The sequence below is a fragment of the Christiangramia crocea genome, assembly GCF_022410465.1.
Taxonomy (GTDB): Bacteria; Bacteroidota; Bacteroidia; order Flavobacteriales; family Flavobacteriaceae; genus Christiangramia; species Christiangramia crocea.
Genome location: NZ_JAJSON010000025.1, coordinates 346,030 through 403,700 on the forward strand (window position 1 = coordinate 346,030; position 57,671 = coordinate 403,700).

Here is a 57,671-nt window from a genome sequence, read left to right on the forward strand (position 1 = left end):
AGTTCTTCAATTTCATTTTTGATCTCATTTCCTATTGAAGAGAATTTAGAATTATCATTTTCAAAAATTTGATTATCCAGATATTTTGAAATAGGTGAATCCTTATTTTCTTCTATAGGCTTATCAGGCTCTTCTACAATTTTGCCCTCATCCACCTGCTCCTTTTTATCGGGATTAACTTTTCCCTCAAGATACCACACACCACTTTCATTCACCGTTCTTAAATATTGAAATCCATAGCGTAATTTTATTCCTTTAAGAATAGGTTTTATCATTTTAATGGTCACTTTTCCTGATAATTTATTCACTGCCTTTACCGCTTTTTTCATTCCCATATCCAGTCTTGCCTTTGGATCCTCCGGAACACCCGTGCTAACCACTTTTTTCAAAAAGGCTTTTCCCTTTTTCACAATCCAGCCAATAACATGGTCAATAGCCTTATCTACTTTATCCTGCACTTTTTTAACAATACTGAGGATCTTTTCTGATATCTTACCTAATCCCAAAAATTTGGCAAAAAATGAAATCGCCAGGGATAGCATTCCTGCAAGAGTATCTTCCACTTTTTTTATTGCTGTATTGATGACTCCATTGGCTATGGAGGACATAGAGTTTAAAACTGCCATTCCAACCCTGGCAATCTGGGAAATCTTATCAATTAAGAAAGTGATAGTGTCGTATATGAAAATTATTGCCTGAATTACGGCCCCTGCCGGATTTAAACTGGAAACAAGTTTTGTAACCGCTTTGGTTACAACTTTGGTTACCACCCATGAAGATATCTCTTCTATGACCATAGATTTCAGGTCGCTTAATTTTTCCTGAATTCTTTCCCACATTGCCATGGGGCCCCTGGTAACCAAAATTGTGACCAACTCAAATCCTGTTTCTAAAGCTTTTACTGCCGGTTCCCCTAAATGTTTTACAAGTTTTTCCCGTACCCGTTCCCAGGTTACTCCTAAAACCGATAACACAAATTTGATGATCTCCTGAAAGCTAAGGCTCTCCGGAATATGTATTCCAGTACCTGCGAGTGAGCCCATGAGCCAGTTGAGAAGGGCTTTTTTAAGATGTTTACCAATATTGCTGGCAAATTTCTGAAAGCCATTCTTAGCCGCTTTTACAAGATTCCCTATAAAACCAACCGGGTTTTTCAGAATATTGCTGAAAGCTGCTCCTGCCTTTTTAATCCAAGGAACAGCTGCCGGAGCAACAACCGAAAAAAGTATTTCTAAAAGATTCAGTACTGTACCGCCTGCCCAATCCAAAAATTTGCCAGCAACATTTAGAAATGCATTTCCAACCTTCCTGAAGGCATTAGAAATAAGTACAAGATCTCTCCAACTCAACGATCTGATGGTTTCTAAAATGGTAGTAGGTATAGCCCTCACAAACCCCATAAGACCTTGTAATGCTCCCTGAAACCAGTTATAAGCCTTTTCAATAGCATTCCCCTGCTTAATATTTTCCCAGACTTCCTCCTGCCCTATCAGTTTCATGAAGCCACCAATAAGATTTTCTGCCGTCGGAGGATACGGATCTCCGGTTATAGGATCTTCTCCTAAAACAACACGTAAAAGGTCATAGGCAGGTGTCCCTTCCGCCAATAACGCCAGAGGACGAAGAATTGCTGACTTTACCATTTTCATAATCTCACTTACCAATCCTTTACCGAATTCAATAAGTCGGTTTATAGGACTTGTAAATATTCTCTTTGCCCTACGCCATACATCACCCAGATCAAAAATATCGCTCCAGCCAAGGGAATCTAGAAATTTGTGGATGGCTGATTTAATACTTGAGCCTGTGATACTAAGACTATCCATTTTATTTTTGAACCAGGAACTGGCATCATCAAAAATTCCGGCGCTATCCAGTGCGTCTGTAATTAACTTTCCACCCGGAAGGAATTCTACCATCGCCTTTATTATATTAGCAGGACTTCTGTCTACCCTTTCCATATTGATAGGGTTCACTCCCAGAATGATCGTGAACATTCTAAAACCTGGGATATAATGTGCTTTATCAGCAAAATAATCCAGTGCATCTCCTATTCCCAGTCGCTGAATTGTGCCTGGATGAGAACTGCTTATTTGCGGTTTCCGTCTTATAGAAGCCCCCTGCTGTACTACATGAGTCAGTTCATGCGCCAATAGGTGTTGTCCTTCTTTTTTGGAAGGATTGTACTGCCCCCGATTAAAATAAATATGATTTTTATGAGTAAAGGCCCTGGCATGCAATTGGTTATTAAGCTTTACCGACTGATCATCATAATGCACTCGCACATTTGAAAAATCACTGGTGAATTGTTTTTCCATAAAAGATCTGATACCCCCGGGAAGTTTATCACCTGCATTTTTTGAACTTGAGATTTCACTCTCAACAGTACCATCTACCTCAATATTCCCCTTTCCTTTCCTCGAGATCAGGTCATTTTTATTTTCATCATCGGTTGAAATTGTCTTCTTATCAAACCCAGTATTTAAAGTCTCCTCGCCATCAGGATCCTTCTGTTGCTCTGTTTCAGGATCTGATAAGGACTTTGTTTGAAGAAATTGGTTTGAGATATCTTTTGTTATAGGGATGTTCACCAAAGGTTCCATACTAGGTTCTCCCTGGAAGGATTTGGAATCTTCAGAATCCTTATCCCTGGTTTTCTCTGTTTCTTTCTCTATCTGGTCTTCTCTTACTTCTTTTTTTTCTTTATCGGCCTTGCCTGATTCCGGTTTTGGAGGAATTTTAATGGCTGTGTTTGGTGGTTCCGGACTTGGTGATTCCAGGTTTTCTTCTGGTGGATTCTTTTCTGGTACTTTTTCTTCGTTCGAAGTTGGCTGTGAGGCGAGCTCCGGTGGAAGAATATCATCTAAAACTCTTTCTGCATCTGGCCCGGTACTATTGTTCCCTACAGTCTGGGTCATTCTTTGAACCGGTGTTGGAGAAATAAAGGAAAGAGAAGAGTACGTATCTGTGGCCTGCATTACATAATCGGCCATATTATCGGCTTCAGCTTCATATTTACTCGTAGAGGAATCTACCTGCATTTTAGGCTGAATGAAAACATCTGAGCGTGTAAGATTATCTCCCTTTTTTTTAAAAGCAGGGTGATAGTCTGAACTGGATGATATGTTTGCTACTGCCGATTTTGAAAACATTCTCGTTCAACAAAATTCTTTATTCAGTTGTTTTGCTGTTTTTTAGCACGGGCTACAGCCTCTTTAAAAGTTTTATCAAATTGCTTTTCCCAATCTCCCTGCTTCGCTTTTATCCCACTATGATCGGTATCGGTGTCATAAATCTCCTGGATTAATCCTTTCTCATTATTTGCTTTTTCTACTATAGGTTTTAAGATAGCTTCCAGCTCAGAGTTTTTCTTTTTTAGGATTTCATCGAAAAAAGCTGATGCGGAGGCCTCTGTATCAGCCTCTGCAGTGACTTTATAGGTCTTTGAAGGTATTGCCTTCCTTAACTCAGTCCTGTATTTTTCTGCTATAGATTTGGTTATTTTGAAATGAATCTGTTCATGGCCAAGCAGGCTTTTTCTTTCTTTCTTGATATTTGCGTCCGGACCGAATTTTTTTTCTGCTGCAGCATCATCTGTAAGCCAGTCTTTCTTCCAGGAGAGATCGGTTTCCATAAAAGGTTTGAGATCTGCGTTGGAAGGCTTATAAGTAATAGCCACAGTAACTACTTCTCCATTCCAATTCCAGTTTGGATTAATTACTTTATTGTTTATATAATTTATTCCCGAATAGGTATAAGCATCATAATCTGTGTTTTCTGGTGCCGAAGCTTTAAAATCGGTCCACTTCAAATTTCTGTAGGATATCTCTTTTCGCTGAATGGATTTATTTCCTACTCTATTTTGTTTACTTCTTGTGGCATTTACAGCTCCCTGCTGAACCGTATGAGTAAGCTCATGAGCCAGCAGATGTTTTCCTTCTTTAGAATCAGGCTGATAATTTCCCTGCCGGAAATAAATATCCTTTCCATGAGTAAATGCTTTTGCATTAAGATCTTTGTTGAGTTGATGGGCTGAAGAATCTGTATGAATATTTACTTCTGAAAAATCCACTCCAAACGCATTCTCGAATTCTGCCTGAACCTCCGGAGCCATTTTGCCTCCTGAACCTTTTTTATCCTTTAGCTTTTGAGTTAAATCGTGGTGCATTTCAGGCCTGCCATTAGCTTTCATTTGTACTTCCTCTTCCTTTTCTTCCTTTGCCTGAACAGGCTCTTCTTCCTCCTCAGGCATACTTTGTTTTTGAATTAACGGGGTGATTTCCCCAGCCAGGGGTTTTGCCTGAACCTCTTCTTCCTCAGCCTCCATTTTCTGAATATTAGCATGGTTATTTTCCGGTCCTATGACTTTATCGGCCATATTATCAGCCTCTTTTTCAAAACTATCCCCAGGAGAATTTACATTCAGTTTGGTCTGTATCGGGGCGATGAAACTTTGCTGATGCTTTTCGCTATTTTCCAGAAATTGAGAATTTCCTGGTTTATTTCGCCACCTAAATATTCTTTTCTTAAACATTTTAATTCCATTTTACGGTTAATATTGATGCTTTCCATGGAATTTTAACCGGAGTAATCGGCCATGGTAAACGATTTAGCAAAATGTCCTCGGTTTGATTTTCTATGTGCAATAAGAAACCAGTAGTATCTTTTATCAATACACCTTTTCTTTTTAAAAATGTGGACCGGAAAGCCTCAGCTCCGGTATTTTTGAGAGCCTCCCAGTGATCTATCACATTTTTGATCAAATTATCGCATTCACTGATCTCATAATCGCTTATCGGCAATTCCAGAGGAACTGGCTGTTGTATAGGATAATCACAAATAAATTTAGCCATGACTAGCTTATCATCAGGGAAAATCAGTTCTCCAGAAGCCACATAATGTAGCAGGCATACTGCACGTTGCCTGCAGAAATCATTTTGAAATCTGTCATCCTCAAGTAGCCCGGTTCTTTCAAAAAAACGTTTTAAAAAAGGGTGTAATAAGATAATCCCGGCATTCTCTACCGGTAAAGTTTCACCATCCCCGTTGTATATCTCCTCAAGAGGTAAAGAGTTTGACACATTCTGAACCGGGATCTCCGCCTCAAGTTTTAAACCTGTTACTTTAGTGATATTAACAGTCAGCTCCTTTAAATTATCTGGAAAGAATGATTCAATATCAAGTAGGAAACCCGGCCAAAGCTTTTTGATGATTTTTTCAAGATCAGGTTGGTTAGTTTCTAATGTCAGATGTTGGAGTACCCCGGTAATAAATAGCACTTCGCTTCTAAACGAGGCATCATAGACCTTACTGGAAACAGCGCAGAACTCCTTAATTTTTTCGGTAATAGCTCTTAACTTTTTTGAAAAATCCGGATTTGTTAATTTGGAGACTAATTTCCATCTACATTTTTGATCAGTTTGAAACATTAAACGCCGCACTAAATCAGGTCTCTCTTTTAATTTTTTTATCAATTCAGATAAAAACTCCGGTGCATCCAGTAATTTATCACTAAAATTCAATTCTTCTGCATACCATGGTAAACTGCCGGTTCGCAAAAAATGAAAAAAATTGTTTTTAACTTCAGCCTCTTTTTTCACTACCGTTCCTTTCTCAGTATCATTAAACAGTAGCTTCAGCTCCTTAATCAAATTATCCCGTACCATGCTTTCAAAACCTGCCAGCTCCCCGGAATTTACTGATATATTAATAGTAGCCTTTTCTATACGAATTATCTCTTCACTGGAAGCAGGCAATAGCTCATCATAAACTTTTTGTATAATTTCTGCGAATTCCACATCGGGAATGGAATCTCTATGTCCAGAATTACAAAAGAGACTGATCATTACTTTATTGATCTTATGTTTTTTATTTTTAATCAAAATCTGAATTTAGCATTTCGGAAATTTGACTCAAGGTCTTCAGAAGTGGATTACTGATTTGTTCCTTGAGTTGGTTTCTGATTATTTTTATTTTTTCAGAAACCGGATCAACACCTAACATAACACGGGTACCTTTTTTCCATCTTGCAATGCTATGCTTTGTAAATGAAGGCCAATTTCTTGTGATATCGGTCCTGGCTACAATTGCAGCATCTCTACAACTCTGTATATAGAAATAGACGAACATAGTTTCATAATAAATAATCTGTAGAAATGCCTGTTGTGTTGTATTAAGCCTGTCCCTGGTCATTTTAAAAATGGTATGTTGAATCTCCTGGATCAGTTTAAATATTTCGGCATCGTGTTTACCGTCCAAAGTTTCTTCAGGTTCACTCAGGATGAGTTTATACATTGCAAAAACCTTATCCTGATAAAACTGCTGGAATTGTACTATTTGTCTGGAATTTTTCTTTAAGAAAGTACGGAGTATCTGCAAACTATTAGTGATATCGGTTTTCGCCATATCCAAACAAGCATTAGCTTCTTCCTGAGGTACATTTATAGTAAGTTCCTGATCCAGAGTTTTAGAACATGGTCCATTAGTAGCGGTAAGACTTATCTTTAAATTCAGCTGCTGCCCCGGCCTTACTTTTATAGGGAATTCAAATGAAATTGCATTGTTGGTAGTTTCTCCAAAAGGCGAGAAGTTCCAGTGAAAATTTTGGTTCTCAATAGCCTTACTGGTATTTTCTACTTGTATGTTTGCAACTGTATGCTGATTGTTAAATTTAATGTCAGGGCTTATAGTGAATGCAGGTTCAGGTTGCTCTAACACTTTAATGGTTTCAGGAACTTTTTGATCATTTACGGTAAAGGAAATATTCTTTCCATATTGGATATTTTCCACTTTATTAGGATCAAAGAACCAGTTATCTCCATTATTTGAAACCAAATTGGCAACCGGTTTATTTTCGATGAATGCTTTTAAAACAGCATCGGCTGGGGAAACTTCCAGCAATAATTCATCAGCCTCCTCAGTTTCGCTAACGCATACATGATCCCTTCCGATAAAGAGTGAAACCACGGGGTCTGGAAACACAAAGGATAAAGCAGGAGTTTCACTACAACACACATAAGGCAGACATAAGTCACCTATAACTGTTCCATGAGCGAGAGTATTAGGCCTTGATAAATTGATTAAATCAGAAAAGCCAAATTCAGGGATCCTCTCTCTTATATCTTCATCGAAAGCTGCTATATCCCTTGTACGTATCCCAGTGGAGAATGGTTGGGATGGGCTCATCCCTAATCCTTCGGTAGTTATTCTCTCCGCAGACCTTTCAGGAAGATGTTCCGCAGTCATCATATTCAATTTTATAAATCTTTCGGGATCAAATTTTTTTCTCTGGGCCTGGGAATAATACAGTAAAATGAAAGTACCTCCTTTGGGCACTCCGGCCTTATGCTGAGCACCAGGATGAGCGTCTATATAATTCCTAAGTATAAACTGATTAAGCAGCTCATTTTTACGTTCAAGAATTTCTTTATAGAGAATGGTAACTTTTTCTCCCAGACAACAATTTGAAAGTATGCGGTTTAATACGCTAAAATAGTTTTCTATATAGGCGCTGTTCTTTAATCTGCTACCATCCTTCAGTAGTTGCTTTTGAAGCTTTTTCTTTGCAGCCCGGGCTGTTTTACATTGTTCATTTAATGCCTGGAGATATTTTTTCAGATTCTCTTCAGTAAAATCACTGATATTGGATAATTCATTGTCTTCAGTAGCTTTTAATTTTCCAAGAACAGAAGCGGGTATATCCATAACAGCGATTTGTAATTCTTCTTCCCAATCCCTCACCTTATCCTTTAAGGCGTTACCAATCTTAACATTGATAGCACTACCACTATCCCCTGTTTTTATCGCATCACTTCCCTTGCTCCACAAGATTCCAGTAGAGTCAGTACTCTTGTCCATAAAACTTAAAATCGTATTCTTCTGTTTTTTCGATTTAGGTTGATTAAAAAGCAAGCTTCGCGTGCCAGCCTCTTTCATAAAAAAATTCCTCGCTATAAAACCTCCGGTATCTCTTCCCGGAATATTTATATTTTCCACCTCTTCATTAGGTTGATCAAGGCTTGGCATTACTTCCATATAATCCAGATGAAGGCCTTTTTGAGTAGTACTGAAACGGGAGAGGAATCCCGACGCACTCTTCATCATACATTTCTGTTCCTCATTCCAGGCCTGTAAGATAATCTGGAGGTCTTCAAACTGAGCTTTAAAATCTTCATAGTCTATAGTCAGTTCATCAGCCATATTTCCAATAGCCACGGGAACAATTTTAAAATCCAGGCCCTTCTCTTTTCGAAGGTTTTCCAAATTCTTCAAGGTATTTTTCACTTCATGCCCTACATGCCCTTCAATCCTGTAAAAATCATGATCTTCAAGACAATAATCCAGTGGGTCAAATATGGGAGGATAATTATGTTTGTAATAATTCCAGGTTTTACCCTTATTATTAATTCTCCATAAGTTTAGCATCTCGGCGGGATCAGCCGATTTTTTCAAATTGTAATAAAACGGAAGTGCCCGTTCTCCGAGACTATGGTAGCCATTTCGGGAAGGTGTAATACGGATTTCATCATGTCTCTCAAGAGCAAAATTTTGAAGCATTTTTAGAATACGCTTGTACCGGTCTTTCAGGTTCTTGATAGTGCTGGAGTAATCGTGAATTGGTGAAGCATAGAAAGAATGCCTTAAAGAAACAGGCATGTGATGAATTTCTCCCAATAAAACATGCTTAGGAAAGGCGGCAAAGTCTGCACAGCAAATAGTATAATTTCTTCTTAATTGCTCTAATAGTTCATTATAGGCATTTACCAGATCTTTATATAAATCGTAGGTATACTGGAAAGTAAGATTCCCTGTCTTAAGATTTTGTAATAACTGACTGCTATTGAAGGAATTCCCTTCGGCAATATCTTTAAAGATCTGAAGCTCACCAATCCTTTCAATATGTACAGAAAGGTCTAAAAAGTTGATCTCGTAAGCTGCTTTAAGGCTGGATAAAGAGGATGTATTGCCAGAGTTTAAAATCACCTTTTTAGCTAAAAACTGATCAAGATTAGAAACTATATTTTCGCCTGAATCATTTAAAAAAGCATTTAGAATTGAATCTTCACTGGCAATCTTCCTGGCATTTTCCTGAGAGGTGACCAGTACCCTTAAATTATTTACGACTTCCAGTCCCTGTGCATTACAATCTATACCCGAACAATCATCTTCATCCTTATGAAAATTTTCAAGGTATAGGAGGGCTACCATATTTTCCTCGTCAATATCTGTTTTCGAATGGAATTTATCTAAGGAGAATACATTCGAAGATGTGGTATCTTCCTCCAGTTCATACAAGTCCATCACCTTATCATCAACCAGAAAAGTTTCATAAAGAACATTCTCATCTGCGAACTTTTTAAAACCCTTATATTCAGTTTTTGGTTTATATAAGATATCACCGTCTGTCGTAACGGCGATACCCTTCTCCAGTATGATTGAATCCCCACTGGTTCTTACCTTTAATCCACAAAGAATTCCGACACCAATTAGTCCGGTTCTTGTTAGTTTATCCTGGTAGTTAATGTGGTCTAATACACGGTTTAATGCCTCGTCTGTTAGCACCTGGTTATCTTCAAATCGATGATAATGAGGTGCGGTCTCTTTTAAAATCTTATTCGCTGCCATTGTCGTTATTTTTTAATTCACCAAGTGATGATTTATTAAGGATGATAGAGTGACTGGAGTCTCCATCTTTATTACAGTCGTGCAAATTACCTTGTGGATAAATGGTTTCCAGAGAATGAAGCATATCTACAAGTGGCTTGAGAAATTCATTGTCTTTTTGATCTTTCGGCGAACTCATTTTTTTCTGAAGCCATTTTTTATATAGAGTCTGTAAATCTTCCATAGGATTTTTTTCCTCTGGTTCAATGTTTTCATCTTTCGGATCTGAACCTATCCAGCAAATCCTTGTAAGGATATGCGCGGGAACTTCAGCTCGAATGGTTCTCTCTGCAAATTCTCTGAAAAACATATTTGAAAATCTCCGGGTCCAGCCTGGTAAAACAAAAGTGAGTCTGAAAGAATAAGGATCTTCTGGTTTACATTGCATACAGTCTTCATCTACACATATTTCCATGAATTTCTTCTCTGCTTCCGGATCTTTCTTATCGGGATGAAAAAGAATATTCTCAAAAACATAGGCACCTTCATCAGTTACCTTATCAAATATGAACCCTGCATATTCCTCGATTGCTTCACTAGCTAAAGTCTTATCATCATAGGTTTCTGGATGTATAGCAATTATCTCAAAAGAATGATCGATTAAATTGAATCCCCAATTATCACCTGCCGCAGGAAATAACTGAAAATTTTCTTTATTCCAGGAAAGACTTACAGCTTTCCATAGAGCCGTTTCGGCCTCCCATTCCGATTCAAATTCGCCAGTTCCCGTAAAAAGCGCCTCCCCATTCTTAGAGAAAATTCGCCATTTCCATTTGCCTGAATCAGAAAAGATTTCATGATAATATTTGGTCAAATCCCTTCTTGAAGAATCTCTGATTCCTAAAAGCCTGTTTATACGGTTTTCTAGCCCTGATACGTTTAAGGTATCCCAAACCCCATGTTCTTCTCCAAAATGGTTGAAGGCCGTTCCCCTGTTATATCCCAGGGATGGATATTCTTTTATCAACCTGGATTTTTGCCATAAGGCAGTTTCCTTATTCTCAAGACCAAAAAGATCGGTCATTAGAAAAACATAATCGTTCATGTTTTCTGCAAAACGAGCGAGTAAGTGATCCAGGATCTCATTTTTCCTTCCTACGAAATCGTCTATTTCTGATAGAAAAAGACCGGTGTTCTGGTTGAAATTTTCAGAATCAGGAATAATTTTTTCCAGGTCTTTAATATCATTCAGCACTTCAGAAAAATAAGTGCGGTTTCCATCCAGATCTGCAGACAGAAGTTGGCCAACATTTTTAAGGTGTGCAAAATATGTGGCGAGTACCTGATCAAAGATTGTCAGGTATGATTTTAATTGTAGTTTCTTTGCATGTCTTTCTTCAGGAAAAGAAGGAGATAAGCCTTTGTTTCCTACCCCGTATAGAGCCGGCAGATCATTTTGAATACTGAAATAATCAGCTTCATTTCTAAAATTTCCTTGTGGATAGGCTAAATCTTCATAAGCAACCCGCAGGGAGCGATTATACTCTCTGAATTTTTGCCTGAATCTATTTTTAACCTCTGCCTTATCAATATTGATAGGGATAACATCCTTGAAAATGTTTAAGGTGCTGTTCTCCAGGCAAATATCGATCACCTTATCGAAATCCTTTGGAAAACAGATTTTCCATTCATTTTCCAGTGGCGCACAGTCATCAGAACTTTCCTCCTGATCATTACAGGGGCAGGAATTCATTGATAATTTCCTAATTCTGGATATTCCGGGAGTTTCTGAAATAATTTTTATAAGATCGCTTAACCTTACCTCATTCCGGAAATTTGCTTTTTTTAATTCAGCATCGGTAATAAATCCATTTTTTAATACAGGTCCATTAAAAATTTCGTCCGATGATAAACCTTCTTCTATTAAATCTAAAAGAGTGTATCTTTTGACCGATGGAGAAACATATTCCTGAATTCTGAAAAGTACCTCCACAACGATATTAAGGGCATTAGCCGTTTTATCAATTTCTATGTCTCCGCAAACCTGAAATTCAAATGATTTTACTTCAGTTACTTCGATAAGATCTTCACATAAGTTACGATTTGAATGATAAGTCCTGTAAATTTCATTCTCAATCTCATTGACTTTTTCTATTCTGTTGGGATCTTCTTCATCCAGCTCCCTGATATCGGTATCGAGTTCATAATAAATTTGATTTAATCCCTTCAAAGTAAACTCCTTTCTGTTCTCATAATCTGGCAGAAGGTCTTCTTCATAACTTAATTTTCCCCTTGGGTTACTTTCAGTTGCCTCATCCATTAAGGAACAATGCATATAGATCTTTCGATCTTTATATGGCCTGATAAAAGCATTCTTCACCCCTTCTATATCTATAAACAACTTTCTGTAATCATTCTCGGTAATGGATTTTGTGGTCAACACTTCTTTTGCCGAAGGAAACTTATCCAATACTTCCCTGGATTGTAGATCTACAAGGTCAGACACTGGCATATTGATTCTATAACCCAGATCTGTAATGGCATAACAAAGAACCTCTAAAATGGTTATTCCAGGGTCATGCAGATTATAATCTGTCCATAATTTCCGCGACATAGCAGTGATGTGATCAAGACCAACCTTTCTTAGATAATTGAAGTCCTGTTCATCTTTGGTAGTCGTTCTTTTAGGAATATTTAAAGTCTCCATAATTTAACAGATTGTTGCTTCATTTATAATATGCTGCACAGCGGGAACCAGAATAGATAGTGAGGTAAGAGGTTTTATTTCTTTTTGTACTACCCAGGAGTCATCATCTTTCTTTTGTGCCATTTTGAAATCCTCCACATAATCTACATACTCCAGATTTTCAATAAAATGAACGACTTCATAAGCGTACAGGGAATTTGAAAAAATAATTTCTGCATTTTCTACATATATCCAGGGGGCCAGATATTTTTTAAGTTCTTCCTGCAATTGTGTTTCGTAAAAATCGAATTCATATTCTGCATAGAACCTTACTTGAAATTGAAACCTTACCTCCTCATAAATAGGGTTGCATACCTCTAATTGTGCATGTAAAGGCATTTTAGCCTTTAAAAAATAGAATATACTGTTCTTAACATCCTGACTCACCATTGGCTTTAACCGGTAGGCTTTATTATTATCATTCAGGCGGGGAATTACCAAAAGAATAATACTTCCGGGACAAAGTTCATCTACCTTATTTTCCAGGTGTTTAGTATGATTAAGGCATTTAACTTTATATAGAGAGGGAAATTCCTGTAACACCAGGTGTTCATAATCCCAAATGGCAAGTGCCCTGTTTTTATGTCTTAATCTCTCACTTATTCTGCGGTAATATTCTTCCTTATTTTCAGCAGGTTTGCCACCAAATGACGGATAGGGCTGAGTTAGCGACTTGATACTGGATTTTCGTTGAGCTAATTGGTCAATAGTATTCGTCGGCAAGCCGGCGTACAGGTGTTCTAATGAGTTTCCTCTCCAGACAAATGACGCAAGTGCAGCCTGCGCATGAACACCTTTGAACCGGGATACACTATCTGGTTCCTTTTGTAATTCGATTTTTAACCATACCAGGTCTGATCTAAAAAGTGTATGCTCATGACCGGTATTTTCCGGAAACCTGATTTCTACTATTCCTGAACGCAAAAAATTGTTTGTCCCGTTTTGAATAATATTTTCAGACTTTAAAGGGATCCATTCTTCATTCTGCCCAAGCACAGACCACCTGATACCTTCAGAATCTTCAAAGGAACTATGTAATGGATTTTCACTGCCTTCTTCTACTTCAAAAAGCAGACTGATATGATCTTTAGCCTGTATCGATTCAATTCCTACAAAAAGCTGATGGCTGTTGAAACCAGGCAATATAGATCCTCTTTTTTTCATTAGTTTATGGCCAAACGGAAATTTTCTAAGAACTTTTATTTCCTGGTTAGAAACAGAATTATCAGAAAGAGTAATTTCGGCACTGGCCTTATAATCCAAACTTAAATAATCCAGCAAGGGCGTATATGGCTCATTTGGAAGTTCTTCAGGATTCACACCCCGAAAGGGAGTATCAGTAATAACCGAAACATAAAGATCGTTATAGAGGTCATGATAGAAGGGCTCCATGAGTTTCAGCTCGATCTCTCCGCCTTTCAGGTAAGTGGTTGAAGATGTGTCTATCTCAATTGCTGCTTTATCAACCGGAAACATTTCATGGGACTTATCGGACGGGTTATAAGGAGAACTTACTAAGACCCTAAAATTAGTACGCATAGTATCAGCCTGGAAGGAAGGTTTTCTTTTTTTCAACCTTTTAATAATCTCATGTTCGTTACTTTCTATCTTCCTATAACCTTCTCCTGAATTAAATTCTAACATAATATCTCCCAGATAAGGCATTAGATAGACCTCATATTCTGCTTCTTCATCTCTCTGTGCCTGGATAGCCTGTTTGTAGTGACTATAGTGATTATCGAAATTTGCCGGCATATTAAGCCATGGTAAATTGATGGAATAGGAATCAATATTTTTACCTTCAAACTCAGGAGCCTTAATCTTAAGTTTGGAATTTTTTTTAGGCCGTGGTCCAAATGGCATAAAAGGTTTATCAGGGGCCAGGTTGCCCAGTTCATTTCTTATGCTGAGCTCTTTAAGATTATTCACTTCAACCTCTATCTTCACGCCCTTTAAACTTATTTCAGATAAATTCCTGTACATAACAGGATCTTTAAAATGAAATTTTATTACCGGTTCCGATGTCCTGAGGTTATTCTCATGAGACTTCTCGTTATAAGGAGTCACAGCTTTTTCATCCTGCTCTAACTCGATAGTCCAGGTGTTGGTTTCAGATTCAGGAATGGTTACTTTTATATTTTCCAACCAGCCTTTTTCCTGAGTAACCGAAGCAAAAACTTCGCCTTTCACCTCGAGTTCTTTATTGAATTCCCAATGAACTTTTATGATCCTTTTACCGCTCTTTAATCTTAATAGAGGAGATGACAGATAAACTTCACGTGGAGCTAGCGGCCATACATCATTCCCAAAAGCCGAAAAGCTCTGTCCATCCTCCAGTTCCTCTTTTATACCATCAATCGAATTTGTTTTAATAGCATAATGAAGCCTTTTGTCTTTATCGGTATAAACAGATTTAATTTCACTTACCCTGGCCTGGTTGACCACCAGATCCTTTTCCAGCCGGTAAAAGCGGGATATTCCTGCTTCGTCTTTACCGGCTTCCAGTAAGCTACCCTTTTCTACAAGCTCTTTTTCAGCATTCTTTGCTAACTCAAAAATTACGTGCACAAAGTCCTTTTGAAAGGTTTTCGGTTCTATATTTAAGACCTGTTTATAGTAGAATTCTAGGTGGCGTTGCGGAATATTATTAATACCCTGCTGTGGAAATTTCAGTAATTTGAGAAAACTGATAAAAAGCGATAAATGCGGTTGTATTTCTCCGCTGGAATAAGCATTTTGTATCTTTTCTATTTCCTCTTCCGAAGGAAAAAAACCATTCCAATCCCCCGCTATATCGTTTGGGTTCTTATCGTAATAGGCTATAATCCCCGCATATTTTTTTACAAATTTGAGCCAGTCTTTTTCATCCAGATCGTGCAACTTCAAATTTTGAGGCACCAGAGCCTTAAGCAATCTTTGCTGCTGAACACTTCCTTCACGAACTAAAGGGTTTTTATTTTCACAGGTTTTACTCATCCTTGAGAAGGGATTTCGATTATCTCGGTAGCCTCTTCTAAGAAATATGGATAAACCATATTATACCTTGAATTGGTTGATCTAATCAGGTAATCTATTTCTATTAACAGCCTGCCTTCATTTATAAATTCGTCATTTATATTTATCTGAAGGGGCTCTATTCTCGCTTCATGGTAGAGAATGGCGGTTTTAACCATTTCTATCAGAAAATTTTTAAGAGTCAAATTGAAGGACTCAAAGACCATTTCATCCAGATTACATCCATAGTTCGGTTGAAGAACTCTCTCCCCCTTAATGGTTCCAAGCAGAATATGCAGACTCTCCTCAATATCCTTTCTATCAGAAACCATTTCTACAGACTTTCCGGTTTTGCTGAATGATGGAGGAAAGCTCCAACCCGTACCTGTAAATGACTTTTTTTCTTCCATAGTTATCCTATTAAAACAGTAGGTTCTCCAATTACAATTGTTCCGCCATGAGCTGTGGTATCTCCCATTCTGGCTGCCGGCATTCCTCCTATAAATACTGTGCTGGAACCGGTTATAATGCTGTCTGGAGGTCCAGTGCAAACAGCCATATCCCCAACTCGAGCGGCAGGCACTCCTCCTATAAGGACGGTTGGAGATCCGGGGGGTAAAATTGGTCCTCCAACATGAGGCACAGGGCCATTGAATAATGGACAGGTATGCATATCGCTGATCCTTGCAGCTGGTTTACCCATGATTAATTAATTTGAATGATTGATCCTTTTATTACCGTAGACCCCGATGATGAAAACTCTGCGGCACCGCTGGCGTTAAGTTTTGTAGAAGCCTGAATATCTGAATTCCAGTTAACCGCTTCCATATTGATATCTCCCGAATTCGCTTTTAAATTAATGGTTCCACCACTCTCAATGCTAATTCCATTTTGATCCATCGTGATCTTATTACCGTGTTCATCTCCAAATTCGATAAGGTCACTATCCTCATCTATAAGCAGTTTTTTACCCGAAGGCAATTCCACATTCAGAGAAACTTTGTCATCGTTAATAATCGCTTTGATTCCGCTTTTAGTAACCCAGCCCTTTTCGTAATTATCATCGCTTGGTTCTATTGGCGCGGGCAGATTATTACTGTTTAGAGCCCCAAGAAGAACAGGTTGATTAGGGTCATCGTTCGTAAAGCCAACCACAACCTCATCACCAATTTCCGGTCTAATAATTATTCCCCTGGAATCTCCGGCTCCGTATGTTGCCATGCGGGTCCATACTCCATCTCCCCCGGCATCTACCATAGGCAGATTGATTAAAATCCTGTCATCCCCTTCTGGATCACCTTCCAGCTGGGTAACAGTTCCTAACTGAAGACCATTAACAGCCGGGATCATTTGAGCAGCCGGCTTTTCAGAAATTTCAAATCTTTTGGCAAAGGAATCTGGATCAATCCCAAATTGAACATTCGCATACCAGTTTCCTCTTCTTATATCGTGCTGAACTCCACTTACAAAAGCTTTACCATTAAAACGATCACCTAAACCCTGCAATTGAATAATCTTGCCTGGTTCTACTCCTGCAATACCCTGAAATTTTGCTCTCCCTCTAACCTTTGCTAACTGATGTCTCATTAAGGTGGCATCAGCCCATTTTTGAAGAATTTCATCCGGTTGTTTTGCTGAATTCTTAAAAATTACCGGCTCATCGCCCAACACCTTAGCTAATTCTTCATATTCGATATTTCCTGGAGTCTTTGGATTACTTGTGGAGGCATTTACCTCTGTCATTTCAGTTTTAGAATAATCCCATGTCCTGCCAGTAACTTCAGTAAACTGTGAAGAAGCATCTATTTCAGCATCAAAGGCTAATATCGTAGATCCAAAATTTACCGTTTCAGTTGGCTCCTGATCAAAATTGGGAGGGGCAATTAATACCTTATTATTATTTGTCGTGATAAACATTCCGTTCAGTTCAGCACGGGTTGCTATAAAATCCCAGTCACTACTTTGATATTGAAGCAACTGCTGAATAACATTTCCGGTTGAGCTTACTTCATTTGTAATATTATGCTGGTCCATCAATTCCTTCCACACATCGCTTTCAGCCTTGTTATAGAAATATTTGCTTTTAACCTTATGAGTTAATTTTACGGCAGTGTGTCTACAATCTATAATGAGCTGAGAACTTCCATTTTCTCTGATTTTTATAGAATGCTTTAGCACCATTCCACTAAAAATCTTTTCCTCGTCAGAATGATAACCGGCAAGAATCTCTATTTTTTTCCCCGGAATAAATAAATCCATTTCACTTATTTCAAAGTTCTGGTTTGCCGGGGATCCATCCAGGATAACCAGTCTCGCTGAAGATATCCGGTTAAGCTCATGCCACACACTAATGCTTTGAACATCAATTGTGCTGGGTATGGCCTCTCCTTCACTAAGAATAGTGAAAGTAACCGCATCAGCCGGTTGTGGAGTGGATATTGTTTGTTGTTCAGCCATTTGATTTTTTTTCTATTGGTGGAAATGTTAGGCGCTGCCCTTCTCTTAGCTCCCGGAATTGCTTTAGTTGATTTACTTCAGCGATGTATTTATAATAGGCGGCATCACCATATATTTGATAACATAATAATTGCAAGCTGTCACCGGCTTTCACAGTTCGAATATGGCTGAGATCTGGTGAGCTTTTATTCTCTTCTGCAACCCTGAGATTATCTTCTTTAAACTCTCTAAAAACACATTTAAGGTTAGCTCTTAATGGTTTTCCTTCTTTATTGAAAAGCTTATATTCAATATCCAGTTTTTCCAACTGACATTTAAAAATCAGTGAACCCCAACATAACATTAGATATCTGGGCTTATGGATTTCACCTTCAAAATGAATGGCGATTCGCTTAAATTTCACAATATCTTCTTCAACGCCATTCAGAGCGTTTGGAAGGTTCCCAAGAGCACCGGTTCTATCAAGTAAAAAATCAAAATTGAGTTTAACGGGCTCGGTGTTGTTATGGTTATTTTGATTGGCGCTCGTTCCTGGAGCCTGTTCTTCAGAGAAATTTATCTGAGTAGAATGTGTATAGGTTGAAGGATTTACATGAACAACAAAAGGACCTATATCTCTTAATTCATCCTCAAACCTGGGATTTTTAAAAGATTTAATCGTTAGCTTATCATTCATGGAAAAACTATACATCAGCGCTGTTTTTTAAGTTCAATGATCTCCATAACCGCTTCTACACAAGCCTGGACAAGTTCTTCTTTATCCCGGGCTATTTGAGATTTGCTCTTTCTTTCCCCGGGAGCCGTATCTTCGGCAACCTGGATCTTAATATGCAATTCATTAATTTCTACAGGCATTTTTTATGTTTTTAATGTTCTGAAATACCGGTAATTAAGTTCAAAGGTTTCAATGGCTAAAGCATTCTGTTCAGCGTTTAGATCACTTACGCTCCATTTCTTGGGCCATGCATGAACCACATGCCAGCTAAAAAGGGGAGTTCCTTCTTCATTTAACATGGAAATATTCAGACTCACCGGTTTAATAATCGTAGACTCAAAAGCATCAAAACACCAGTGTATCAGTTCAGAATCTGTGAACAATCCTCGTTTTAAGACCAGATCGCTATATTTTGATCGTACGGGTAAAATGTGTTCAAAACGGTTCTCTCCTCCTTCCGCCACATTTTCAGTCTGCATCTCAACAGAAAGTCCTCCGACCGACTGAAACTGAGTATCAATACTGGATTTTCCTATTCCGTTGAAAGAAACTGAAAAATAAAAACTAACATGAGGATAGCTGCTCATCAGGCATATTCTATGGTTAGACCTTCATGCACCAGTTCCATACTTTCTATAGCAACTTCATTCCCATCACTTTTAAGATCGGTACTTTGTATTTTAATCGGCCAGGCTTTTTTTACCTTCCATACGACAGTTGGTTCATGCTCTTCGTTAAGCAGACTAATAATAATGTCCCGTCTCTCAATATTATTGAGCTTTACGGTATTGAACCATTCAAAATATTCATTATCACTGGAGAATGATCCTCTTTTTAAAGTGATATTACTGAACTTCTGAAGTCCCGGCATTTTGGTTTTATTATATTCCTTACTTGCTCCATGCCGGTATTCAATTGGTTCAATTTCCATATCAAGGCCGGAGACCTCTGTAAATCCTATTTTTGTTCCTCCCCATTCTACCTGAAAATGGAACTTTACTAGTGGATACTCATTCATCTTTTTAGGTTTTTAAAGGTTTATATGATTTATGCTTCTAACATTTTATGGGAAAAACGTAGAATTATGAATTCTGCAGGTCTGGTTACAGCAAGTCCGATTTCTACGATCATTTTTCCGTTTAATACGTCATCCTGGGTCATGGTTTCTCCCAGGCCGATTTTTACAAAAAAAGCATGCTCTGGTTTGGAACCCATCAAAGCACCCGCACGCCATTGCAGTATCAAGAAGTTCTCTATCATGGCTTTCACTTTTACCCAGGTGTTTGCGTCATTCGGTTCAAAGACAAACTGTTCAGATGCCTCTTTAACCGATTCCTCTACCATATTATAAAAGCGTCTTACCGAGATATATCTCCACTCGTTGCTATTTCCATCAAGAGTTCTTGCTCCCCACACAAGAGTTCCTTTTCCAGTAAAAGAGCGGATTACATTTATGGATTTCCCTGATGAATGGACATTGAAATTGTCATTGACTAATGAATCGATCTTGACTGAAGGGCCCGCGACCAGATTTAAACTTACATTTGCTGGTGATTTCCATACTCCCCTGGTTTCGTCCACCATTGCATAGATACCAGCAATAGCTCCTGAGGGAGGCATTTTCAATTTAAAATCCTTGAGAAGATTTTCTATAGAAGCGAGAAAAGAACCTGTATAAAACTCCCTAATATTCTCGTTATGGGCAGCTACAACGCCAGTTTCAGTATTGATTTGAGCCAGAATTGATGCTATCGCATTCCGGACATCCTCACAAGCCGCTACCAATTTCGTGATTGCACCATCAATATCATCCACGACACTGGTGGTGGAGATATTTTCACTTCTTACTTCTTCAAGTTTTGTTTCAGCATCATCGAAATCACTTGAAGTAAAACCACCATCTTCAACCAAATCCTTTGCTTCTGAAGCACTTTGAACAGCTTTCTCAGTGGCAGAAAAGGCCACTCTAAATTCACGAAGTTTCCCCGGTTTTGTTAAAGACCCTGCATTACTTTGGGCATTTTCAGCCTGGGTTTTAGCCGTTTCAATGTGGGATTCCATCTCAAGTACCTCTGCTAATTTTTGCAGTTTATCCATGCTAATCCCGTTAAAAGCATTAGTGGCTGTATGTTGGAAATATATATTACTGGGCCTATACGAATAATTGAGCGAGGTATTTAGATAAGGATAATAGGCAGCTCCATAACTCAGGTTACTAATCCCAATGTTATTCCTAAAAGTAATTCCGGAGACATCATCATCCTCAACATCAAAGATGCAGAACCTGTCCTGCAGGCTGGCGCACTGAGCCAATGCATCCTTATAAAGATCAAATTTGGCTGTATCTGTAAGTTTATCAGCTTCAGGGAAAAGGATTAGAGTAATCTCATCTATTTTTCGAATCTCGTCCAGGCCCTTCTTCAATTCTGAATAATCATCAATGGCATCCAGTACAGGGCCCGCTCCTCCTTCTTCAAAAGTTCCTACTGAAACTATATAACAGGGTCCGCCACCATTGGCAAAAAACAGCTTCAAAGAATTATACATCCGATAAGGATTTTCCTCTGAAGTAAAAGAAACCTGCCGGGGACGGTATGGTTCATCATTACTGAGGATAACCGTTAGTTCCTGAAGAAAATCCTTTCCAAACAACTGTTCATATTCCAGTAAGGATTTTATCCTAACAGGTTTATTAGTCAGGTCTTCATCGTCTATACCTTTTGCCATTTCTGTATACCCGATAAATGCCGGGATAGCGGTTTCTACCTGTGCAACCGATGGTGGCAACAATGATAGTTCTTCTACGTAAACTCCTGGTGTCTTATAGTTTCTCATGATTCAAGCATTTTATGTGAGAAGCGAAGTATTATGAATTCAGCTGGCCTAACAACGGCCATTCCTATCTCAACTATCATTCTTCCGTTAAAGACATCATCGGGAGTCATAGTTTGTCCAAGCCCCACTTTTACAAAAAAGGCCTGTTCAGGTTTCGAACCCATCAGGGCTCCTGCACGCCATTGCAGAGTTAAAAAATTCTCGATCATGGCCTTTACCTTTACCCATGTGTTGGCATCATTTGGTTCAAATACAAAGCGTTCTGTAGATTTTTTAACCGACTCCTCTACCATGTTAAAGAAACGTCTTACTGAAATATACTTCCACTCATTGCTATTGCCATCCAGGGTTCTCGCCCCCCATACCAGAGTTCCTTTCCCGGTAAAGAATCTTATCGCATTTATAGACTTACCTGTATCACTTATATTAAGTCCATCCTGATCAGAATCCTCTAAAAAGACCGTTGGTTCTTTTACTCTGTTAAGGCTAACATTTGCAGGTGCCTTCCACACTCCTCGTGTCCCATCGGTATTTGCATATACTCCTGCTATTGCTGCAGAAGGAGGCATTTCCAGGGTGGCATAGGCTATTCTTTTTTTGATATCGTAATACTTGCTTCGACTATCTCCATTATTCACATGAAACAGTGATTGATTTTCAAGTGCCGGATTATCGATAATTTCAGCTTCGGTATGTCGTAAGATCATATCGGTACCATTATTATCTACTTCAATCGTATTTTCGGGAGTAGTATGGATCAGAGAAGTTTTCAGATTAGGATAATAAGCAGCTCCATACATCAGATTACTGGTGCCAATATTATTTCTAAAAGGTACCGCCGACTGCCCCGCAGGATCGGTAGGATCATTAATCGGCTCAAGATCACAAATCACGAATCTGTCTCCCAAATTTGCACACTGCTTAAGTGCAGTCTTATAGAGATCGGTTTTTCCAGGTGCATCGGGAAAAAGGATAATCGTAGGTTCATCTTCCTTCTTTACTTCTCCAAGAGCCTTAGAAAGTAAAGTCTCATCAATATTAACCGGATCCTGGTAATTAGCCGCTGATGCTATATAACAGGGTCCTCCACCATTAGCGAAGTATAACTGTAAAGCATAATAGAGTTTATATTGTGGTTGGCTAGGTATATTTCCTGAGACGTTACCCGAACCATCGATGACAAATTTTGGTAATTCTTTTGAAGGGCCTCCATAGAGAACTTCATAGTCAACCAAAGATTTAATTTTTTTCGGTTTTTGGGGTCCTTTTTCAGTATAACCTATAAAAACCGGTACAGCTGTTTCTACCTGAGCTACCGAAGGCGGGAAAACATTTATTTCCTCTACGTAAACTCCCGGGGTTTTGTAATTACTCATAAGCTCTTATTTTCGTTTAAAATTGATTTGAAATTCTTTTCCGGAATTAGCCGGAACTGAATCCTGGGAAGTATCCCAGTACAGGTCTAATATTCCATGAACACTTTTTCCTGATAACTGATCGTCCAGATAGACGGTCTCAGGCTTAGGAGTAGCACTATCGGCTTCGAGAGTATACACCCCATTTTGATCTATATATTCTGATGGATTTTTTAAAGGATCATTAATCCTGACCGAAATTGCCGGTAAGGAGTCAGGATTATCGATATTTACAGTTTGCAAAAGGTCTTTAGGAGTAAAATATTTTTTTAACCGCCATTCTGTAGGAGCATTGGGAATATTCTGGGGGGTGCTTACCGAAAAGGTCAAAGGATACAATCTTACTATGTCATCTTTTTGGAAATGACTGCTTGAAGTAAGGTTTCCAGCTGATGCATTACTAATCGCACCAGAAGAAGTAAGATTATCAAAATAGAAATTTGGAGCTACCGGGTTTTCAGGTTCATATTCAGAGAATAAAGAAAACGAGGTAATCCTGATTACGAATGAGAATTTCAGCCGCCCAGAAATAGGGTTCTCTAAAGCGGGATTCGCATATTCATTGGTTTTATAATAAATTTCAAACCCATCATCCCTCTTTCTAAATATAAGCTGATACTTCTTGAGTAATTCCCGTGTAGTCTCGGTCGGTTGGAATTTAAGAAACCGAATAGGCTTATTTGAAGTATGCTCTTTTATGTGTACTACAAAGAAGCGATGATATGTTATTGAAAAACTCATATTAACTTATTAAGCGGTTGTCTACCTTAATATTGGTTATTTCCGGAGCATCCTCATGTTCATTTCTCTGAACCTTAACAATCCTTATTTTGTATAGAACCGATGGATAATGATTGCCACCCAAAACGCTCCAAATGTGATTGAGCTGTTCAAAGTTTACATTGTATAATTCAAATATTAACCGATCTATGGGAGGGTCGAATAATTGAGTTTCTGACATATCATTAAAGGAGAACCATTTATTGGTTTGAAAAAATCCGATTACCTGGGAAAGTTTGGTAATACTAGCATCGTACTGACCCATCTTAAACGCAAGAAGTACATATAAATTTAGGACGACTGCTGGTTCTATTCTTTTTAATTGACTATTCAACCTTATGTAAGCCGGCTTATTCTTAAGTGTTTTTTCCTCTTCAATATTCACAAGTGATAAAAAGAGTCCCTCTCTATTAGGATTACTTTGCAGCGTATGAAGATTATCTAATATAATTTCATCGGCATCCAGATTAATTTTGGAATCATTGCTTAACCGGGTCCTTATGAATTGAAGAGTTTGTTCAATCATTATAAGAAGTTTTAAATGTTTAATGCAGAGAGACAGGTCTCTACTTCGCGAACTAATTCTAAAAATGTTAAAAAGATGTAGGGATCTCTAAAAAAGTAACAAAGGAGTGAGGGTCCTTTTATTAAAGCGCACAATTGCGTTGTCGCAATCTTTTATTACTTCTAAGATATTTTTGAAGCCCCATTCAAAAAATACACAGTATTGTAATTCAGTTAATTACAACATAAATATCAATTATATTCTTACAAGAACCAATAGGAATGCTACCAGTGGTTAATTTTATCCGATTAATGGTATATTAAAACCGATAAAAGGTCACAAACAGGACCAGAGACCTAAAAATTCGGTCTTTTTTCTTCTTGCCAAAGGCACCCTGGAATTGTCTGTTAAATAAATAAAGCCTTCCCGGCTATAACGAATCACCTTTGCAAGATTAATTAAGTGAGAACGATGAACTAATTCAAAGCCGTAAGGTTTCAGAAGTTCTGAAAAGTTCCCGATGGAATAGGAACTTATAATATTCTTGCGGTCTACAGTTATAACTCTACTGCATTTCTGCAGGCCTTCACACCGAATAATATTCCTGGTATTGATATATTCAATCCCCGATAATGTAGGGATACCCACAATATTCTCAGTGGCTGAAGCTTTTTCTATTTCTTTTACGAAAAGCTTGCTATTTAAAAGATTGATCTTTTGCAGAATGGTTCTTATTGTTACTACAATATTGGCTGTATTAATTGGTAAGTAAATAAGGCCAGAAACCCCAAAATGTGTGCAGTATTTATTATCACTATTATTGGCCTTTGTTATCAAAATGACCTCACACTTTTCTTTAAATAGGTCAGATAGAAGGATATTGTAATTAAGGTCGGGGATAGATGCATCAATGAATAATAATTGAAGCTTTTGAAATTTGATAATATTATGAATTTCTTCCCGTGAAAACTCAAAATCTGAAATGGTGATTTGCGGAAAAAACATTTGAATACGGGAAGCTAATTCTTCCTTTCTTTCCATACTGGAATGAATGATCGTTGAAGTAACCATTTACGATATGTTAGATTGAGTCTTATGATATTGAGGCATATAAATTTAACTAAATATTTAGACTTTCATAATGTTTTATATGATTTTAATATTGTCTGGTTCTATTTTTTAATAAAAATATTGATGTATTATCTACTATTTAACATTACCTGATTCAGGATCCCCAGTTAGATCAATTTTGTCATAGAAACCTCCCTTCAAAAAAAGGATTTTTAAAGCTACTTTATTAAAAAAAAAGCAAAAACATCCATTATTAACGTCAAACTATATTAAATAGTTGATTATCTGAATCTTAATTCCCTAATTTTAAGTACATCACGAAAATTAAATTCTAATCAAGCAATACTGGAAAATGAATAAGAATAAAGTAGTAGTAATTACAGGAGCATCAGCAGGTGTTGGACGTGCGATCGCCAAGGAATTTGCTAAAGAGAAATCAAAAATACTTCTAATCGCCCGGGGCAGAGACGGACTGGAAGGTGCAAAACATGAAGTAGAAGAATTAGGTGGCATGGCATGTATCTACGAGGCTGATGTTGCAAATGCACACCAACTAAATGAAGCTGCAGATTTTGCTGAAGAAAATCTGGGACCAATAGACATCTGGATTAACAATGCAATGGTTAGCGTCTTCAGCAAGGCGGCAGATATGACTCCTGATGAATATAAGAGGGTCACCGAAGTCACTTATCTGGGACAGGTTTACGGAACTCTGGCCGCCTTGCATAAAATGAAGGAACGTAATTGCGGAAAAATAATCCTGATTGGTTCCGCACTTTCTTACAGGGGAATCCCGTTACAATCAGCTTATTGCGCTTCAAAACATGCCATACAGGGCTTCTTTGAATCAATTAGAGCAGAGCTGCTGCATGATGGAATCAATATAGATCTCTCCATAGTCCATCTACCGGCAATGAATACTACACAGTTTGGCTGGGTTAAAACAAGATTCGATAAAAAACCAAAACCTATGGGCAAGATATTTCAACCGGAGGTTGCCGCACGCGCCGTATTGAATGTTGTAAAAACAGGTGAAAGGGTTCGTATGGTTGGTTTCTCGACAGTCCAAACTGTTTGGGGTAACAAACTTGTACCCGAGTACCTGGATCACTTTATGGCAAAAAATGGTATAAGCGGTCAGCTTACCGACGAAAATGAGGAACCAGGCAGGAAAGACAATCTTTATGAGCCGGTGCCGGGAGACCAGGGAAGCCATGGTGAGTTTGATGAACAGGCTCAGAATTACAGTATATATGATAAGATCTATGAGCATAAAAAAACCATTGCCCTGGTAGGTGGAACCTTGTTGGGTACGGCTTTTATGAAGATGTTCTTCTCTAAATAATATTTTTCAACTCCAATCTCACATAAATGTCTGAGAAAGATTTAAAAGAGAAGGTTGAAAACTTATTAATGGAAAACCTGGTGACAGGCTACAGTAAAAGTCAGGAAGTTGAATATACTTTTATCAAACCCTCTTCCAACCGTTACAGTTACCAGTATTTCTGGGATACCTGTTTCCATGTTTATATACTCTGTGCAATAGATAAAAGTGATCTTGCAAAAAAATGCTTTAAAACACTCTTTGCCATGCAGGAAGAGAGTGGATTTGTAGGTCACATCCATTACTGGAATAATGTGTATCCTGCCAGAATTACCGATATTTTTCAAAATAAGGTCAGTTTGGGCCGTGATCTCCTGCGTACCCATATGAGCTCTCTTATTCAACCTCCCCTTGTGGCCCAAACCCTTCAAAAGATATGGGAAACCACTAAGGACAGAGACTATCTGGAAGAAATGCTTCCCAAAATTAAAAAGTATTTTGAATGGTTATCCCGAAACCGGGATTTTGATGATGATGGATTATTATCCATAATATCCCCTTTTGAATCAGGAATGGACTGGAAAGCTTCCTATGATCCGGTTCTGGGTTTTTCCCATGGTAAAGCAAACAAACTGCTTTTCTGGAAGGTAGTTGGTATAGATTTCAGGAATTTCTGGCGGAATTACGATCAGCAAAAGATAAGACGAAGGGATAAATTCAGAATTGAGGATGCCGGTTTTAATACCATTTATGCCCAAAACTTAAAGGCTTTAGGTGATCTCTGTAACATCATGGAAGACAGGGACGCCGCAAAATATAAAGACAGGTATAAAAAGGTTAAAGACTCGATATTAAAATTAATGTACGATGAACCAGATGCGGCTTTTTATGACCTTTACAGTGAGAAAAATAAAAAATTACGTATCCTTACTCCCACAATATTCTTTCCGGTTATTATAGATGGCATGCCAGATGATGTTCACAAAAAAGTAATGGAACGACATTTTTTTAATGAAAATGAATTTCATACCAAATACCCCATCCCATCCCTGGCTATAAATGATCCAGCCTTTAATCCTCATGAATCTATGTATATATGGCGCGGACCAACCTGGATTTTCAACAACTGGTTTATGCATCAATTCATGTTAGAAAAAGGCTATAATGAAGAAGCCAGACATCTTATCGACGCTATTGTAAACCTGGTTGATAAAAGTGGTTTCCGTGAGTATTATAATCCATTTAATGGTGAAGGTTACGGAGCCAGGAATTTTACCTGGGCAGGATTAGTACTAGATATGATCCAGATGCATGAAAGCCATACAAATGAAAAATTCGATAAAGGGACTTAAATATTAAACCCTTTAGCTTTACCCACCCGGTTTCGATGTAATTTAGGATACTTTTTAAAGCTGAGATATTTCTTTTAGAAATTTTCAATATACCTTGTTTCCTTCTTTTTTAAATCAGAATTATTATAACCGAAAAACTCTATATTATTAGCCATTGCTGCATCATAATCATTAATTGAGTCTCCAATAAGACAAACTTTTTCATTTACATAGGAATAATTTGATAACAATAAACTTACTAATTCAATTTTAGGAGTGGGAGAACCATTGATAGAAAGGAAATAATCGCTAATTTCCAGGTTACTGCACAAATAACGTAACTCATCACCATCAGAACCTGAAACGATATGCATGTCAAACTTTTTATGATTTTTGCTGATGAATTCCAGGACTTCATCAATTAGCAGATCTTTAGATTTAAGTTTTTTTCGCATGATGGAGGAATATGCCTCAGACATTTGCTGCACCTCTTCTTTTGCATTTTCTTCTCCTCTTATTTCTTCCAGAAAATAGCGAAATTTCACATATCTCGATAACCCCCCATTTTGTTTATGAAAAGTCAATAATTCCTCTACTTGCTCAGCTGGGTATTGAGATAGAACTTTTCTAAAACCTAAACTTCTTATTTCCATTGAATCCAGGATAACTCCGTCAAAATCCCATAGAATAATCTCCTTTTCTTTAAAATATTCCATCTCCTGTAATTTTTAGTAAAACTTAAAATAAACAACTTGATTAAACATCTTATAATTTTTAAAGGAAGTTTGCCCGCCATGTTAATCCAAATAACTCCCGTGATAACATGGACAATTCTTTTCCAGACTTAAATATTTCATCTTAGAGGATAAATAGGAACGACGGGGTAAAAAACCAGTTTCATTACCTAAAAAAACCCTTCAAAAACTGAAGGGCTTTTAAATAATACTATTTACCATCTTAATTTCCCTTATCTGAAATTTCAGCATCCCGGTTCACGTAAGAAGAAACGCCACGTATAAAATCATTGACTATATCTTCCAATGTTTTTTTAGCATTCTGGGTCAAAGGATAAGGTTCACCGTTCACAGAAGAATAAAAAGCCCAATCCTTTAATCCTCCTACAATCTGAAAAGCAGGAGCATCGGGACTTGTTATTTCCACAATTTCAACATCATACCTGATCTTCTGGTTTTCAAACCTGAAGGCCACATCAAACATGGCATCCCAGGTATATTCATTAGCATTATCCTCTATACTAAAGGCCTGCGGTACAAATACACGGTATTCAAGGTACTGATCCTTTATTTCCCGCGTTCTTGCCTCCTGTGGATTGTCTACGGTGAACTCAGCCCACATTTTTGCAGCAAGAAAAAGTTCGGAATCCGTTTTACCGGGATATTCCTTTATCACTGAATCCTCAAAGCCAGCCGAAGACAAGGTAAACTTGTCTGCCGTCTTTTGGGCAAACATATTCACAGAAAATAAAATTAAAAGTATATTCAATGTCAAGATTCTCATCACTTAGGATTTATGTTTACATTCAAAGTACCCAAATTTTGTCCTATCCTCTGTTAAGGGGCTTGTAAAATTGTTTAAAGTAAACCTAAATCAATTCTGATCTGATTTCTGAATATGCTCGGGATTCTTCTGCCATAGAGATGCCCAGCCCCCTCCATAATTCTTTTCAATTTTACCTTTTACCGATGCGAAAATAAGGACTAAGACTCCCACACCCATATCGCTCACTATTGCGATGGTGTTGTCATAACCAAGTATCCAGGGAGCCGCCAGAAGCCAGATAGCTACCGGATAATTCCATTTTCGAACCACCCTGGTTGCCTCCCAGATAGCTACGACAGAAAATGTTACGATTACAGGCCCTGCGATATGGCCATTATCGGCCGCTGCTGATGAATACTGAAATATTCCAGGCGCTATCATCAACCATAATCCTAAAGCGGTATTAATTAATCTCGCCCACATATCAGTTTACTTTTTCAATTTCAGATTGTAGCCCCCAGAATGCTTTCCAGGTGGAAGCATCAGACCTTCTTACACGCTTCATGTACTGTAAACTCGCCAGCATTTCATCCATAGCAGGACCTATCATTGCAATTGATATTACCGCCGAACAAAGACAAAGAGTACACCATGCCGAAAATAAAACCGGCTGAAAAACTACCAGCATTACACTTACAAACCCAAGAGGACCTACCGCCAGGCCAAATACAATAACGATCCAGGGCATTTTTTTCCATCTGCCGGTACCGCCTATTACTCCGGTAACTGCATCAAGTAGATATCCAAAAGCTCCAAGGGCCGCATCTGGAATAGGAAGTACATGTGAAACCCTGGAATTAAGTATGGTTACGCTGCCGTCTCCAAAAAATGGCTCCCAAACATTGGTAATTATATCCAACTGATAAAGCGCAAGATAACTCGCGATGAAAAATCCAACCATCGCCAGGATTACTATAGGGATTCTTTGAGACCATGTAGCGGGGTTATAATCCCAACCCGGAGGGATGTGGTTTGAATCTTCTTTCATCTTTCCAGATTATTTTCCTTATACCATGCATCGGGATCTTCCTTAAGGTTTTTGATAATCTCAGGAAGTGTATCCATTAAGCGGTGTTTAGGCTCCCAACCTAAATATTCCTTCGCCCTGCTGATATCAAGTTCATAATGATCGTCTGCCCGGTCTATCATCCAGGGTTTAATAAACGGATCGCCTACCAGGTCTCTGGTCCATGCCCCAATTTTTGCAATGGATTTTGGAACTTCATGGGTTTCCCAATTATCCTCTCCATGAATTAATCTTCCTATTCTGTCCTGCAGTTCCTTATAGGTAGGGGTCTCAGGCTCACCAATATTAAAGGCAATTTCATGTGGCAGTTCATTTCTTTTCGCAACAGTCCTTTCAATAGCGTCCAGAACATCTTCTAAATGAACAAAGACATCTCCATGATCCATATCTCCGGAGTAGAAATGGCTTACAAGTTCTTTTTCGTAAATCCTTTTGATTTGCTGACCAATGGGTATGGAATGCCCCATTTCATCATATATACCGGCTATTCTAAGAAAAACCGTATCAATATCCTTATTATTCTCCTTGATAAGGTCTTCGGTGATGATCTTGGACTCAGGATACCCCCAGTTGGCTTCCACCGGGCAGTCCTCGTGGATCTTTATCCCGGGTTCCACAGGTTTGTAAATAAGATCTGAACTTGAATAAATGAACTGATCTACTTCAAAATCCTGCAACTGATTAAGGAATTTTCTTGTTCCTTTTACGTTGATCTCATCATAACCCGGACTGTCCTTGGTATTAAAGCTATAATAAGCTGCAAGGTGAATGACCGAGGCTATCTTACTGCCATAGCCGTACCGAATCCTTTCCATAGCCGCATCGATCGCCTTTTCATCTGTAATGTCAAAATTCACACATTCGGCCTCCAGAGGAGGATATGGTGGTCCTAACCGATCCAGACCAACGACCCTATAATTTTTAGCCAGCCTTTCGATTAATGGAAAACCTATCAGGCCACTGCTTCCACTTATAATTACAACTTCTTTATCTTCCGTTCTTGCTCCCCTTTCTGGGTGTTCAATGATCTCATCCATAAATCTGGTAGTTAGTTTTCAGTTAGATTATTGATTCATTTAAATTTAGAAATTACCTGTCTCAAGAACAAAATTTAACCCCTTACAGCCTAATGAATTAACCAAACTTTATTATAATCCAACTTATCTTTAACCTTCAGATAGTAAAATTTATAGTTAAGAGTTAAAAAGTTCTAAATCGGATGCTTCTCTCAGGCTATTTATTATTTTAAGTTTCAAAAGTTAAAGCAATGAAATATAAAAGACTCGGAGAAACAGAACTCAGTGCCCCACCCATTATTTTTGGAGGGAATGTTTTTGGATGGACTGTAAATGAAAAAGACTCCTTTAAACTTCTTGATCAGCTCTTTGATATGGGGATCAATATGATAGATACGGCCGACTCCTATTCCCACTGGGCTCCCAGAAATAAAGGAGGTGAATCTGAAACTATTATAGGGAAATGGATGAAAGAGCGTGGCAATCGTGATAAAATGGTAATCGCAACCAAGGTTGGTTCCAATCCTGGAAAAGATGGAAGGGATATTTCAAAAGATTATATTTTAAAGGCTGCAGAAGATTCATTGAGACGTCTTCAAACAGATCATATCGACCTTTATTTTACTCACTGGGATGATGATAAAACACCGGTGGAAGAAACTCTCGACGCATATAAGGTGCTCATGGATCAGTCTAAGGTAAGGTATATTGGCTCTTCCAATATATCCAACGAAAGACTGGAAGCTTCTCTCGAAGCTTCAAAAAATAAAAATCTGCCAAAATATGAGGTTTCCCAACCCGAATACAGTCTTATGGAAAGAGATAAATTTGAAGGAAAACTTCAGGAAATCTGTCATAAGAACAATCTGGGAGTGACCAGTTATTTCTCATTAGCAAGTGGCTTCCTTACCGGAAAATACAGTACGGAAGAAGATATTGAAGGCAGGGACCGCGAAAAATTCCTGCAGGAGTATTTTAATGAAAAAGGCAAAGAGGTATTGCAGGCACTAAAAGATGTTTCAGATCGTCATAATATCTCTCAGGCAGCAGTGGCTCTTAGGTGGATAATGCAGCGACCCGGCATCACGGCACCTATTGCCAGTGCAACCAAGCCCGAGCATCTTAAATCTTTTGAAGAAGCTATAAATACTGAACTTAGTCAGAAAGAAATGGAACATCTAAATGAAGTGAGTTCGTAAAGGAACCTATAATGAATCCTTCTGGGCTTTTCTCATCTCCCTTCTTTCCTGCCGCTCCAGTTTTCTGAAGTATCCACGGAAAAGGAAATTATGTCTTAAAGCTTCCATGTTTTCATTCAGTTTGATGGATGACTGTTTGATATTGAATAAAGTGGTATCAATATTCCTTACCAGTTCGGGATCCTGGGTAAGGTGATTTAAAGCTCCTTCCCCTTTATCAATACGGTTTATTATTGTTTCGATATTTCTGGTTATTCCGGCAATGTTGTTACTGGAGGAATCAAGTTTGGTAATAATATTCTCTATTCGGTTCCGGGAGACAGTGTCTTTAAATAGAGTTCCCGCAAGGCTTTCATCAATATTTATATTATTCAACTCTTTATTGATCTTGTTCATGGCTATGGTTGTCTGCCTGCTGGTTTCTTCAAGATTTATAAGGGTTGTCTTAATGTTTTTGGCCAGTGTTGAATCACTCACAAGAACACCAAGTGTTCCTTTTCCTTCAAGTATTTTGTTTGTGATCTTCAGAAGATCGGAAGTAAGCAAAGCTGCATTTTCATTGGTTACGTTAAGGGTAGAAAGCATATCATCGGCACCAATCCGGCTGTAAGACGCTATGGTATCGCCAGGTTTGATTGAGACTAAACCCTCCTTTCCAGGCAAAATATTTACAACCATACTGCCAACCAGACCGTCGGTTCCAACTGTGGCAATAGCATCTTTTTTAATGAATTTTCCGGTAGACTCTTCTACCATCATCTGCACCAGGATACGGGATTCTTCCAGCATTTCTATTTTACTAACATTTCCCACGTTAATGCCGGAATAACGCACATTATTCCCTAATTGCAGCCCGTTCACATTTTCAAATTCAGCATAAACTGGAATATTATTTGTAAAAAGGTGTTGACGGTTGCCTATGTAGTACAGGGCAACTATCAGCACCAGTGTGCCCATAACCACAAAAACTCCTAATCTTATCTTTTGTGAAGTTGATTTTTCCATGACTCTTAAGTTTTAAAAAAGGCCTGAACCTTTGGATCTTTTGAATTTGATAGTTCTGCAAAGGTTCCTTCCACATAATTAATTCCATCAACCAGCAATATCATCCTGTTAGAGATCACGCGGGCACAATCCACATCGTGCGTAATGATTAATGACGAGGTATCATAGGTTTTCTGGATATGCCTCATTAACTGAATGATTTCTTTGGAAGTAATGGGATCCAGTCCCGTTGTAGGTTCATCATATAAAATAATTTTGGGCTTTAAGATCAATGCTCTTGCCAGGGCGACGCGGCGTTGCATTCCTCCCGACAGTTCCGATGGCATCAAATCCATAGTGTGCTCGAGACCTACATTTCTTAAAGCTTCACGAACAAGAGCCTCTGAACTTTCATTTAAATGAAGTTTTTTCTTGTGCCTTCTTAAAGGAAATTCCAGGTTCTCACGCACCGTCATGGAATCATAAAGAGCACTCCCCTGAAATAAAAAGCCAATATGAGTCCTTAGCAAATCCAGATCGGTCTTCCTCAGAAGTGTGATATCCTGATTCATTATTTTAATATTTCCACTATCAGCCCTCATAAGTCCCACAAGACATTTTATCATAACCGATTTTCCCGATCCTGATTTTCCCATTACCACCAGATTCTCACCTTTAAACAACTTCATATTGAAACCATTCAGCACAGCATTGTCCCCAAAAGTCTTTTTCAGGTTCTTTATCTCCAGAATGGGTAATATGTCTTCCTGTTGTTTCATCAGATCCCAAAGAATATATCTGTTACAAAAACGGCAATAAAATCGATCACAAACAACAACATGGAAGTATAGACCACGGCAGCATTGGAAGCCTCACCAACGCCCACTGTTCCTTTGGAACAGTAATATCCCTTATAACAGCCTACCAGCCCAATCGCAAAACCAAAGAAAAAGGATTTAATCGTAGCCGGGATAATATCGGAGAATTTAAGGGAATCGAAAACTTGGTTAAAATACAGCAAAAAGGATACTTCCCCTTTAATGTTCTCCACAAGCGCAGAACCCAAAAGTGCTATGGCATCACCAAGAAGGATCAGCAACGGCAACATTAATGTTGTCGCTACAATACGGGTTACTACAAGAAATTTAAACGGATTTGTCCCGGAAACCTCCATGGCATCGATCTGTTCCGTAACCCGCATTGAACCGAGTTCAGCACCTATACCCGACCCAATTCTACCCGCACAGATAAGAGCGATTATTACCGGTCCTATTTCCCGAACAATGGAAATACTCACCATAGATGGCATCCAGGATTCTGCTCCAAACTGCATTAATGTAGGCCTGGACTGGAGGGTGAAAACCAAACCAAGAATGAATCCGGTAACGCCTACCAAAAGCATGGAGCGATTGCCCATATTATAACACTGGCGCAATAATTCCCTGAATTCAAACGGAGGTTTAAATACTTCCCGGAAAAAGCGGCCGGTGAAATGGGCCATATCGCCTACTTCTTCAAAAAAGTCCTTTACGTTATCCCATATGGAATTAGAAGCCACCATATTCCAGATTTTTAATCTAAGTTAGACTTAAAAAAGATCGGGGAAAATGACAATAATCAGCATTAATCTGCTATGAATAGTAAATATATGAATGAAAATCAGAAGTTTGGCTATCCAAAATGAAAATAGGTAAAGCTTTCAGCTCTGTTTCGGAGTAGAAATTGTTCCTTTTTTACCTTAATGAAGTACCAGGAGTATTAACTTTTCAGTTTTTCCTTAAGTGTATCTATGTCAAGGCTTGACTGTTCTCCGGACTTCATATGCTTTAAAGTGAATTTTTCCTGACTCATTTCCTCTTCGCCAGCAAGTACCACATAAGGAATGTCTCTCTTATCAGCATATTTCATCTGTTTGCCCATTTTAGCCGAATCCGGGTAAAGCTCTGCCACAATATTTTCATTACGCAGTTTTTCTACTGCTTTCATAGCATACATGGCTTCCTTTTCTCCAAAATTGATAAAAAGAACTTTTGTATTCTGCGTAACGGTCTCGGGGAAAAGACCAAGTTCTTCAAGTACCAGGTAGATACGGTCAAGACCAAAGGAAATTCCAATTCCGCTCATGTCCTTCAGTCCAAATATTCCTGTGAGATCGTCATAGCGACCACCACCACCTATGGAACCCATTTTCACGGTTTCAGGAGCAGAAACTTCATAAATAGCACCGGTATAATAATTCAGGCCTCGTGCCAGGGTAACGTCCAGATCGAGTTTGGCTATCTTTAAAGGCATTTCTTCAATGGCATTCTGAATGAACTGAAGTTCTTCAATTCCTTTTCTACCATTTTCTGAAGTTTCTAAAATAGTTTTCAGAACGTCAATCTTTTCAGAGAAAGACCCATGAAGACTGAAGATGGGTTGGATTTTATTGATGGCTTCTTCTGAAATCCCTTTCTCGCGCATTTCCTTTTTAACTCCCTCCTCGCCTATTTTGTCAAGCTTATCAAGGGCTACAGTAAAATCGATGAGTTTATCCTTTTCTCCAATGACCTCGGCAAAACCGGAAAGCACCTTACGGTTATTGATCTTTATAGTCACTCCTTCCAGACCAAGGCTCTCAAAAACCGAATCGTATAACTGAACGAATTCTACTTCCTGCCAGAGGCTATTACTGCCCACCACATCGGCATCGCACTGAAAGAATTCCCTGAACCTTCCCTTTTGTGGACGATCTGCCCTCCATACAGGCTGGATCTGGTAACGCTTAAATGGGAATTCGATCTCATTTTGATGCTGTACCACGTATCGTGCAAATGGGACCGTTAGATCGTAACGCAGCGCCTTTTCACTTATGGATGGAGTTAGCTTAAGACTGTCATTCTGAGTTAATGCATCTTTATCGGCTTTTCTTAAAAAATCACCTGAATTAAGGATCTTAAAGATCAGGCGGTCACCTTCATCCCCATATTTTCCCATAAGGGTAGAAGAATTCTCAAAACTTGGTGTTTCGATCGGCTGAAAACCGAATCTTTTAAATTCCTTTTTGATGGTTTCAAAAATATAGTTTCGCTTCGCGACTTCTTCCGGTGAAAAATCCCTTGTACCTTTTGGTATGGATGGTTTTTGTGCCATGATCTGTATTAAGCTGAATTTGCTATTTAGGACTGCAAATATCTTAATTTTTAAGCGAACCCAAACAATTTTGAAATTTTAAGTAACAAAGTCCTAATTTTATAGTCTAACCGGTAAGACCGAAAATCAGTTACATGTTTTCACTCCTTCGGGAAAATATCAGGATCGCACTTAACTCTATAAGGAGCCAGTCATTAAGAACCATTCTTACTGTACTTATCATTGCGATTGGAATAACTGCCCTCGTGGGGATTCTAAGTGCCGTAGCGGCGCTTGAAAACACGATCAGCAAGGACTTTGCTTCTATGGGAGCCAACACATTTAATCTTCAGCGATATGAGTTCCGCACCCAGAGTTTTGGAAATGAGGAAAGAAAAGTAAATCCCATTATAAGCTACCGGGAAGTAAAGGAATTCGAAGAAAAATTTGAATATCCCTATACCGAGACGGCCATTTCATTTACCGGTACGGGTTCTGCCGAAATAAAATATGAGAATGAGAAGACCGATCCGGAGATTTCGGTTAAGGGAGTTAATGAATATTTTCTTGAAAATTCGGGGCTCAAAGTTGAAAGTGGTAGAGAATTTAATGTTTTTGATATCAAAAACAATAATAATGTTGCGGTGATAGGCTCTGATTATAAGGATGGGATATTCAAAGGATTTGACCCTGTGAACAAGACCATCAGCATTCGGGGAGCAAAATTTAAGGTGATTGGAGTCCTGGAATCTAAAGGAAGTACTTTTGGGAACAATCAGGATCTTCAGGTCTTTATTCCCATTCAGCACGCGCGTTCCCTTTTTTCCCAGCCTAATATAAATTACAGTTTGAGCGTAAAGGTTGAAAACAAAGAATTACTTGATGCGGCAATGGATGAAGCCATCATCACCTTCAGGAATATTCGCGGATTAAGTCCAAAGGAGGAAAATAATTTCGGGCTGGAACGAAGCGACGACCTGATCAACCGGATATTAAGAATCACCGGCGCCCTTAATATCGCGGCCTGGATCATCTCAATAATTACGATTTTCGGTTCCTCCATTGCGCTTATGAACATCATGCTGGTTACAGTAACCGAAAGGACAAGGGAAATTGGAGTAAGAAAAGCACTGGGAGCAAAGAAAAACACTATTGCCACTCAATTCTTTTTGGAAACCCTGGTGATCGGGCAAATTGGGGGAATACTGGGAATAATACTAGGTATCCTGATTGGTTATATAGTTGCCAATTCCCTGGATTTCAATTTCACAACTCCATGGAAAGCCATGTTATGGGCTACAGGAATTACCATACTGGTCGCAATACTCGCAGGTAGTTATCCGGCTGCAAAAGCTGCCAAACAGGATCCTATCGAATCGCTCCGTTACGAGTAAAATTAATGTGAAAATGTACTAATTAACCCTGAACAACATTTTCAAAATATTGGTATAATTCTCCTTTTGTAATATTAGCACCCTGCTTTATAAGTGCAAAAATGTCTTTATTCCGGTCATCGCTCATGGCTTTTGTAGAGGTATAGATATTTACCGAATCATCCAGTAGGTTATTCTGCAACCAGGTATAGCCTTCTCTTGTGGTAATATCTATTGCTTCATTCCCAACTTTTATAGCAATCAGATTGATCGTTACCCCGGTTATTTGGAACAGAAATATCTGGTTTGGAGAGAAATGTTCCAGATATTCAACCTTATTAAGCACCCCTTCCCAGATTATGTCGCTAAAAACATCCATTTCCTCTTCTGCGACCTGTGGCTTCTCCTTCTTAATCTTTTCCCACTCATCTGCGGTAATGGATTGTGTAGCCAGAAAATTAATGAATTCCTGGTGCATTTCTTCAAATTGCTCTTTGGTTAACCTTGCGTATTTCATTTAATGCCATTTTTAGAACACTTCTTCATTTTCAGAAAGAAAAGTTCAGCTGTATTTCTGAAATGTAAAAATTCAGTTTTCTTAAATAGAAAAGCCCACTCATAAAATGAGCAGGCTTTTTACTTTGAGTAAAATAAATTAAGCTTCCGCTACAACGTCAAAGGTGTAGTTGGCAACCACTTCACGATGAAAACGCAAAGTTGCTTCATACTGTCCTAATCGTTTGATGTTACCACCAGCGATGCTAATATATTTCTTATCGATCTCCACATCCTCTTTTGCAAGAGCATCAGCTAAATCTCCATTAGTGATGGAACCGAATAACTTATCACCTGCTCCTGCTTTTGCAGTAAGTTTTATTTCCAGGCTGTTAAGTTTTTCAGCTTGTTTCTTAGCTTCGTCGATATGCTTTTGTTCCTTATAGGCACGCTGCTTTAAAGTTTCCTGAAGAACCTTTTTTGCAGAAGGAGTTGCAAGTTCAGCAAAACCATGTGGAATAAGATAATTTCTGCCATATCCGTTCTTTACAGATACCACATCATCTTTAAAACCTAAATTATCTACGTCTTTTTTAAGTATCACTTCCATAACTGCCTCTTTTTATTTTAATAAATCACCTACGTAAGGCATTAATGCTAAGTGACGCGCACGCTTAACCGCTGTGGCCACTTTTCTCTGGAACTTCAAAGAAGTACCTGTTAAACGACGTGGTAACAATTTACCCTGCTCGTTCACAAAGCCCATTAAGAAATCAGGATCTTTGTAATCTACATACTTGATTCCTGATCTTTTAAACCTACAATACTTCTTCTTTGTGGTAGTTTCTATATTAAGAGGAGTAAGATACCTGATCTCTCCGTCTTTTTTACCTTTTGCCTGTTGTTCAATAGATGTTGCCATGGTTACGCTTTTTCCTTGTTACGTTTTCTTCTTTTTTCAGCCCAGGCGATCGCGTGCTTATCTAACTTCACAGTAAGATAACGCATCATACGCTCGTCTCTTCTAAACTCAAGTTCCAAAGGCTCGATCGCTTCACCGGGAGCCTTAAATTCGAATAAGTGATAAAAACCACTCTTTTTGTGCTGGATTGGGTAAGCAAGCTTTCTAAGCCCCCAATCTTCTTTAGCTACCATCTCGGCCCCTTTCGAAACAAGAAAATCTTCGTATTTCTTAACTGTTTCCTTTATCTGCTCATCAGATAAAACGGGATTCAAGATGAAAACAGTTTCATAATTGTTCATAAAAAATTACTTTAAATTAAATCGGGTGCAAAAATAGAATTATTAATTGATATTTCAAAGCCTATTAAGAAGGATAAAACACTATTTTTGTCGATGAAAAAATATTTTACCTTGTATTTCTTATTTTTAATGAGTAATATTGTTAATGCCTAACTTATAAACCGTGGAAGAAGTTTTACTCAAATGTGCTGTCGTAGATGATTCAAGCCTTCAACGGCTCTCCATCGTTAAATTGATTAAGGATCATCCCAATCTAAAGCTGGTAGCGGAATACAACAATGCCATAGAGACCAAAAACGGACTACTGGATACAGAAACCGACCTGATATTTCTTGATATTGAAATGCCTATTCTCTCTGGTTTTGAACTTCTTGATAATCTTCCCAACAAACCACAAATTATATTCGTAACCGGTAAAACCAAATATGCTTTTAAAGCATTTGATTATGATGCGGTGGATTACATTCACAAACCGGTTACTAAGGAAAGATTCAATAATGCAGTAAATAAGGCTGTGAATCTTTATAAACTGAAGCATCAAACTGCAGCTCCGGAAGATGAAGACTTCATATTCGTAAAGAGCAATCTTAAGAACAGAAAGGTTTTTCTTAGTAAACTAAAGTATATACAGGCGCTTGGGGATTACGTTAAATTCGTTACCGAAAAGGATAATTTCGTGGTACTGGCTACTATGAAGTCATTTGAGAAACAGCTCCCCAGCGATCGTTTCTTAAGAACCCATAAATCTTATATTGTAAACCTTGATAAGATAGAACGTTACAATAGTAAGAATATAGAAATAGATAAGGAAAAATTGCCGCTAAGCCGTCATAAGAAGAATGACCTGGTAGAAGCCCTGAGTGCAATTCAGCAATAGAACTAACACTCTTTATATAAACTCTAAGCCATTCTAAAGAATGGCTTTTTTTATTGAGGATCAACATTAACCACAACCCTAACCGACCTGTAGGCCCCAATAGCCCGGAAGCTGGTCAAAATACGATGCACCACTTTCTTGGTTTTTCCCAGAGACTGTTTCTGAGGAATTTTGATAAGAATATTCTTATAATATTCATTTCTTATCCTTGCCACCGGCGGAAATTCTGGACCCAGAATATAGCGATCAAAAACATTTTCCAGAGCTCTTGCCAGCCAGTCGGCAGCTTCATTGGTCATGGAATAATCCCGGCATTTTAGAGTTAACCGTATTAACCTGAAATAAGGCGGATATTGATATTGATACCGGTCTTCCAGTTGCTCCTTATACATTTCTATATAAGAACCGGTTGAAACCTGCTGAATTATCTGGTGATACGGATTATAGGTCTGGATAAGCACCTTACCCCTTTTCTTTGTTCTTCCAGACCGCCCGGCCACCTGAAGCATCAACTGAAAACTTCTTTCATGCGCCCGGAAATCGGGAAAATTTAAAAGATTATCGGCATTCATAATTCCTACAAGACTTACTTTCCGGAAGTCAAGACCTTTAGTGAGCATTTGAGTACCTATGAGTATATCAGTTTCCTGAGCTTCAAAAGCCTCTATGATCTTCTCATAGGCATACTTTCCCCTGGTGGTATCCTGATCCATCCGTCCGATATTATGCTTTGGGAATAGTGCTTTCAACTCAGTCTCAACCTGCTCGGTTCCAAATCCCTTTGTAGTGATCTCACTGCTGCCACATGCCATACACTGTTGCTGCATGGCGATATGATAACCGCAATAATGACAACGTAACTGGTTATTATGGCTGTGAAAAGTAAGACTTACATCACAGTTTGGACACTGAGGTGAATGCCCACAGGTATTACATTCCATAATTGGCGAAAAACCCCTTCTGTTCTGAAAAAGAATTACCTGCTCCTCTTCCTTAAGGCTCTCCTTGATCTCCTCTAACAGTCTTTCGGAGAAATGGCCGGTCATTTTTTTCTTACGGTGAGCAGTTTTGATATCAACCACCTCTACCTCAGGCATCATTACATTCCCGTAGCGCCTGCTGAGTTCAACCAAAGCATATTTATTATGTTCGGCATTGAAATAGGATTCGATGGAGGGAGTCGCCGAGCCCAGAATAATATTTGCTTTGAAAAGATTTGCCAGTACAACGGCAGAATCCCTGGCATGATAACGAGGTGCAGGATCAAATTGTTTAAAAGTAGACTCATGTTCCTCGTCAACCACTACCAGTCCGAGATCCTGAAATGGCAAAAATATACAGGATCTTGCCCCTATTACTATTTTCCCTTTTTCAGAATTCTCAAGAACATGCCTGTAGATCTCCACTCTTTCATTCAGGGAGTATTTACTATGATAGACCAGGACCTTCTCTCCGAAATAATTCTGAAGCCTTTTAATTAGCTGGGTGGTTAGTGCAATTTCGGGCAGCAGATATAAGGCCTGTTTCCCCTTATTTAATGCTTCCTCTATCAATTTAATATAGATCTCGGTCTTTCCAGAAGAGGTCACTCCATGCAGAAGGCAAACCTTATCTTCCTGAAAATTCTGTTGTATTTCTTCAAAAGCCTGTTGCTGAATCTTATTAAGATTGATCTCATGGTTGGAGATTTCACCTTTAAAATTAATACGGTCTGTCACTTCATAGAACTCTTCGAAAATCCCTTTATCAATCAGACTTTTAAGAACTCCGGCACTCGCCCCGGATTCCTGAAGCAGCTTTTTTGTCTTTAACGCTTTCTTTGATTTCGCAGTGATAGAAAAATAACTTAGTAAGACCTCCCTCTGTTTGGGGGCTCGCGAAAGATCATCTAAAAGTTGATGCATTTCCGTTTCAGCCTCATAAGCGGGGTTCAACTTCACATATCTTACTTCTTTCGGTTTGAATTGCTCATAAATCTCCTGGTTAAGATCCACCAGGTCTTTCATAACCAGTTTATTGATAACAGGAAGAACCTTCTTTTTATCAAGAAGCTGTTCAACTTCCTGAATCTTCATGGAAGATTGTCGCTGCAAAGCTTCGATCACCAGGTATTCGTCATCATTAAGCTCAGAGGCATCAGGCCGGGCATCCTTACTTAGCTTTACGATACTTTCGCTTTCCAGTAAAAAAGCCCCAGGTAAAGCTGCTCTCATAACATCCCCTTCAGAGCATAAATAATAGGAAGCTATCCATTTCCAGAAACTGAGCTGTTCCGGAGTAAGTAAGGCTTTTTCATCAAGGATCTGATGGATTGGTTTCGCTTCATAGACCTCCGGAGGATTCTGATGAATATCAGCGACTATGCCGGTATAGATCCTGTTCTTACCAAACGGAACTGCAAGTCGCATTCCCGGTTGTATGAAGTTAGCTTCTTCTGCTGTCAGGCTATAGGTAAAACGCTTTTCAAGTGGTAATGGTAGAATGAGGTCTGCGAAATATGACATTATAGCTGGTTAGTTTATACAATGGAAAAAGCTGCTTTTAAAGTAACTTACTTTCTAAACTGAGAATTCAAAAATATTAAGAATCTTTAGTTATTTGAAAGTAATGCTAAAACTTTAAAAGCAGCTTTTTTGAATATTTATTTTATTCAGCTCTTTGCCAGGTCTTGGTTTTATAGAAAAATGCCAGGTAACCCCTAACTTTTAGAACATCAGGGTTTTCTTCATCCAGCCATATCTTGCAGCGGTATTCCTTTCCCGTTTTAGGATCTATAATGGTCCCGTCAACATATTTATCACCTTCCTTTTTAAGACCCTTCATTAGCTCCATACCTTCAATGGGTTGGTTTTTCATTTCCCCATCACATTCGGTACAGAGGCGATCGCGATCTTCTTTTTTGATGATGCGGTCAACTTTACCATAGAGCTCATCTCCTTTTTTATAGATCTTGATAATAGAATTCACATCTCCTTCAGAATTCCTGTTCTCCCATTTTCCAATCACTTCCTGTGACTGTAAAGGAAACGTCATTGTTAAAAAGAATACCGTATAAAAGAAAAATCCTCGCATATTATTTACCAAGCATGGCTTCTTTAAGGTCATCATCGGCCGGCCTGTTGGAAAGCCAAATTCCAAATAGGGCTTTTTTGAAGTCCATACCTTCAATAGTCCCCAGTTCTTTATTGTTCTTATAGGCTACAACTCCTTTAGACGGAAGATAAACGATATCAAACACGTCGTTTTTTTTGATCTCCTCCATAAAAAAGCTTCTGAATTTTTCAATCTCGGAAGCTAAAGGCTTTGTATTTCCTGAAGTTGAATTTTCAAAACCTTCATTTACAGCATCAATCATTTTATCGCTGGAGATAAGCTTGGAAACAATATGAAGTTTTATGCTCATAGGTTCATTAGCAGAAACTATAGCTGAGGCATCTGAAGATTTCCCATTAAGATAAAGGCCTCCTGCATAAAGGTCTATCCAAAGTTTTTCTCTCACACCGGCACCATTCAGTTGAAGATCCTGCCCTTGAAAATTAACTTTATTGGGTAAGTCTACTCCACCAACTTCGGTTTGAGCGGTGGCAAAATTAAGGCCCATTAAGGCGATCATTATGAAAATTATTTTCTTCATTTTTTAAGATTTAAATTCGTTTAAAGTTATTTAAATTTCCTTTTAAGTTTTATCAAAGAAGCATTAAGTTCAAAACCTAAAAGCAACATATTGGAGTTGAGCCATATATAGAACATAAGTATTAAAAGAGCACCAATTGAACCATATAGTTCATTATAACTCGAAAAATTAGTAATATATAAACTGAATAAGAATGTAGTTATCAATATAAGTATTGTTGTTAACAATGCTCCTACCGAAAAAAACCTTGCCTGCCTTGCCTCCCTGGTTCCGAAATAGTACAGAATAGCAACAGCAGTATAGATCAGTATTATAAATCCAATATATTTAATCAGGTTCGCTCCAAAACCTTCGGCATTTACGATTCCCAGACTACTCAGGTCATCTATGGCATAGGTAATGTAAACCGCTCCTATAACAGATATGAGCAACAACAGTGCCAGTATGAGGGATACACCAACAGCCACTGCATACTGCCTTGGGATAGACCTGTTGGTTCGGGTATGATAACTGAATTCAAACCCCGTAAAGATGGCATTCACACCGTTGGTCATCAAGAAAATAGAAAGTATAAATGCTATGGATAATAATCCACCCCTGGGAGTATTGGCTATATCGTAGAATATATCCCCAAAAAATTCGGAGGTATTAGGAGGTAACAGTGTCTCCATAAAAAGCAGGAACTCTATCTGAAAATCATCGATAAAGGTGATATAGGGAATAAGGTTAAGAACAAAAAGCAAAAAAGGAAAGATCGCCATAAAAAAACTGAACGCGATGGAACTCGCTCTTGTTGAGAAAGTTCCTTTAATGATACCTCCCCAATAGATAATCCATAAATTATAAAGCGACAAGCCTTCTAAACCAGGCAGGATTATCTTCTTGGTCTTGGTCTTCCACCAATCAGATAATCTGTCAAGTTTGGATTGAATCGCTTTTTTTGGGGCCATATTAAACGGCTTTTAAGCTAAGATCCAGATTGTGTACAGAATGCGTTAGAGCTCCGCTGGAAATAAAATCAACTCCACACTCGGCAAAATTCCTTGCGGTTTCAAGGGTGATCCCTCCACTGGATTCTGTAAGACACTTTCCGTTTATCAGGTCCACGGCCTTCCGGGTATCCTCATAACTAAAATTATCTATCAGTATCCTGTAAATACCGTCAGATTTGAGGATTTCCCTGATCTCTTCCATATCCCTGGCTTCTACAATGATCTTGAGATTCAGACCCTTTTCCTTTAGATAGTCTTTAGTTTTGTCTATTGCTTTCGTAATCCCACCAGCAAAATCAATATGATTGTCCTTAAGCATGATCATATCATAAAGTGCGAAACGATGGTTTTCTCCCCCTCCTATTTTCACGGCCCATTTCTCAAGCGCCCTTATGCCAGGAGTCGTTTTACGGGTGTCGAGTATTTTTGTTTTTGTACCCTCAAGCTGCTGAACAAATTCAAAAGTCTTAGTCGCTATGGCGCTCATTCGCTGCATGGCATTCAGCACCAGTCTTTCAGCTTTGAGGATACTTTGAGAAGAGCCTTCCACATAAAAGGCAATATCGCCCCGTTTAACCGGCTCCCCATCTTTTATATGAACCTCAACCTTCATATCTGGATCTACATATTCAAAAACTTTCCTGGCGAAATCAACCCCTGCAAGAATTCCCTGATCTTTAACAAGCAGTTTTGCTTTTCCGGTAGCATTTTCAGGAATACACGCGAGGGAGCTGTGATCTCCATCACCAACATCTTCCCTGATTGCATTTTTTATAATAATTTCAATTTCTTTTTCGAATTGTTCCGGTGAGATCATTTTCTCTGCTTATTTTTGTAAATGTAGTAAAGTCTGTACTAAAATCACGGGATGACCATAAAATTAGTCTGTATAGGAAAAACAGATAAAAAGGAACTTGAAGACTTAATAGACATCTATTCTAAGAGGCTTAAGCACTATATTAAATTTGAGATGGAGATAATCCCAGACCTTAAAAAGACCAAAAACCTTGATGAACAACAGCAGAAATCAAAGGAAGGAGAACTAATACTTTCAGGGATCCAGAATTCAGATTTTCTGGTCTTACTCGATGAAAACGGAAAACAATTCACTTCCGAGACATTTTCAGAATATATCCAGAAACGTATGAATACCGGTCTGAAAAGACTGATATTTGTAATAGGAGGTCCATACGGATTCTCTGAAGAAGTATATAAAAGAGCTGATTCCAAAGTTTCGCTTTCAAAGATGACATTTTCACACCAGATGGTCCGGCTGTTCTTCACTGAACAATTATACAGAGTTTTTACAATATTAAAGAATGAACCTTATCACCATCGATAATCATACACTATGAAATTAGTTTTCGCCACGCATAACAGGAATAAATTTATCGAAATAAAAAGTTTATTACCGGACCATATTGAGCTGCTTTCCCTGGATGATATTGGCTGCAGTGAAGATATTGAGGAGACAGGAAAAAGTATAGACGAGAATGCCATTATAAAAGCAGAATATGTTCGAAATCATTATGGATATGACTGCTTTGCCGATGATACCGGCCTTGAGGTTGATTCCTTAGCAGGTGCTCCTGGAGTTTTTTCGGCCAGGTACGCAGGCGATAATAAGGATGATGAGGCCAATATAAAAAAACTGTTGGACCAGCTTAAAGAAAGAACCTCCAGAACCGCAAGGTTCAGGACGGTAATTGCCTTAAACCTTAAGGGTAACGAAAATCTTTTTACAGGAATTTGTGAGGGATCAATATTGAATGAAAAAAGAGGTAATAGTGGTTTTGGTTATGATCCCATCTTTCTTCCTAAAGGTTATGACAAAAGTTTTGCAGAAATGAACCTATCAGAGAAATCTGCTATCAGTCATCGGGGTAAAGCTTTCAGGGAATTAATTGAATACTTATCGCAATGATCTGAAACTCCTTAAATAACACTTAAATAATTTATTATCAGCTATTTAAATTAAAATCCCACATTATCCTTCCAAACTAAAATAAAAGACTATATTTGCCGCTTGAAAATTCCTCAGGGTGAGGATGTGTTACTGGAAGTTTAGGTTTAAGTATGTCGATTCGCTTCTATATGTAACACTTACATATTATAATCGAATACTTACATAAAACGAATGAACGCATTCCAAAAACTTGGACTGGACGCAGATTTGCTTCAGGCCATTAACGACATGGGCTTTGAAACCCCCAGTGAAGTCCAGGACAAATCAATACCAATTTTATTAGAACAGGAGACCGATCTTGTAGCGCTTGCGCAAACAGGAACCGGAAAGACCGCTGCTTTTGGTTTTCCCCTTATTCAGAAACTCGATCCCAGTTCCAAAAAAACTCAGGCATTAATACTTTCACCCACACGTGAACTATGTCTGCAGATAACTAATGAACTTAAGAACTATTCAAAGTATAAAAGATCTCTAAATGTGGTCGCCGTCTATGGTGGAGCAAGTATCACCGAACAGGCCCGTTCTATTGAAAGGGGAGCACAGATCATCGTAGCAACTCCTGGGAGGATGCAGGACATGATAAGAAGAAGGCTGGCTGATATATCTTCTATTGGATATTGTGTACTGGATGAAGCAGATGAAATGCTTAACATGGGATTCTATGAGGATATAAAAAGCATTCTTTCCCACACTCCCAAAGAGAAAAAAACATGGTTGTTTTCAGCAACTATGCCAAAGGAGGTAGCCAAGATCGCTTCAAAATTCATGGATAATCCGGTAGAGATAACAGTTGGTTCCAAGAACAAAGGAACTGCGAATGTTTCTCACGAATATTATCTGGTTAATCATCGAAACAGATACGATGCCTTAAAAAGGCTGGCCGATGCAAATCCTGATATTTTTTCGGTCATCTTTTGCCGTACAAAGCGAGACACACAGAAGGTTGCTGAAAAGCTTATCGAAGACGGGTACAATGCAGCAGCCCTGCATGGAGACCTTAGTCAGAATCAGCGTGACCTGGTAATGAAAAGTTTCAGGACTCGACAGATCCAGATGCTTGTAGCAACCGATGTTGCCGCAAGGGGTATTGATGTAGATGATATTACACACGTGATCAACTACCAGTTACCTGATGAAATAGAAACTTACACTCACCGTAGCGGTAGAACCGGAAGAGCAGGAAAGAACGGTGTTTCCATGGTGATCATTTCAAAAAGTGAGGTTAGGAAGATCAGAACTATTGAAAAGATCATTCAGCAGAAATTTGAGCAAAAAGAAATACCTGATGGTATGGAAATTTGCAAGACACAGCTATTCCATCTTGCCGATGATATTCGGAAAACAGAGATCAATCATGAGATCGATCCTTATTTACCTACTATAAATGAAGCCCTGGAAGATTTCACAAAAGAAGAATTGATCAAGAAATTCTTTTCAGTTGAGTTCACACGCTTTTTTAACTATTATCAAAAAGCTCCAGACCTGAGTTCAGAAAGTGCTGGAGGAAGACCGGAGGTTTCAGAAGGGAATACAAGATATTTTATCAATGTTGGATCTAAGGATGGTTTTGACTGGATGAGCTTAAAAGATTTCCTTAAAGCAGAGCTTAACCTTGGAAGAGATGATGTATTCAAGGTAGATGTAAAAGGAAGTTTCTCTTTCTTTAATACTGATGAACAACATACCGATCTTATCCTGAAAACTTTCAGTGAGTTTAATCACAATGGAAGATTTATAAATGTTGAGGTCACCAAAGATCAGAAATCTGACAAAGGCGGCAGAAGAAGAGAACGCAGTGGAGGAAGAAGGAACAATTCCAGGAATGATGACAAAAAAGGTGAAAACTTCAAAGGAAGAAGAAGATCAGACAGAAGTGATAAAAAAGGCGGAAGAAAAGGCAGCCGAAATAAAAATATCGAAACCTCATTAAAGAGAAGACGGTCAAAAGCTTAATTAAAGAAAAAAAATGCCAGACTTAATTCTATAAGTTTGGCATTGTTTTTTATAAGGATTTTATATTTTTAGGCCCAGTTGTTATGAAAAACACCCTTTTAATATTTTTTCTTCTATTCACAGGTTGGCTTTCCGCACAGGATGTGGTGTCTGGAACCGTGATGAATGCTTCAAATGATAAACCTATTGAAAATGTTCATATAGTAAACCTCAATCAGGTGAAGGGAGCGGTAACCGGTGAAAATGGAGAATTTCAGCTTCAGGCTACCGTGAATGACACGTTGTACTTTTCTTACCTGGGTTTTAGGTCGATCAGAGTTCGGGTAACCAATGACTGGTTGAAATACGGAAATGTAAAGGTGAAAATGACCGAGCTTGGTTTTGCACTGGAAGAGGTAACTGTGAACTCTGTAAATTTAACTGGTTATTTAGAAATTGATGCCAAGAATATTCCAATCTACGATAATCGACGTTACAGTATTTCCGGCTTAAATACGGGATACGAAGGCGGCGATTCTTCACCGAGTGCAGTAACAAAAGCCCTGAGCTCCTTATCGAATCCTGCAGATCTCGTCTATAATATTTTTGGAAACAGGCCAAGGCAAATGAAGAAACTGCGGCAGATGAAGCAGGATGAGAATATCCGGGAGCTTTTAAGAAATAAATTTGACAGGGAAACTCTTATGGCCCTTCTTCAGGTAAACAGGGCTGAGATAGATGAAATTCTCAATAATTGTAATTACTCTCAGGATTTTATGAGGACAGCGAACGATCTGCAGATCCTGGATGCAATTAGCAGCTGTTACGAGGAATATAAGGTACTTCAGAAGAATTAATTAACGATCTTCCAGTATTCCCTTTAAATTCTTTAGACCTTTTTCAAAGTTTTCCCCCAGGGCTTTCTCCGGGGAATGGAACAGGCTTATGATAGTCAGCGGAAATGCAAGATGGCCTCTCACCCCCCAAACCATCTTTGTTTTTTCAGGTTCTAACTCTTTAACCCCAATATAGGTAAGTGCATTTACTTTAACAGGTTTAATAAACAGGATCTTTGTTTCAAAGATACGCCCCTGTTTAGCCTTAACTATCCGCTGAATCCCCTCACCTACTTTATTATTTCCTTTCCAGTAGAAACTGGCTCCGGGCTTACCATCTTCCCCTTTGTATTTCATAATAGCTTCAGGATCTCTGGAGAACCAGGGGTTCCATAATGGCTGTTTTTTGAGCTGTCTTACGAAATTATAAACCTCTTCCCGGGATTTATTGATCACTACAGTTCGGCTTACATCATAATCTTTCCTGGCCCATGCATGCAGGAAGGCAAAGAAGGTTATTATCGCTATGATCAGATAAAAAAACAGTGTCATTGGCTGGCTTTCTGGGCGGTAAAAAGTTACAAATAATTACTGATTAAGGAAGCGTTCAATTATCTGATCTGAATTTTTTATTGTTTTTTTTGTCCAGTCCATCCTGATCAGGTTTTTTTCTTCCTCGGTTAAACGCCATTCCACTTTCGAATTTTTAAGTTTTTGAGTTAATGTATGTAAGATTATAGCCGCTGAAACCGAAATATTCAAGCTTTCGGTAAAACCCACCATAGGGATCTTTATGGTTGCATCAGCCTCTTCCATTACTTCCTCTGAAAGACCTTCCTTTTCGGTTCCGAAAAAAATGGCCGAAGGAGAAGAAATATCAAAATCATCCAGCATACAAGAATCATCATGCGGACTTGTAGCTACAATCCTATAGCCTTTATTTCTAAGGCTCCCGATGCACTCCCTTGCAGAATTATAGCGATTGACATCCACCCATTTCTGGGCTCCCATCGCGATCTCCTTATCTATTCTTCTTGGGAACTTTTCCTCAATCACATGTAAATTCTGTATTCCGAATACATCACAGCTCCTAACCACAGCACTTGTATTATGTAACTGATAGACATCCTGGGCAACCAGGGTAAAATGGTTTGTACGCTCTTTCAGCACTTTTTCAAAAAGGGCTTTCCGGCGGGGAGTAAGATAATCCTGAAGGTAAGTTAGAATTCTTTGGTCGAACATAACGAAGGTAAAAATAAAAAAACCCGAGACGAAGTAAGGTTCTTTTCATCAAATAATTTTGACCAAATGCAAATAACTTCCAATTTCACTTTGATCCATAAGAACACAAGGTTCTTTTGTATTAAAATGCATTTGGTATATCCATAAAACCAATCAGTTCATAGTAAGATTGATCGGTTCTAAAATAATCATCACACCGCCCCTGCTTCAAAAGAACTTTTTATTAGAAATATAAAGTTTTATCATATTTTAATTAACTTTTGGAATAGTTTTAAGTGAAAGTATGGAAAGGATTTGTGTTTTAACCGGTGCGGGAATAAGTGCAGAAAGCGGAATAAAAACCTTCAGGGACGCCTATGGGCTCTGGGAAGGACATGATGTTATGGAGGTGGCATCCCCTATAGGATGGGAAAGAAATAAACAACTGGTACTCGATTTTTATAATCAGAGAAGAAAACAATTACTAAAGGTTCAACCGAATAAAGCGCATAAAGCGCTGGTAAGACTGGAAGAAAAATATCATGTGGAGATCATTACTCAGAATATCGATGACCTTCATGAAAGAGCAGGAAGTAAAAATGTCACCCATCTTCATGGCGAACTGCTTAAAGCCCGTAGCACCTTTAATGAAGACCTTGTGATGGACTGGAAAAAAGATATTTGTATTGGAGACTTTTGTGAACACAATTCCCAGCTACGCCCGCATGTAGTCTGGTTTGGAGAAGCCGTTCCAATGTTTCAAAAAGCTGCTGAAATATCTGAAACTGCAGATATATTAATGGTGATAGGAACTTCTATGCAGGTTTATCCAGCAGCCGGACTTGTTGATTTTGTACCTGCTGGCATTCCTATTTATTTTATAGACCCCAAACCCAATATCAGGGAAACCGGGAATCTTGAGATCATTGAAAAAAAAGCTGTGGAAGGAGTTCCTGAATTAGTAGACCGACTTTTGATTAACGAATAAATGTTTCCTGCAAAAACCTCAAAAATTAAACGGGTATCCCCCCATGCTTTAAAGTAAGAGCCTTGGAGATTGTAACGAAATTCAAAGAGTAGTTTTATAGTAAATTTTGAAGCGGTATCTTTACGCTTTTAATTTATAAAAGTAAAAGATGACATCCTTATCTGCAGTATCACCAATAGACGGACGCTACAGGTCCAAAACCAGAAAACTTTCGGCCTATTTCAGTGAAGAAGCATTAATCAAATACAGAATCAAAGTAGAGGTGGAATATTTTATCGCCTTGTATGAACAAGGGCTACCTCAATTAAAGGATGTGGATCCCAATAACTTTAAGAGAATAAGAGAATTATATGAAAACTTTACTGCACTTGATGCTCAGGCCGTAAAGGAAATTGAGAAGGTCACCAATCACGATGTAAAGGCTGTAGAATATTATTTAAAGGAAGAATTCGACAAGCTGGGAATGGAGACTTCAAAAGAATTTATCCATTTCGGACTTACCTCACAGGATATCAACAATACGGCAATTCCATTGAGTCTAAAGGATGCCATCCTGGAAGTTTACCTGCCTTCTTTAAATGAAGTTCTTACAAAACTGGAAGAACTATCTTCAGAATGGAAAGACATTCCATTACTGGCAAGAACCCATGGTCAGCCAGCATCGCCTACGAGACTTGGTAAGGAGATCGAAGTATTTACCGTTAGGATCAAAGAACAGATCAAATTACTCGAAGATATTCCTCACGCTGCAAAATTTGGTGGGGCTACAGGTAATTACAATGCTCATAAGGTTGCCTATCCTGAAACTGACTGGAGAAAATTCGGCCAGAATTTTGTTGAAAGCAAACTGGGCTTACATCACTCCTTCCCTACCACACAAATTGAGCACTACGATCATATGGCGGCTCTGTTTGATGCGCTGAAACGCATTAATAACATATTTATCGATCTGGACAGGGATATATGGACCTATATCTCTATGGACTATTTCAAGCAGAAGATCAAAAAAGGAGAGATAGGCTCTTCGGCCATGCCGCACAAAGTAAATCCCATAGACTTTGAGAACAGTGAAGGCAACCTTGGTATAGCGAATGCGATCTTTGAACATCTTTCGGCCAAACTTCCGGTTAGCCGACTTCAGCGGGATCTTACTGACAGTACTGTTTTAAGGAATATCGGAGTTCCTTTTGGACATACGATCATTGCATTCAAATCTACTCTTAAAGGATTGAATAAATTATTGCTGAATAAGGCAAAACTAAATAAAGACCTGGAAAACAACTGGGCTGTAGCAGCTGAAGCCATTCAAACCATTTTGAGAAGAGAGGGTTATAAAAATCCCTATGAGGCTTTGAAAGGTCTAACAAGAACTAATGAAAGAATAACGGAAAAAAGTATTTCAGAATTCATAGACCAGCTTGATGTCTCAGAAGAGATCAAAAAGGAATTACATAAAATAACTCCTCAAAATTATACAGGTATCTAAATAAAAAGCCCCGATTCGGGGCTTTTTACTTTCAACTAATTAAACGACTATTCAACAGTAGAGTCATTTTTTGATACAGTATCAGATACTGTTCCAGTATTTACCTCCATCATTAAAGAATCTTTCTTTTTATCGGTCCCGGATTCAAAGATCCCTCCCAGGCCTTTGATTCCTTCCACGTTCACATCATCTTTATCAAGAGATTTCATTAATTTCATAATCTTCTCAGGATTCATATCCTCTCCCAGGACTCTCGCAACTCCAAGACCTTTCTCATCATCATACCCATAAACAATCAGTTCGTCAATGGCGTCTTCTTCCCCGGTAAAATATAATTCGGCCTTACGGTTCCCTCCACCATACTTCATAAGCAACTGATATCTTTCGTCCTTAAAAATATCATTCAGTTTAGCTTTCTCCTCTTCAAACTTTTCCGGATGCTGATCTGCTCTAATCGCAAGCACGTTGATCTTTTTTATACTTTGCATAGTAGCTCTTTGCTCTTCATCGAGTGATTCAAGATTTGCGAACATGCTAGGCGGAACATCCATTGCAAGAAATTCTGTACTCTCCTGGTTATCCACATAATACTTCTGAAGTGATTTTCCGTCATCGCAGGATGCGAGGATAGCGAAGAAAATAAAGGCGAATAAAATTTTAAATGTTTTCATTTTCTATGATTTTTTGTTGGCTTTTTTTAATTCTTCAGCTCCGGGAACTTTAAGATCGGCTGTCAACTTTGAAAGTTGGGAAAGATCTATCTCTCCTGTTATACTTAAGATTATCGAAATTGGTTCTCCTTCGCTCTGTCCATCAAGGAACATAAATAATTCTTTTACATAATTATCGTTTTTCCCTGGCATAGAGTAAAATTTGATATTCTTCCCATCTTCATTAACACGCATCAATTCTTCCAAAGATCCTTTTTGAAGGTAGGATTTAACATCGGCCGCCATTTGTGACCTTACATTCGCATTCGAGGATTTATATATCTGGATACGATCAAGGTTTTCTATAAGCTTCATGTATTCCCGTGCTTCGGGGTCACTTTCACTTAAATCTACTTTAGCAAGCATTTTAAACATCTTACTGGTCATTACCATAGCATCCACTTCTTTCATATTTTCATATTTCTCAAAAGCTTGAGAAGTAGAAAGCATGGGCGCTAATGCTAACAGGAGGGTAATTACTAATCTATTCATGATTTCTGGTTTTTAATCTATTTGTATTATTTTGTTTTTAGTTTTGTTAAATTCTTTCAGGTAAACTAGATCTGCCTTCCCTTCATTCATAAACTGGGAAACCATATTTAGCGTTTCTTTGGTCTTTTCCAGTGCCAGTTCTTCATCACTTATTGTTCCTAAATCATTTTCATTAAGCTCACGCGAGGAGTCATTGAAGAAAAACACCCCTAATGCAACAATAAGGATGGCTGCGATAGAAGTCCAGGAATACCAGTTTCTCTTAGTTCCTGCAGATCTCACCCAGGGAGATCTTTCCATAGTTTCATTTTTCTGTTTTGCTGAAAACATGAAGATAAGCTGGTAGGATCTTAAATGTTCGGGTACTTCCCCATTTAAAAAGTACTCTCTGAGTATATTTTCCTCGGCCAGTGAAGTCTTACCTTCATCATATCGTTCCAGTAGCTTCTCAATTTTACCTGATTCCATAATTGTGTTTCTTTATTAAGTTTTCCCTGATTGCTTTTCTTGCCCTGGAGAGGGCCACTCGTATTGCTGTTTGGTTCATCTCCATGATCTCGGCAATCTCTTCGTAATCATATTGTTCTATATCCCTTAGCTGGAAGATCATTTTTTGCTGCTCCGGCAGGTTTTCAACGATCTTTTGCAGCCAGTCCATCTCATCATTCAATTCCACTTCCGATTGAAGAGAGGGCCCGTGATTCTGATAATTCTGATGCACTATTCGTAAGTGACTGTTTTGTTTGGACTTTAACTGGTCCAGACAATAATTTTTGGTCACCGTCATCGCAAAGGCTTCGATGTTGGCATAATGCTTGATCTTTTCCTTACGACTCCATAGTTTAAGAATTACCTCCTGGGTGGCATCTTCAGCAGCTTCCTTTGATGTAAGCAGTCTTAATGCCATCCGGTACATTTTATCCTTCACAGGATCTATAATTTTCAGGAAGGTGCGTTCTTTCATTTGGTTTTGGTTGGTTTTATAATACCTTCTCAACTTTACGACGAGTCACATGTAGTTTTGTTACAATTAATTTTAAAATTGTAAGAATGTATCTATTTTTAGAAAAAAATTGTTTATTAATCCATTCTTAATTTATGAAAGTATATAAATATTTAATGTTATTTCTTCTAGCAGGAGGGATACTTACCTCGTGCGCAAAGGAAGACATTGATGATAATGTTAAAGAGACAGGTGAACTGCCTGGAGAAGAGCCCACGAGCGACCTGCAATTGGAGATTAAAGATTTCATCTGGAAAGCCATGAATTTCATCTATCTATATAAGGATAATGTAGCTGTTCTTCAGGACGATTACTTTACTACCCAGGCAGAATTAAACTCTTATCTGGAAGATTGGAACAGCCCGGAAGACCTGTTCTATGACGGTTTGGTTTATCAGTATGGCGAGGTAGATGAATTTAGTTTTATGGTAGATGACTATGAAGAACTGGAAAACAGTTTTTCAGGAATCAGAACTACTACGGGTATGAATATAGCTGCAGGGCCCACCTGCGAAACCTGTAATAACTGGTTTATTGCTGTAAGATATGTTCTCCCTGGTTCTCCTGCCGATGAGAAAGGTATAAAAAGAGGAATGGTTTTCACTGAAGTAGATGGTACTGAATTTACCTCCAGTAATATCAACCAGCTTCTATCAAATGAAACCTTAACCCTTACTTATGGAGAAATACAGGACGGAGAAGTTGTTAGTACCGCTGAAACTGTCACTCTTACCAAAGTAACCATAACAGAAAATCCAGTATTAGTATCTAAAACCATTGACCTTGACGGAATAAAAGTGGGATACCTCATGTACAATAGATTTACTCACGATTTTGATGATGAATTAAATGATGCTTTTGGGCAGTTTAAAGCCGATGGTGTTACAGAACTAGTTTTGGATTTGAGGTATAACCCCGGCGGGAGAGTTACTTCTGCGGTAGACCTGGCTAGTATGATTACAGGTCAGTTTAAAGGTGAAGTGCTTATACGTCAGCAATGGAATAGCGAGTGGCAGGCAGCTTTTGAAAGTCAAAATCCGGAGGCTTTGATCGATAAATTTGATGATATGATCTTTGACGGAGATGAGTCAGATTCAGGTCATGAAGCCCATGATCCTATGCCAATTAATAGTTTAAATTTAGATAAAGTGTATATAATTGCAACTGGCTCATCAGCTTCAGCAAGCGAACTGGTGATGAACGGATTGGCAGCACATATAGATGTGGTTCATGTAGGGACAAGAACCGTTGGTAAGGTTCAGGCTTCTACTACACTATATGATGCAGATGTTCCATACTGGACTAAAGAAAATGTAAATCCAGAGCATAAGTATGCTATTCAGCCTTTAATCTATTCTTTAACAAACAATAATGGGGAAGCATATCCCGATGGATTGATCCCTGATATAGAGCAACAGGAATATGTTAGCACTTATGGTACGTTAGGAGATCCTACAGAACCTCTTCTTGCTTTAGCCCTGAATGATATTCAAAGTAACCGAATGTTACAGGAAGCATTTCAAAAACCAGGTGTACTTTCGGTATTACCATATGACAGCAACTCAAAAGATCTTGATTTTCAGAGAATGTATACAGATGACCTTCCTCTGCTTCAGGGAAAAAAACCTGGGGTGAGTTTTGAAAAAGAGTAATTTTAAGAATATATAAAAATTAAAAAAATCCCCGCCAAGAGCGGGGATTTTTATTGGTTAATCATTAAAATATATTCC

At 38.4% G+C, this 57,671-nt stretch carries 55 protein-coding genes (2 of these 55 only partly in view); 12 read left to right on the forward strand and 43 right to left on the reverse strand.

Annotation, left to right across the window (positions count from 1 at the left end):
- The 18 genes from LU635_RS13105 to LU635_RS13190 all read right to left on the reverse strand — a co-directional run.
- On the reverse strand, positions 1 to 3,152 hold the 5' portion of the coding sequence (locus LU635_RS13105; RefSeq protein WP_240099945.1) for an eCIS core domain-containing protein. The gene continues 793 nt to the left of window position 1, outside the view; 3,152 of the gene's 3,945 nt are visible here — the first part of the coding sequence; it begins with the start codon at positions 3,150 to 3,152; its stop codon lies off the left edge, out of view.
- A gap of 23 nt (positions 3,153 to 3,175) precedes the next feature.
- A complete protein-coding gene (locus tag LU635_RS13110) occupies positions 3,176 to 4,534 on the reverse strand; it encodes an eCIS core domain-containing protein (RefSeq protein WP_240099946.1) in 1,359 nt (452 codons plus the stop codon).
- Between the two features lies 1 nt (position 4,535).
- Entirely contained in the window at positions 4,536 to 5,882 is a 1,347-nt protein-coding gene (locus LU635_RS13115; protein ID WP_240099947.1) for a contractile injection system tape measure protein, read from the reverse strand.
- Positions 5,875 to 9,624, reverse strand: coding sequence for a hypothetical protein (locus LU635_RS13120; protein ID WP_240099948.1), 3,750 nt, complete (start codon positions 9,622 to 9,624; stop codon positions 5,875 to 5,877). The genes LU635_RS13115 and LU635_RS13120 overlap by 8 nt, the downstream gene beginning before the upstream one ends.
- Positions 9,611 to 12,310 carry a hypothetical protein gene (locus LU635_RS13125; RefSeq protein ID WP_240099949.1) on the reverse strand — a complete coding sequence of 900 codons (2,700 nt, stop codon included), beginning with the start codon at positions 12,308 to 12,310 and terminating at the stop codon, positions 9,611 to 9,613. The genes LU635_RS13120 and LU635_RS13125 overlap by 14 nt, the downstream gene beginning before the upstream one ends.
- Positions 12,311 to 12,313: 3 nt before the next feature.
- The gene (locus tag LU635_RS13130; protein ID WP_240099950.1) at positions 12,314 to 15,325 is read right to left on the reverse strand and encodes a baseplate J/gp47 family protein; all 3,012 of its coding nucleotides are present in this window, start codon (positions 15,323 to 15,325) and stop codon (positions 12,314 to 12,316) included.
- A complete protein-coding gene (locus LU635_RS13135; protein ID WP_240099951.1) occupies positions 15,322 to 15,753 on the reverse strand; it encodes a GPW/gp25 family protein in 432 nt (143 codons plus the stop codon). Before LU635_RS13135 ends, LU635_RS13130 begins: the two co-directional genes overlap by 4 nt.
- 2 nt (positions 15,754 to 15,755) lie before the next feature.
- On the reverse strand, positions 15,756 to 16,046 hold the full coding sequence (locus LU635_RS13140; protein ID WP_240099952.1) for a PAAR domain-containing protein: 291 nt from the start codon (positions 16,044 to 16,046) through the stop codon (positions 15,756 to 15,758).
- Positions 16,047 to 16,048: 2 nt separating this feature from the next.
- Positions 16,049 to 17,800, reverse strand: a complete 1,752-nt coding sequence (vgrG, locus tag LU635_RS13145; protein WP_240099953.1) for a type VI secretion system tip protein VgrG — start codon at positions 17,798 to 17,800, stop codon at positions 16,049 to 16,051.
- Positions 17,793 to 18,491 (reverse strand): CIS tube protein, encoded by a 699-nt coding sequence (locus LU635_RS13150; protein WP_240099954.1) that lies wholly within the window; start codon positions 18,489 to 18,491, stop codon positions 17,793 to 17,795. Before LU635_RS13150 ends, vgrG begins: the two co-directional genes overlap by 8 nt.
- Positions 18,491 to 18,655: a DUF5908 family protein gene (locus tag LU635_RS13155; RefSeq protein ID WP_240099955.1), complete on the reverse strand. Its 165-nt coding sequence runs from the start codon at positions 18,653 to 18,655 to the stop codon at positions 18,491 to 18,493. The genes LU635_RS13150 and LU635_RS13155 overlap by 1 nt, the downstream gene beginning before the upstream one ends.
- Before the next feature lie 3 nt (positions 18,656 to 18,658).
- On the reverse strand, positions 18,659 to 19,102 hold the full coding sequence (locus LU635_RS13160) for a phage tail protein (protein ID WP_341482135.1): 444 nt from the start codon (positions 19,100 to 19,102) through the stop codon (positions 18,659 to 18,661).
- On the reverse strand, positions 19,102 to 19,533 hold the full coding sequence (locus LU635_RS13165) for a phage tail protein (RefSeq protein WP_240099956.1): 432 nt from the start codon (positions 19,531 to 19,533) through the stop codon (positions 19,102 to 19,104). Before LU635_RS13165 ends, LU635_RS13160 begins: the two co-directional genes overlap by 1 nt.
- Before the next feature lie 29 nt (positions 19,534 to 19,562).
- Positions 19,563 to 21,350, reverse strand: a complete 1,788-nt coding sequence (locus LU635_RS13170) for a phage tail sheath C-terminal domain-containing protein (protein WP_240099957.1) — start codon at positions 21,348 to 21,350, stop codon at positions 19,563 to 19,565.
- Positions 21,347 to 22,726, reverse strand: coding sequence for a phage tail sheath family protein (locus LU635_RS13175; RefSeq protein WP_240099958.1), 1,380 nt, complete (start codon positions 22,724 to 22,726; stop codon positions 21,347 to 21,349). Before LU635_RS13175 ends, LU635_RS13170 begins: the two co-directional genes overlap by 4 nt.
- A 6-nt stretch (positions 22,727 to 22,732) precedes the next feature.
- Positions 22,733 to 23,506 carry a hypothetical protein gene (locus LU635_RS13180; protein ID WP_240099959.1) on the reverse strand — a complete coding sequence of 258 codons (774 nt, stop codon included), beginning with the start codon at positions 23,504 to 23,506 and terminating at the stop codon, positions 22,733 to 22,735.
- Position 23,507: 1 nt separating this feature from the next.
- Positions 23,508 to 24,071: a Pvc16 family protein gene (locus LU635_RS13185; RefSeq protein WP_240099960.1), complete on the reverse strand. Its 564-nt coding sequence runs from the start codon at positions 24,069 to 24,071 to the stop codon at positions 23,508 to 23,510.
- Between the two features lie 315 nt (positions 24,072 to 24,386).
- A complete protein-coding gene (locus LU635_RS13190) occupies positions 24,387 to 25,091 on the reverse strand; it encodes a LytR/AlgR family response regulator transcription factor (protein WP_240099961.1) in 705 nt (234 codons plus the stop codon).
- A 382-nt stretch (positions 25,092 to 25,473) separates the two neighbouring features.
- On the opposite strand from LU635_RS13190, the gene LU635_RS13195 reads away from it, so the two are divergent.
- Positions 25,474 to 26,466 (forward strand): SDR family oxidoreductase, encoded by a 993-nt coding sequence (locus LU635_RS13195; RefSeq protein WP_240099962.1) that lies wholly within the window; start codon positions 25,474 to 25,476, stop codon positions 26,464 to 26,466.
- A gap of 26 nt (positions 26,467 to 26,492) precedes the next feature.
- On the forward strand, positions 26,493 to 27,797 hold the full coding sequence (locus LU635_RS13200; protein ID WP_240099963.1) for an amylo-alpha-1,6-glucosidase: 1,305 nt from the start codon (positions 26,493 to 26,495) through the stop codon (positions 27,795 to 27,797).
- A gap of 74 nt (positions 27,798 to 27,871) precedes the next feature.
- On the opposite strand, the gene LU635_RS13205 is transcribed toward LU635_RS13200, so the two are convergent.
- From LU635_RS13205 to LU635_RS13225, 5 genes are all read right to left on the reverse strand, one after another.
- Complete coding sequence (locus tag LU635_RS13205) at positions 27,872 to 28,492, reverse strand: HAD family hydrolase (protein WP_240099964.1); 621 nt, start codon at positions 28,490 to 28,492, stop codon at positions 27,872 to 27,874.
- 241 nt (positions 28,493 to 28,733) lie between these two features.
- Complete coding sequence (locus LU635_RS13210; protein WP_240099965.1) at positions 28,734 to 29,294, reverse strand: hypothetical protein; 561 nt, start codon at positions 29,292 to 29,294, stop codon at positions 28,734 to 28,736.
- A gap of 90 nt (positions 29,295 to 29,384) precedes the next feature.
- On the reverse strand, positions 29,385 to 29,759 hold the full coding sequence (locus LU635_RS13215) for an SPW repeat domain-containing protein (RefSeq protein WP_240099966.1): 375 nt from the start codon (positions 29,757 to 29,759) through the stop codon (positions 29,385 to 29,387).
- 1 nt (position 29,760) lies between these two features.
- Complete coding sequence (locus tag LU635_RS13220) at positions 29,761 to 30,324, reverse strand: vitamin K epoxide reductase family protein (RefSeq protein ID WP_240099967.1); 564 nt, start codon at positions 30,322 to 30,324, stop codon at positions 29,761 to 29,763.
- Complete coding sequence (locus tag LU635_RS13225) at positions 30,321 to 31,400, reverse strand: NAD-dependent epimerase/dehydratase family protein (RefSeq protein ID WP_240099968.1); 1,080 nt, start codon at positions 31,398 to 31,400, stop codon at positions 30,321 to 30,323. The genes LU635_RS13220 and LU635_RS13225 overlap by 4 nt, the downstream gene beginning before the upstream one ends.
- A gap of 230 nt (positions 31,401 to 31,630) precedes the next feature.
- On the opposite strand from LU635_RS13225, the gene LU635_RS13230 reads away from it, so the two are divergent.
- Positions 31,631 to 32,578: an aldo/keto reductase gene (locus LU635_RS13230; RefSeq protein ID WP_240099969.1), complete on the forward strand. Its 948-nt coding sequence runs from the start codon at positions 31,631 to 31,633 to the stop codon at positions 32,576 to 32,578.
- Positions 32,579 to 32,584: 6 nt separating this feature from the next.
- Here the strand turns inward: LU635_RS13230 and LU635_RS13235 are convergent, their stop codons facing one another.
- From LU635_RS13235 to hisS, 4 genes are all read right to left on the reverse strand, one after another.
- Entirely contained in the window at positions 32,585 to 33,583 is a 999-nt protein-coding gene (locus LU635_RS13235; protein WP_240099970.1) for an MlaD family protein, read from the reverse strand.
- Positions 33,584 to 33,588: 5 nt separating this feature from the next.
- Positions 33,589 to 34,341: an ABC transporter ATP-binding protein gene (locus LU635_RS13240; protein WP_240099971.1), complete on the reverse strand. Its 753-nt coding sequence runs from the start codon at positions 34,339 to 34,341 to the stop codon at positions 33,589 to 33,591.
- Positions 34,341 to 35,123, reverse strand: a complete 783-nt coding sequence (locus LU635_RS13245) for an MlaE family ABC transporter permease (RefSeq protein ID WP_240099972.1) — start codon at positions 35,121 to 35,123, stop codon at positions 34,341 to 34,343. Before LU635_RS13245 ends, LU635_RS13240 begins: the two co-directional genes overlap by 1 nt.
- A gap of 197 nt (positions 35,124 to 35,320) precedes the next feature.
- Positions 35,321 to 36,694, reverse strand: coding sequence for a histidine--tRNA ligase (gene hisS / locus LU635_RS13250; protein WP_240099973.1), 1,374 nt, complete (start codon positions 36,692 to 36,694; stop codon positions 35,321 to 35,323).
- Positions 36,695 to 36,828: 134 nt separating this feature from the next.
- Here hisS and LU635_RS13255 point away from each other — a divergent pair, with 134 nt between their 5' ends.
- Complete coding sequence (locus tag LU635_RS13255) at positions 36,829 to 38,067, forward strand: ABC transporter permease (protein ID WP_240099974.1); 1,239 nt, start codon at positions 36,829 to 36,831, stop codon at positions 38,065 to 38,067.
- A gap of 22 nt (positions 38,068 to 38,089) precedes the next feature.
- Here LU635_RS13255 and LU635_RS13260 read toward each other — a convergent pair whose 3' ends face one another.
- The 4 genes from LU635_RS13260 to rpsF form a co-directional block, all read right to left on the reverse strand.
- The gene (locus LU635_RS13260; RefSeq protein WP_240099975.1) at positions 38,090 to 38,563 is read right to left on the reverse strand and encodes a DUF6495 family protein; all 474 of its coding nucleotides are present in this window, start codon (positions 38,561 to 38,563) and stop codon (positions 38,090 to 38,092) included.
- A gap of 138 nt (positions 38,564 to 38,701) precedes the next feature.
- Positions 38,702 to 39,151, reverse strand: a complete 450-nt coding sequence (gene rplI / locus LU635_RS13265; protein WP_240099976.1) for a 50S ribosomal protein L9 — start codon at positions 39,149 to 39,151, stop codon at positions 38,702 to 38,704.
- Between the two features lie 12 nt (positions 39,152 to 39,163).
- The gene (gene rpsR, locus LU635_RS13270) at positions 39,164 to 39,463 is read right to left on the reverse strand and encodes a 30S ribosomal protein S18 (RefSeq protein ID WP_156284614.1); all 300 of its coding nucleotides are present in this window, start codon (positions 39,461 to 39,463) and stop codon (positions 39,164 to 39,166) included.
- Positions 39,464 to 39,465: 2 nt separating this feature from the next.
- Positions 39,466 to 39,804, reverse strand: coding sequence for a 30S ribosomal protein S6 (rpsF, locus tag LU635_RS13275; protein WP_240099977.1), 339 nt, complete (start codon positions 39,802 to 39,804; stop codon positions 39,466 to 39,468).
- A gap of 163 nt (positions 39,805 to 39,967) precedes the next feature.
- On the opposite strand from rpsF, the gene LU635_RS13280 reads away from it, so the two are divergent.
- Positions 39,968 to 40,681: a LytR/AlgR family response regulator transcription factor gene (locus tag LU635_RS13280; RefSeq protein WP_240099978.1), complete on the forward strand. Its 714-nt coding sequence runs from the start codon at positions 39,968 to 39,970 to the stop codon at positions 40,679 to 40,681.
- Positions 40,682 to 40,731: 50 nt separating this feature from the next.
- Here LU635_RS13280 and priA read toward each other — a convergent pair whose 3' ends face one another.
- The 5 genes from priA to nadC form a co-directional block, all read right to left on the reverse strand.
- The gene (gene priA, locus LU635_RS13285) at positions 40,732 to 43,185 is read right to left on the reverse strand and encodes a replication restart helicase PriA (RefSeq protein ID WP_240099979.1); all 2,454 of its coding nucleotides are present in this window, start codon (positions 43,183 to 43,185) and stop codon (positions 40,732 to 40,734) included.
- A gap of 142 nt (positions 43,186 to 43,327) precedes the next feature.
- On the reverse strand, positions 43,328 to 43,714 hold the full coding sequence (locus LU635_RS13290) for a DUF2147 domain-containing protein (protein WP_240099980.1): 387 nt from the start codon (positions 43,712 to 43,714) through the stop codon (positions 43,328 to 43,330).
- Positions 43,715 to 43,754: 40 nt separating this feature from the next.
- A complete protein-coding gene (locus tag LU635_RS13295; RefSeq protein WP_240099981.1) occupies positions 43,755 to 44,315 on the reverse strand; it encodes a chalcone isomerase family protein in 561 nt (186 codons plus the stop codon).
- 26 nt (positions 44,316 to 44,341) lie between these two features.
- Positions 44,342 to 45,265, reverse strand: a complete 924-nt coding sequence (locus LU635_RS13300; protein ID WP_240099982.1) for a YihY/virulence factor BrkB family protein — start codon at positions 45,263 to 45,265, stop codon at positions 44,342 to 44,344.
- Between the two features lies 1 nt (position 45,266).
- A complete protein-coding gene (nadC, locus tag LU635_RS13305; RefSeq protein ID WP_240099983.1) occupies positions 45,267 to 46,124 on the reverse strand; it encodes a carboxylating nicotinate-nucleotide diphosphorylase in 858 nt (285 codons plus the stop codon).
- A 51-nt stretch (positions 46,125 to 46,175) separates the two neighbouring features.
- On the opposite strand from nadC, the gene rlmH reads away from it, so the two are divergent.
- The 4 genes from rlmH (at position 46,176) to LU635_RS13325 (ending at position 50,062) form a co-directional block, all read left to right on the forward strand.
- Positions 46,176 to 46,649, forward strand: coding sequence for a 23S rRNA (pseudouridine(1915)-N(3))-methyltransferase RlmH (gene rlmH, locus LU635_RS13310; protein WP_240099984.1), 474 nt, complete (start codon positions 46,176 to 46,178; stop codon positions 46,647 to 46,649).
- Positions 46,650 to 46,658: 9 nt separating this feature from the next.
- Positions 46,659 to 47,231, forward strand: coding sequence for a non-canonical purine NTP diphosphatase (locus LU635_RS13315; RefSeq protein WP_240099985.1), 573 nt, complete (start codon positions 46,659 to 46,661; stop codon positions 47,229 to 47,231).
- A gap of 213 nt (positions 47,232 to 47,444) precedes the next feature.
- Positions 47,445 to 49,226: a DEAD/DEAH box helicase gene (locus LU635_RS13320; RefSeq protein WP_240099986.1), complete on the forward strand. Its 1,782-nt coding sequence runs from the start codon at positions 47,445 to 47,447 to the stop codon at positions 49,224 to 49,226.
- Positions 49,227 to 49,309: 83 nt separating this feature from the next.
- Positions 49,310 to 50,062: a carboxypeptidase-like regulatory domain-containing protein gene (locus LU635_RS13325; protein WP_240099987.1), complete on the forward strand. Its 753-nt coding sequence runs from the start codon at positions 49,310 to 49,312 to the stop codon at positions 50,060 to 50,062.
- Here the strand turns inward: LU635_RS13325 and LU635_RS13330 are convergent, their stop codons facing one another.
- Both LU635_RS13330 and LU635_RS13335 read right to left on the reverse strand, forming a co-directional pair.
- Positions 50,063 to 50,593: an SRPBCC family protein gene (locus LU635_RS13330; protein WP_240099988.1), complete on the reverse strand. Its 531-nt coding sequence runs from the start codon at positions 50,591 to 50,593 to the stop codon at positions 50,063 to 50,065.
- A gap of 36 nt (positions 50,594 to 50,629) precedes the next feature.
- Positions 50,630 to 51,283 carry a TrmH family RNA methyltransferase gene (locus LU635_RS13335; protein WP_240099989.1) on the reverse strand — a complete coding sequence of 218 codons (654 nt, stop codon included), beginning with the start codon at positions 51,281 to 51,283 and terminating at the stop codon, positions 50,630 to 50,632.
- A 283-nt stretch (positions 51,284 to 51,566) separates the two neighbouring features.
- Between LU635_RS13335 and LU635_RS13340 the strand changes: the two genes are divergently transcribed.
- Positions 51,567 to 52,250 carry an SIR2 family NAD-dependent protein deacylase gene (locus tag LU635_RS13340; RefSeq protein WP_240099990.1) on the forward strand — a complete coding sequence of 228 codons (684 nt, stop codon included), beginning with the start codon at positions 51,567 to 51,569 and terminating at the stop codon, positions 52,248 to 52,250.
- A 148-nt stretch (positions 52,251 to 52,398) separates the two neighbouring features.
- Positions 52,399 to 53,736, forward strand: coding sequence for an adenylosuccinate lyase (purB, locus tag LU635_RS13345; RefSeq protein ID WP_240099991.1), 1,338 nt, complete (start codon positions 52,399 to 52,401; stop codon positions 53,734 to 53,736).
- A 47-nt stretch (positions 53,737 to 53,783) separates the two neighbouring features.
- On the opposite strand, the gene LU635_RS13350 is transcribed toward purB, so the two are convergent.
- The 4 genes from LU635_RS13350 to LU635_RS13365 are packed head-to-tail and all read right to left on the reverse strand — an operon-like array spanning position 53,784 to position 55,902.
- A complete protein-coding gene (locus LU635_RS13350; protein WP_240099992.1) occupies positions 53,784 to 54,407 on the reverse strand; it encodes a DUF4252 domain-containing protein in 624 nt (207 codons plus the stop codon).
- Positions 54,408 to 54,410: 3 nt separating this feature from the next.
- Positions 54,411 to 54,938, reverse strand: coding sequence for a DUF4252 domain-containing protein (locus LU635_RS13355; RefSeq protein ID WP_240099993.1), 528 nt, complete (start codon positions 54,936 to 54,938; stop codon positions 54,411 to 54,413).
- Positions 54,939 to 54,950: 12 nt separating this feature from the next.
- The gene (locus LU635_RS13360) at positions 54,951 to 55,406 is read right to left on the reverse strand and encodes a hypothetical protein (protein ID WP_240099994.1); all 456 of its coding nucleotides are present in this window, start codon (positions 55,404 to 55,406) and stop codon (positions 54,951 to 54,953) included.
- On the reverse strand, positions 55,393 to 55,902 hold the full coding sequence (locus LU635_RS13365) for an RNA polymerase sigma factor (protein ID WP_240099995.1): 510 nt from the start codon (positions 55,900 to 55,902) through the stop codon (positions 55,393 to 55,395). Before LU635_RS13365 ends, LU635_RS13360 begins: the two co-directional genes overlap by 14 nt.
- A gap of 134 nt (positions 55,903 to 56,036) precedes the next feature.
- Between LU635_RS13365 and LU635_RS13370 the strand changes: the two genes are divergently transcribed.
- Positions 56,037 to 57,593: a S41 family peptidase gene (locus LU635_RS13370; RefSeq protein WP_240099996.1), complete on the forward strand. Its 1,557-nt coding sequence runs from the start codon at positions 56,037 to 56,039 to the stop codon at positions 57,591 to 57,593.
- A 57-nt stretch (positions 57,594 to 57,650) separates the two neighbouring features.
- Here the strand turns inward: LU635_RS13370 and LU635_RS13375 are convergent, their stop codons facing one another.
- Positions 57,651 to 57,671, reverse strand: partial view of a YncE family protein gene (locus LU635_RS13375; RefSeq protein WP_240099997.1) — the 3' portion only. The gene runs 1,053 nt beyond the window's last position; the window shows 21 of its 1,074 coding nt (coding positions 1,054-1,074); the start codon falls outside the window, past its right edge; it ends in the stop codon at positions 57,651 to 57,653.

What these genes read in the sequence shown, in the direction of transcription:
- LU635_RS13210 (WP_240099965.1), bottom strand. Translation starts at nt 29,294, where the DNA reads ATGAGAATCTTGACATTGAATATACTTTTAATTTTATTTTCTGTGAAT.
- LU635_RS13180 (WP_240099959.1), bottom strand. Translation starts at nt 23,506, where the DNA reads ATGAGTTTTTCAATAACATATCATCGCTTCTTTGTAGTACACATAAAA.
- LU635_RS13120 (WP_240099948.1), bottom strand. Translation starts at nt 9,624, where the DNA reads ATGGCAGCGAATAAGATTTTAAAAGAGACCGCACCTCATTATCATCGA.
- purB (WP_240099991.1), top strand. Translation starts at nt 52,399, where the DNA reads ATGACATCCTTATCTGCAGTATCACCAATAGACGGACGCTACAGGTCC.
- LU635_RS13295 (WP_240099981.1), bottom strand. Translation starts at nt 44,315, where the DNA reads ATGAAGAAAATAATTTTCATAATGATCGCCTTAATGGGCCTTAATTTT.
- LU635_RS13325 (WP_240099987.1), top strand. Translation starts at nt 49,310, where the DNA reads ATGAAAAACACCCTTTTAATATTTTTTCTTCTATTCACAGGTTGGCTT.
- LU635_RS13290 (WP_240099980.1), bottom strand. Translation starts at nt 43,714, where the DNA reads ATGACGTTTCCTTTACAGTCACAGGAAGTGATTGGAAAATGGGAGAAC.
- rpsR (WP_156284614.1), bottom strand. Translation starts at nt 39,463, where the DNA reads ATGGCAACATCTATTGAACAACAGGCAAAAGGTAAAAAAGACGGAGAG.
- LU635_RS13300 (WP_240099982.1), bottom strand. Translation starts at nt 45,265, where the DNA reads ATGGCCCCAAAAAAAGCGATTCAATCCAAACTTGACAGATTATCTGAT.
- LU635_RS13155 (WP_240099955.1), bottom strand. Translation starts at nt 18,655, where the DNA reads ATGCCTGTAGAAATTAATGAATTGCATATTAAGATCCAGGTTGCCGAA.
- rplI (WP_240099976.1), bottom strand. Translation starts at nt 39,151, where the DNA reads ATGGAAGTGATACTTAAAAAAGACGTAGATAATTTAGGTTTTAAAGAT.
- LU635_RS13190 (WP_240099961.1), bottom strand. Translation starts at nt 25,091, where the DNA reads ATGGAAAGAAAGGAAGAATTAGCTTCCCGTATTCAAATGTTTTTTCCG.
- LU635_RS13235 (WP_240099970.1), bottom strand. Translation starts at nt 33,583, where the DNA reads ATGGAAAAATCAACTTCACAAAAGATAAGATTAGGAGTTTTTGTGGTT.
- LU635_RS13340 (WP_240099990.1), top strand. Translation starts at nt 51,567, where the DNA reads ATGGAAAGGATTTGTGTTTTAACCGGTGCGGGAATAAGTGCAGAAAGC.
- LU635_RS13220 (WP_240099967.1), bottom strand. Translation starts at nt 30,324, where the DNA reads ATGAAAGAAGATTCAAACCACATCCCTCCGGGTTGGGATTATAACCCC.
- LU635_RS13225 (WP_240099968.1), bottom strand. Translation starts at nt 31,400, where the DNA reads ATGGATGAGATCATTGAACACCCAGAAAGGGGAGCAAGAACGGAAGAT.
- rpsF (WP_240099977.1), bottom strand. Translation starts at nt 39,804, where the DNA reads ATGAACAATTATGAAACTGTTTTCATCTTGAATCCCGTTTTATCTGAT.
- LU635_RS13335 (WP_240099989.1), bottom strand. Translation starts at nt 51,283, where the DNA reads ATGTTCGACCAAAGAATTCTAACTTACCTTCAGGATTATCTTACTCCC.
- LU635_RS13205 (WP_240099964.1), bottom strand. Translation starts at nt 28,492, where the DNA reads ATGGAATATTTTAAAGAAAAGGAGATTATTCTATGGGATTTTGACGGA.
- LU635_RS13230 (WP_240099969.1), top strand. Translation starts at nt 31,631, where the DNA reads ATGAAATATAAAAGACTCGGAGAAACAGAACTCAGTGCCCCACCCATT.
- LU635_RS13315 (WP_240099985.1), top strand. Translation starts at nt 46,659, where the DNA reads ATGAAATTAGTTTTCGCCACGCATAACAGGAATAAATTTATCGAAATA.
- LU635_RS13170 (WP_240099957.1), bottom strand. Translation starts at nt 21,350, where the DNA reads ATGAGAAACTATAAGACACCAGGAGTTTACGTAGAAGAACTATCATTG.
- LU635_RS13140 (WP_240099952.1), bottom strand. Translation starts at nt 16,046, where the DNA reads ATGGGTAAACCAGCTGCAAGGATCAGCGATATGCATACCTGTCCATTA.
- vgrG (WP_240099953.1), bottom strand. Translation starts at nt 17,800, where the DNA reads ATGGCTGAACAACAAACAATATCCACTCCACAACCGGCTGATGCGGTT.
- LU635_RS13320 (WP_240099986.1), top strand. Translation starts at nt 47,445, where the DNA reads ATGAACGCATTCCAAAAACTTGGACTGGACGCAGATTTGCTTCAGGCC.
- LU635_RS13240 (WP_240099971.1), bottom strand. Translation starts at nt 34,341, where the DNA reads ATGAAACAACAGGAAGACATATTACCCATTCTGGAGATAAAGAACCTG.
- LU635_RS13175 (WP_240099958.1), bottom strand. Translation starts at nt 22,726, where the DNA reads ATGAGTAATTACAAAACCCCGGGAGTTTACGTAGAGGAAATAAATGTT.
- LU635_RS13110 (WP_240099946.1), bottom strand. Translation starts at nt 4,534, where the DNA reads ATGTTTAAGAAAAGAATATTTAGGTGGCGAAATAAACCAGGAAATTCT.
- nadC (WP_240099983.1), bottom strand. Translation starts at nt 46,124, where the DNA reads ATGATCTCACCGGAACAATTCGAAAAAGAAATTGAAATTATTATAAAA.
- LU635_RS13135 (WP_240099951.1), bottom strand. Translation starts at nt 15,753, where the DNA reads ATGGAAGAAAAAAAGTCATTTACAGGTACGGGTTGGAGCTTTCCTCCA.
- LU635_RS13215 (WP_240099966.1), bottom strand. Translation starts at nt 29,759, where the DNA reads ATGTGGGCGAGATTAATTAATACCGCTTTAGGATTATGGTTGATGATA.
- LU635_RS13125 (WP_240099949.1), bottom strand. Translation starts at nt 12,310, where the DNA reads ATGGAGACTTTAAATATTCCTAAAAGAACGACTACCAAAGATGAACAG.
- LU635_RS13245 (WP_240099972.1), bottom strand. Translation starts at nt 35,123, where the DNA reads ATGGTGGCTTCTAATTCCATATGGGATAACGTAAAGGACTTTTTTGAA.
- LU635_RS13200 (WP_240099963.1), top strand. Translation starts at nt 26,493, where the DNA reads ATGTCTGAGAAAGATTTAAAAGAGAAGGTTGAAAACTTATTAATGGAA.
- LU635_RS13260 (WP_240099975.1), bottom strand. Translation starts at nt 38,563, where the DNA reads ATGAAATACGCAAGGTTAACCAAAGAGCAATTTGAAGAAATGCACCAG.
- LU635_RS13370 (WP_240099996.1), top strand. Translation starts at nt 56,037, where the DNA reads ATGAAAGTATATAAATATTTAATGTTATTTCTTCTAGCAGGAGGGATA.
- priA (WP_240099979.1), bottom strand. Translation starts at nt 43,185, where the DNA reads ATGTCATATTTCGCAGACCTCATTCTACCATTACCACTTGAAAAGCGT.
- LU635_RS13350 (WP_240099992.1), bottom strand. Translation starts at nt 54,407, where the DNA reads ATGAAAACATTTAAAATTTTATTCGCCTTTATTTTCTTCGCTATCCTC.
- LU635_RS13255 (WP_240099974.1), top strand. Translation starts at nt 36,829, where the DNA reads ATGTTTTCACTCCTTCGGGAAAATATCAGGATCGCACTTAACTCTATA.
- LU635_RS13360 (WP_240099994.1), bottom strand. Translation starts at nt 55,406, where the DNA reads ATGGAATCAGGTAAAATTGAGAAGCTACTGGAACGATATGATGAAGGT.
- LU635_RS13330 (WP_240099988.1), bottom strand. Translation starts at nt 50,593, where the DNA reads ATGACACTGTTTTTTTATCTGATCATAGCGATAATAACCTTCTTTGCC.
- LU635_RS13130 (WP_240099950.1), bottom strand. Translation starts at nt 15,325, where the DNA reads ATGAGTAAAACCTGTGAAAATAAAAACCCTTTAGTTCGTGAAGGAAGT.
- LU635_RS13195 (WP_240099962.1), top strand. Translation starts at nt 25,474, where the DNA reads ATGAATAAGAATAAAGTAGTAGTAATTACAGGAGCATCAGCAGGTGTT.
- LU635_RS13150 (WP_240099954.1), bottom strand. Translation starts at nt 18,491, where the DNA reads ATGTATAGTTTTTCCATGAATGATAAGCTAACGATTAAATCTTTTAAA.
- LU635_RS13365 (WP_240099995.1), bottom strand. Translation starts at nt 55,902, where the DNA reads ATGAAAGAACGCACCTTCCTGAAAATTATAGATCCTGTGAAGGATAAA.
- rlmH (WP_240099984.1), top strand. Translation starts at nt 46,176, where the DNA reads ATGACCATAAAATTAGTCTGTATAGGAAAAACAGATAAAAAGGAACTT.
- LU635_RS13160 (WP_341482135.1), bottom strand. Translation starts at nt 19,102, where the DNA reads ATGAGCAGCTATCCTCATGTTAGTTTTTATTTTTCAGTTTCTTTCAAC.
- LU635_RS13355 (WP_240099993.1), bottom strand. Translation starts at nt 54,938, where the DNA reads ATGAATAGATTAGTAATTACCCTCCTGTTAGCATTAGCGCCCATGCTT.
- LU635_RS13165 (WP_240099956.1), bottom strand. Translation starts at nt 19,533, where the DNA reads ATGAATGAGTATCCACTAGTAAAGTTCCATTTTCAGGTAGAATGGGGA.
- hisS (WP_240099973.1), bottom strand. Translation starts at nt 36,694, where the DNA reads ATGGCACAAAAACCATCCATACCAAAAGGTACAAGGGATTTTTCACCG.
- LU635_RS13185 (WP_240099960.1), bottom strand. Translation starts at nt 24,071, where the DNA reads ATGATTGAACAAACTCTTCAATTCATAAGGACCCGGTTAAGCAATGAT.